The sequence below is a fragment of the Niallia circulans genome, assembly GCF_007273535.1.
Classification (GTDB): domain Bacteria; phylum Bacillota; class Bacilli; order Bacillales; family Cytobacillaceae; genus Niallia; species Niallia circulans_B.
Genome location: NZ_RIBP01000004.1, coordinates 1 through 57,671 on the forward strand (window position 1 = coordinate 1; position 57,671 = coordinate 57,671).

Here is a 57,671-nt window from a genome sequence, read left to right on the forward strand (position 1 = left end):
TAGTCTGCAAGGAAAGCAGCGAGCCGTTTTGTAGTCGATAGTATTTGCGTTTCTCATCTAATGCAGACAGCAATTCCTTAATTTCTCTTTCTGGAAAGCCTTCCATTTCGAACTTGAATTCCAGCCAGTTAATGCGATCCTTTTTCACCTTTACCCTGAATTTCGGGAAGCTATTTCCCTTGAAAATGCGATTACGGACTGCTGTTGTAGCATATATTTGTACACTTAATTTTAATTCTGGCAAGGTGTTATACAGAAATTCATACTCCAGCTCCTCATTGTAGAGGATATAGCCGCTTTCTGTTTCAGCAAACGAGCTGTTTTCCATTATTTTTAGTATTTCATTTTCCTTGTCTTCCTCCCTGACAAAAGCACCTTTTGCAGGAACATCCCTGCTTTCCACAGGGTTTATCACAATATGTCCATAATGAAATTCTAAACTTGCCAAGAGCCGATTATTGACACGGTCCAAATACAGTTTTGCCTGCAGTGGTGTACGAACAAACTGACTGCTTATATGCACATTGCCCAGTTTCCTTAAGTTAGGCGCTACCTTTTCCAGAAAAAACTCCGCTTGGTTTTGGCGGATCGGAATATGATTTGTGCCAGTCTGTTCAAGCATCCCCTTTAACTCTGTTAGCCTTTGAATATCTTCACTGTCTATCTCATAGATTATTCCGCTTGAAACAACAGAATCATACATAGGAAGCAGCTGGATTTGTTCCATTCCAGCAATAGAGAGCTGATGATTACCTGTGTTGCCATGCTCAAATTGGAAGGTTAATGGCAGCTTCCCGTTAGAAAGGGTTAAGCCTTGATGTGTTTCTGCCCAGCATTGAAATTCAACATGAGGCGCCTTTGTGAGGAGTTTTCGAACAGCTGGCCAGGAAGATGGCGTAAGCAATACCATGTGCTTTTCCTCTATCATTCCGTTCTTGCTTAACTGCGGCAAGTAGGCATTTTCGTCCTCAGCCACTGCCACCAGCCCTCCCAATACAGCATCTGCTTCCTTTATAAAGCATTGTGTTTCTGGATTATAGATTATAGCTTCTGTTGTATAGACATTTGCTTGTTTCCAAGCAAGCAAAAAGGCATGCATATTTGGTACAACAACATCATCAATATGCATTTCAACTGCAAGCATCATCCTTTTACTTACTTCCTCCACCCGACACACAAATGCTGCTTTTCTGACTTCTCGATTTTCAAAATGACGTTGATGTGCACTTTTCCGTTTAGGCTGCAAATCAAAAATAGACAATAATTCGTCTGCAAGCAGATCCTCTCTCTGCTCGATATGTGGTGCGGTTTTCTTTAACTGATGTTCATAAACCGCCAGTAAAACTGCGGCCACATGCTGACAATCCTTTTGAAAGGAAGCAAGCTTCGGGCAGGAGCATTCTGCTTGAATGGTATCTGATGACGCCTTTATGCTAACCTTAAAATCATCTGCACCGTGGACAGTTGCCTTACATGTATCTTCATTAAATAATTGAAACGTAACTTTATTGCTTCTCACAAAAGAATCTCCTCGCTTGAAGGAGACATTGCCACACATTTCTTTTATGATGTTTTTTGTTAGCCTAACATTCATCTGGCTTTCTCCTTCTTCGACAAGTCCATTTGCTTGCTTTTCTCTTGTTTCATTCTAACATCGTGCCTTATATGCAACAAACAATGTGCACCACTGACAAACTCCATTATTTACAAACTAGTACATGTCTTTTAAAGCTGCCTTTATTTGCTGTACAGCGGTCGACAATCGCGAATCCAGCTTGTTTAATAGCTTCATCAACTTCTTCTATAGAAACAATGACTGCTTTTTTAGCAAATCTTCTCGCACTTTTAAGCATTTCAAGCTTTTCCTCATACGGAAGTACAGAACAAAGGTTGTATGGCATATCAATAATGGCTACATCAAATACACCATTCACAAGCTTGATATCCTGTAAAAGCACCTCTCCACTTAAATGAAAATAAGCAATATTTTCTCGCGCTTTGCCTGTTACTAGCGGATTAATATCACTGCCGACAATGTCTATTCCCATCGACAACGCTTCAATCAAAACAGTGCCGATGCCACAGCAAGGATCAATCGCCTTCACACCTGCGGGATGTGGCACGGCAATATTAGCAACAGCTCTTGCTAGCCTCGTGCTTAATGCAGTGGAATATTGATTAGGCTTGTTTTGGTGCTCGAGCCAAACAGATTTACTTTTATGGTAAAAACCAAATATCCAGCGGTCATTTGCAAACATGACAGCAAATGTCTGTTCCGGGTTTTGTAAATCAGCAGTTCCCTCTATATATGCACCAGCTTCTCTTTCCATCCGTTTTCTATCAGAAAATGGAATATTTCCATCTCCTTTTATAAAAACGACTTTATAGGAAGCTGCTTTTAAACCAATTTCACTTATTACGGACAAAAGTTCATGATAGCTTTCACTTTCTGCAACTATGTCCACCCTTCCTTTCATAAATGGACTTCTGCTTTGCTCAAGCTCCAGCTTGCTTTCGACAAAACCTTTGGGAGAGATACTGTCATCCGGAAAAAGAGAGCGCATCTCCAGCTTGCATAAGTCTGTTTCATCCTCATGAAAAGATATAGTATAAAGATAACCTTTGATTTTCAATTAATAGCCCTCATTCTAATACATATTTATTATGTTATTATAATGGACTTACAGAAGTATTACTATTATACGGATTGCTAGAATTTACTTCCAGATAGGGTATATATAAACAAAAAAGATGCTCCTTTTAAAGGAACATCTTCTAAAAGCATAATATCTTATTTAAACTGACAGCATTTCTGTAACTGTCGACTGGATTGCTTCTGCCAGCTTCTCTGGTGCTGTTAAATATAACAGTCCGTTTCCTTCTAGTTTTGGAGAGAAGCCAAGAGGAACAGTCCGTTTAATTAGCTGTGCATACAGCTCCGGTTCTGTTAGCTGTCTATCAAACTCCTGAACGGCAATCGCCTTGATTAAGGCTAGTCCGCCAGAGACATGCGGTGCAGCCATGGATGTGCCGCTAAGTCTAGCATATTGGCCATTCAAATAGGTGGACAGAATATTTTCTCCTGGAGCTGCAAGGTCTACTTCTCTGTTAGAATTGGAAAATTCAGAAGAGCTTCGTGTAAAATCCACGGAACCGACACTGATTACTTCGTTATAGGCTGCAGGATAGCCAAGCTCTTCTGTTGTGTCACGTCCATCGCCTTCATTTCCCGCTGCGCAGACAACAAGGATTTGGTTGTCGACTGCTCTTTTGACGGCATCATGAAGGGCTTGGACATCATCTGGTCCTCCTAAGCTCATCGAGATAATATCAACATTTTGTTCGATAGCATAGTGAATTCCGTTGGCAATCCAATCATACTGCCCTGAACCTTGTCCGTTAAGGACCTTCACGATAAGAAGGGAGCTTTCTGGTGCTGCACCAACAACTCCATTAGCATTTTCAACAGCCGCAATTGTTCCTGCCACATGTGTGCCATGTCCATTATAATCTGTATAAATATCTGGGTTCGAGTTATCATCATCTGTAAAGTTATAGCCGCCAATTATGCGCTCCTGCAAATCAGGATGTGTCGTATCACAGCCTGTATCAAGGATTGCAATCTTTATTCCTTTTCCTTTCGATTTTGCCCATAATGCAGGTGCTTGAATTTGCTGTATTCCTGTTGGCACCTCATTTGTCAGTTGCACCACTTGCTCTACTTTGTAAGGTATTACCTTCACTTCTGGTCTCAAAATATGATCCCTCCTGTAGGATTAGTAGTTTACATTAAATAGTTTAACAATTTAGCATATTCAAAAAAAGAGCCTTTCGACTCATACAAGAACACATGTTTTGCGGAAATTTGCCGATTTAATTGGTTTTCCCCTGATATAAATGACTCAACTAATAGACAGTAATTTCAAATCTTTTCTAAGAAACGATGAAAATAGCAGTCACGAATTCTAAGAATTTCCTCATTTCCCTCTATACAATTCCAATTAATTAGATTATCATCTAATTAGATAATAATCTAAAAAGGTGATTAAGAATGTTCATTCTGACAACAGAAAAGAAGTATCAAAAGCTTTTTCTAGCTGGTCTAATTAATGGCATTGGTGACCGGGTTAGCCAAGTGGCTACCTTGTCCCTTATTTTACAGCTTGCTGATTCTGGCATGTCTGTCGGTATAACCCTTGCTCTTCGCATGCTGCCCTTCTTGCTGTTTGGTCCTTTTAGCAACAAAATTGCAGCTATCTGGTCCCGAAAAAATCTGCTAATCTTTATAGACGCAGCTCGGGCTGTCATAGCCATTTCGTTTTTCTTTGTCGAAAATAAAGCAGATATTTGGATTATTTATGCTGCCTCCTTTCTTTTAGCAAGTGGAGAAGCCTTATATGCTCCTGTAAGAAAAGCCAGCATTCCAGCAATTATTGCTCCCAAAAACTTGAAGGGTGTGAACGGTTTAGAGCAGGTACAATTAGGCTTCGTCCTTGTAATTGGCGCATTGGCCGGAGGCATAGTTTCCTATCTGTTTGGAATTCACGCTGCTTTTCTTGTGAATATTGTTTCCTTTATCGTTGCTGGTGCCTTCATTAACAGGATTGAAAGCTTGGAAACTCCGCAGAGCAAGGCTGTTTCTCCTTTTGAATCCAAAGAAACCGGGCTGTTTTCAGTACTCTTCTCTTCCTCCTTATTCATCATGCTGTTAAGTGCTGATATTCTTGTTCCGCTTGCGAATGGAATTGAAAATGTTCTGATCAGTGTGTATGCAGACAGCACCTTTTTTGCCGGAGAGTTAGGAGTAGGAATTCTTTATAGTGTGCTTGGAACGGGATTTATCATCAGCCCGCTCCTTACTAAGTATATTAAGAACCATTTCTTGTTTTTTGCCTATCTTTCCATGTTGATGGAAGGGTTCATTTTGCTGGCTGTCAGTCAAACTGGTTCATTCATGATAATCGCGGTTTTGTTTGGTCTTCTTACGATATTTGGAGGTGTAGGCAATACCCTGCTAGACACTGTCATAATGAACGAACTGCCATCAAAGCATCAAGGAGCTTATTTTTCTTTTTCTGCAACGATTGGGAATACAAGTTTAGGTTTGTCCATGTTTGCCACCGGCCTGCTGTTGGATGTACTCCAACCGCGCATATTAGGAGCCATAAACGGCCTCTTATATATTGCTTTTGGAGGTGTTTATCTATTGTGGAGTTTTCAGCTAATTCGATTGAAAAGATTGCAAAAGGGCAAGTTACTTTAGTGAAGTTTTTAACCTTTGGAGAATCACGCTAAAAACCTGTACCCTAATTAAGGTACAGGTTCATTTTGTCAGTATACGGCAGATTTCCCAAAGCTGCGCACGCAGTTTCTACCACCATTCTTCGCTTCATAGAGTGCTATATCAGCTTCATCCATAAGTGAAGCGATAAGCTGTTCATTTTCGTCGTTATCAATAACGGCACTTGTCACTCCTAAGCTGGCAGTAACATTAATTGCTGCTTCGTCTACCTTTACACTGCTTTTCTCAACCTCATGACGAATTGCTTCTGCAACTTGAACAGCATCTGCTTGAGAGGTATTAGGCAGGCAAATGATAAACTCCTCACCACCGTATCTGCCAATAAAATCAGAATTTCTAATATGCTGTTTGGCACATTGTACTACTTGTTTCAGAACAATATCACCTGCTTTATGACCAAAAGTATCATTCACTCTCTTAAAGTGATCAATATCAAACATAATAATAGCCACTTTATCCATATCAAACAGCTCGTCTGTTTTCTGCAGAAAAAAACTGCGGGTATACACATTTGTTAAACCATCCAGACTGGCGATAGCTTTTAATTGTTCCTGCATTAATATTCTTTCGGTGACATCCACAAATGTTATGATTTGGCCGAGATGCTTTTTCCGATGCAAAACGGGAGTAAATTTGATTTGATAATGCAGTGTATCCTGCTTATAATCTTGTTTTTCTCCTTTTACGACAATACCCAAAAGTGACTCGTTTTCCTTAAGCATTTCCTTAACAGGTTTGCCAATTGAACGGCTCTTGATCGCTGGAACCATTTTTTGCATGACTGGATTAAAATCCACAATAACATTGTTTTGATTTAATACCAAAACCCCTTCTTCCATGCTGTCAAATACCTTTTCTCTAGCAATTGGAGCAACACTGAACATTTGTAACGATATAATCGCCGCCCCATGAAAAACAAAGGAAATACTCATTGAAATTGGCCCTAAATCAATGCCGTTAGGACTTAAGCCTGTCAAATAAAAAACACTGCCAAGTACAGGGACAAAAAGACCTGCTGTCATTGTCGCAATCTGCCATTTAAAGCGCCTTGCTTTCCCCTTTCGAAGCTGTGCCAACAGCAAAATAATGCTGCCTAAAACACATGCATAAAGGAAAAAAGAATGGACATAAAACCATGGACCGCCTTCAAGACTTAAGGTAGGAAAAGTCCCAGATGTGTCTACACCCATTGATTTGTAATAGAAATGATGAAAATCATTCGTATAGTGAATCAATATCGTCAATGACGGAAGGCCGAAAAAAAAGTAGTACAAACGGCGACTCCACTTAACACCTACATATTCCATGCACATGAATAATGTAAATACCGGTATAAATGGCAATACGAGATATTCAAGGCGCAGCCATATTTTCATATGCTCAAGTGTCGTGCTTGTTAGCTCAAACACATAAAAAAACGTAAATAGCATACTGCAGAAGGTTCCTAAAATATAGAAAATTCCTCCTGGAGCATTGCGTATGCGGTAATAAGCATAAATACATAATAGTGCACTTAACAGCCCGCCACATATATCAATAAAAGCAAAAAGGAATAATTGTTGTGACATCTTTCATTCTCCAAATTAGATTTTTACCTCATTATTTATTGCTTTTATTATATTCTATTTCTTAACAGCAAGGATATAATAAAATAGGCCCCTATTTCACTTTAAAATAGGGGCCATTTACTAATGAACTCTGATGAACTCAGGCTTTATCCGTTTTATTACTTTCACTATATACTAATTAGAATATCTTACCAATCAGATAGTGAATTTACGGATTAGTTCCTGCAGCTCTTCTGACATGCTTGATAGTGATTTTGCTGATGCAGTAACTTCCTCAAGGACTGCAATTTGCTCTTCTGTACTTGCTGCCACACTTTCAGAGGCAGCGGTGTTTTCTTTTGCAATATTTGCCAAATCAAAGGAAGTAGACGTAACTGACTGCATTTCTCCCGTTACACCCTTAACAATTTGCGAAACTTCTTCCATTTTTGGTCCCATTGTTTTAATTCCTTCAATGATTGCTTGGAATTTAACAATTGCTTCCTGTGATACGTCTATTCCTGTCTGAACACTATCTGCTGCCTGTTTCATTTTGTCGACAGTCTGTTCTGTACTTGTCTGGATATCCTTAATCAAGCCAGTGATTTGTTTAGCGGATGTTTGCGACTGTTCAGCAAGCTTTCTTACTTCTTCTGCCACAACAGCAAATCCTTTGCCTTGCTCTCCTGCTCTTGCTGCCTCAATTGCGGCATTAAGTGCTAAAAGGTTTGTTTGCTCTGCGATGCCGCTGATAACATTGCTTATTTCATTAATTTCTTTAGAGCGGTCGTTTAATGACTTGATCATTTTATCTGATTCACTAACATGTTCAAAGATCGTGTTCATTTGATCAACTGTTTTCTTAACTGACTCTCCGCCTTCTATTGCATGAGTAGCTGTTAATCTCGCTTCTTCATTAACAATTTCAACATTTTCATGGATTGTATTGATACCTTGTCCTACTTTTTCAATGGCTTTAGCCGTCTTCTCAATCCCTACTGTTTGCACCTCTGCACCACTTGCGATTTGCTGGGTGGATGATGCAACATGAATAGTTGCTGTTTTTGTTTCTTCAGCTGCCGCTGACAACTCTTCTGCAGCTGCTGCAACTTGTTCTGTATTTGTGTCTACCTGTGATATCAAATCACGCAACGATTCCTTCATTTCAGTGAAAGCATTCCCAAGCTCGCCAACCTCATCCTTAGAGGTTACTTCTATCGGTTCTGATAAATTCCCTTTACTGATAATAATGGCACTGTCCTTCAGTTTTTGAATCGGTCTGATAATAGAGCGCGTTACAAGGACAGCAACTATAATTCCGATTAATATTGCCAGAATCTCAATAAATAAAGCTGATTTCACGATAGGTGCTGATGCAGCATCTACTTCGCTTTTATACATTGTTCCTGCAATTTTCCAGCCAGTCAATTTATTTGTCGTGAAGGTCATGCTTTTCAGTTCACCATCTAATTCATAGTTCAGGTGTCCTTGATTACTTTCATAAAGGTCTGCCATAAAGCTGTCTGTTGCTTCTGAACCAGATTCCTTCGTTGGATGGTATACATATTGTTTTTCCCTGCCAAGAATAAAGGAATAACCTTCTTGTCCAATTGTCACTTTTTTTGCTACGTCTTTAATCGAATCAACCTTTAAGTTAATTCCAATAATTCCAGTTCCATCTGTAAGCTTCTTAGAAATAGTAACAACCATTTCTCCTGATGCTGATAAATAGGCATCAGATATAAAAGTATCTGTCGTAGCCTCTGCGTTTTTGTACCAGTCTCTTTCCCGTGGATCATAACCGTCAGGAAGCTTTTTAACCGGATATTGAATCATGTCTCCATTAGGTGTACCAACATAAATGCTGGCTGCTTCTGGATGAAGCGATGCATACTCGTCAAGGCGCTTTCTTAAGTCGGAGTTTTTCTTTACACTGTTTTCATCTATCGACATATTTTCAGCAAAAAACTCAGCATCCTTTACTTTTGGCTCTACCGTACTATCTATATATTCATTCAGCAAGTCTACACTTGCTTCTGCGGCATATGTTATTTGGCTTGAAATCGCCTTATTTGCACTTAAATAAGAAACTGCCCCTATCGTTATTGCTGGTATAATCACCAACAGTAAAAAGGTTAACAGCAGTTTCCTTTTGATCGTCATTTTTATTCTCTTTAATCCTTTTTGTTTCCCCATGTTGTCTCCTGCCTTTATCTTTTTATCTTAATCTAATTCCTATATCGACAGGAAATTTGCCTTATATATAAGAAAATATACCCATTATTTTTACTAATAACGGATAAAATACCCAAATAGAATGAAGGCGGTTTATAATCCGATTAATTGCATACCCTTTAGAAAGACTATATAATCAGCAAATGGATTCGTACATCCAAAAAAGAGAGCAAAAATTACTAAAGGAGCGCTTTATTTGAATCAAGCAATTATTAATGATGCAAGTCAAAAACGGAATTATCCCTTTATAACATTTATTCTTTTCTGGTGTGGACTCACCCTCTTGACGAGCATGTATATCACCATTCCCCTAACCTCTGTCTTCTCCGAAGAATTTCAGATTACTTTGGACCAAACATCGTGGATAGGCAGTTCATTTTCGTTATGCTATGCACTTGGCTGCTTGCTTTACGGACCTATTTCTGATAAATACGGCCGCAAAGTATTAATGGTTTCTAGTATCAGCGTCTTAACTGTCGTGACATTTATGATTGGGTTTGTTCATTCCTATCATGCTCTCGTATTTTTGAGAGCGGTACAGGGGCTTGTAGCTGCGGCTTTTGCACCTATTTCCCTCGTTTATGCTGGTGAAATGTTCCCGCCAAATAAACGGGTAACTGTCGTTGGTTTTATTAGCACAGGACTTCTTATGGCAGGCATTATCGGCCAGATTTTCAGTGGGATAATAAACCAGCTTCTTGGCTGGAATGCAATTTTCTTTATTTTAGGAGTTGTCTATCTATTCTCAGCAGTCCTTGTTATTATCGCTTTGCCAAAAGAGGATTTGCCAAAATCAAATGAGCATATTTGGAGTAAATTCAAGCAAATTAAACTATTGTTTCACCAACCGCAGCTGCTTCTTTGCTTTGCTGTTACATTTATGCTGTTGTTCACATTAGTCGGAATGTATACGATTTTGGGGAGTTATTTATCTTCACCGAAGTTTGGGTTAACAAGTGATCAAATTCTGTATGTTCGTGCAGTTGGTATTATCGGGATGGTTGTTGCTTTTTTTGTTGGTTCTATCTCGAAACGATTTGGTGCCTTGACAGTGATGCGGGCTGGCCTGTTTCTTTCTGTTGTCGGCTTGTTCTTGTTAGGCTTCAGTACTTCGCTAACAGCAGTGGTTATCTTAAGTGTCATTTTTGTAGCAGGGATTGCGGTTGTTTCGCCTGTAATCATTTCTCTCATCAGTCAAAAGGGCGGGAATGCAAGAGGCACGGCGATTTCCTTCAATGCTTTCGTCCTGTTTCTTGGAGCAAGTGCAGGTCCAATCGTAGCGGTACAGCTGCTAAAAACAGGAATGCTCACATTGTCGTTCATTATTTTAAGTATTTGTCTGCTGATTGGTCTTGGAGTATCATTCTTCCTTCGTGCAGCCGTTCCAGCACAGGGTAGATAATAAAAAAAGACGCTAAGACATAAGTATTAAAGTCTATTTCAAAACCAAACTATTTAATTGTTTATTGATTAATGGTTTGGTTTTTTGTCGTTTTCAGTTTAAAAAACCATAATTAAAAAATCTTAGTAGAATGGAGCGGAGGCTATTCGACTACTAAGGAAAATAGAGACGATTTAGACCCCACAAGCGAAGACGAGGAGGCTCCATAACCTCCCCAAAGAAAAGCGAGTGGGTGACATGTAATGGAACGAATTAATTTTAAAACTGCTCTCTATTTTATTATTCCATTCTCCATTGTCTCAAAGTTAGATAAAATTATTCGTGTTTAGATTGGTATTTTTGTTTTGTCCACCCCGCTTTACTTATGTTCATCTAACCGTTTCGCAAGCAAAAAATTGGCTTTAACTGCTCCAATCTTTTCCTTCCTTGCGTTATATACAGGTGCTTCTGCATATTTAGATAGCTGGTGATAAATTTGGTCGTTGCCAACGCCTAGCTGTTTTAACACCTCGATTGTGGCGACACTAACTGCTCTTGTGCCCCCATCCTCTACCTTAATGGCAATTCCTATACCAGCATCTGTTAAACCGAGGCATTGGACTGCTTCTGCTCCCGCTTTCGAGACAATTTGTGCGCCAAATGCTCTCATTAAATCTGTATCAAATCGATTTGTCCCACCAACCATTTCTGGATGTGCCACCATTGCATCACGTATTCTTGTAAGTATTTCAGACCGTTGCTCATTTACTTCCTTATCCGGCTTAGCAAGCCGTGCATATCCAAGTGCAGCATTTATTAATGGAATTTGATGAACAGGCACACCACAGCCATCAACACTTAATTGAATATTCTCCTTTGAAAAGGAGCAAATTTCCGCAATGGCTGTTAATATGCGTTGCTGAACAGGATGATTTATGTCCCGGTAGGAGCTAATGTCCTCCTGCAGATGAACAGCCGTTGTCAGCATGCCCGAATGCTTTCCAGAACAATTGCTGTAAACAGGTGTTACATCCTTGCCTGCTCTTAACAGTTTTTTATAGCTTTCCATATTCCATGGTGTATGTGTGCCGCATTGGAGTGCCTCTTCCTGTAATTCGAGTTTGTCCAATATATTTAAAACCGTATTTCGATGGTAGTTCTCTCCACTATGTGAGGAACAGCTCAGTGCAAGTGCAGGTGCGTCAAACGCAAAGTGGTCTGCTGCACCTGTTTCCACAAGAGGAACAGCCTGAAATGGTTTCATTGACGAACGCGGGAATGTCATCCTGTTAGGATCTCCAACAGAATACAGCAAATCCCCTTCTCTATTCACAACAGCAATATGAACACAATGTGTGCTTTCCACTTGGCTTCCTCTATAAACTAAAATCGATTTTTCCATTCCGAACACCCCTATGTGAATTTCTGATTTATACTAAATATTAATATAAATCAATTAGGTTGTCGAAACATTTTGAAAAATGACATAATTTATTCAACGGATAATTTCTCGTAATGATGAAAAAATAAGAAGGCCACTTTACTGGCATCACCATTATTTTAGGAGGGGTTTATTTTGATGATACTTGTAACCATTATTTATACGTTTATCAGACTGCGTACAAGATTGGATTACCTCTTAAACCATTCTGTTTATAAGCTAAATGGCTTTCTTAAGCTGTTTGCGGTTCCAAGTGTCTAACTAACTCTCTACCTGAAAAAATAAAAGCACTGTCACACTGGTCGATTGTTTTCGGCTAGTATGACAGGCTTTTTCATGTAAATTATTAGCTTAAGCTTCGATTCCTTACTTTTTGGCAAATGGCATCGAGAAACTCTTGTAACGATTGCTCTTCCTTCTGTTCCGAACCGAATCTGCGCACATTCACAGTACCTGCTTGTGCTTCCTGATCCCCTAAAACAATAATGTAAGGAATTTTCTGCAGCTGTGCCTCTCTGATTTTATAGCCTAGCTTTTCCTGACGTTTATCCACTTCCACACGAATTCCCGCTTCCTTCATTGCTGCTTGGACTTGGAGGCAATACTCCATATGAACAGGTGAGACTGGGATAATCTCTACTTGAACAGGTGCAAGCCAAACTGGAAAAGCACCGCCAAAATGTTCAATCAAAATGGCGAAAAACCGGTCAAGGCTTCCCATAACAGCTCTGTGAATAACTACAGGCCGAACCTTTTCATTCTGTTCATTTATATAAGACAAATCAAATTTTTCTGGCATTTGAAAGTCAAGCTGAATTGTTGCACATTGATGACTCCTATTTAAGGCATCCTTAATATGAAAATCAATCTTCGGCCCATAAAATGCACCGTCTCCTGCATTTACAGAATAGTTAATGTTCATATTATCCAATACTTGCTGCAGCGCTAACTCAGAAGCTTCCCAAAGGCTATCATCCCCTAATGAATCCTCCGGTCTTGTTGACAGCTCCACCTTATAATCAAAACCGAATATGCTGTATGCTTTATCAATTTGTGCAAACACATTAACTATCTCATCCTGAATTTGATCCTCCCGAACAAATAAATGGGCATCATCCTGACAGAATGTTCGGACCCTAAGCATCCCATTTAAGGCGCCGCTGTATTCATGTCGATGGACTTGACCAAACTCAGCAAGGCGGATTGGCAAATCTCTGTAAGAATAAAGTTTATTTTTAAATATCAACATGTGACCGGGGCAGTTCATTGGCTTCAACGCAAATGATTGCTCATCTACATGGGAGAAATACATATTATCCTTATAATGATCCCAGTGACCGGATTGCTCCCAAAGTTTTTGATTCATCATGAAAGGAGTACGTACCTCTTCATATCCTGATTGCCCTTGTAACTCGCGTGAAAACTGCTCCAGTTCATTGCGAATCAACTGCCCTTTTGGCAAATAAAACGGCATGCCTGGAGCTTCCTCTGAAAACATAAATAAGCCTAACTGCTTTCCGAGCTTACGATGATCTCTTTTAGCTGCTTCCTCTAAAAAATGCAAATAATCTCCTAAAGCTTGTTTTGTTGGGAAAGCTGTTCCATATATACGCTGCAGTGATTCATTTTCGCTGTCTCCCTTCCAATAAGCCCCTGAAACATTAGTTAAAGCAAATGCCTTTAACATGCCTGTTCTCTGAAGATGGGGGCCGCGGCAAAGATCAATAAATTCACCTTGCTCATAAATAGATATCTCCTCATCCTTAATTGCCTGCAGCAGCTCAAGCTTAAAGGGCTCCTCTTTTTCCTTCCAAATCCTTTCAGCTTCTGCATAAGACACCTCTATACGGTTAATGGCCAAATCTTCCTTCATGATATTTGTCATTTCTTTTTCAATCAGTGGTAAATCAGAAATGGATATTGATTTTTCACTTTTCACATCATAATAGAAACCATTTTCAATCACTGGACCTATGGCTAATTGGATGTTTGGATACAGCCTTTTTAGTGCCTGTGCCATGATATGTGCTGCAGTATGGCGTAGAACAGTCAGCCCAGCCTGCGAATCGATTGTGACGATGGAAAGCTGTGCATCCTCCTCTAAGCTAGTGTCTAAATCAGACAGTTTGCCATTGATAATGGCAGCTACTGCCTTTTTACGCAGGCTTGCACTTATGTCACCAGCAATAAACGCTGCAGTAGAGCCCTTTTGATATTCCTTACTCTTCCCATCCGGTAATGCTACATTGATAAAATTTTCCTGATTCATTAACAATCATCTCCTAAAAAAATATATAAAAAAACACACTCATCCCTAATAAGGGACGAGTGTGCTTGATACCCGTGGTTCCACCCAACTTCCCGCAAAAACTCTTTGCGGCTTTGGAGCTGTAACGCAGCTAACGATGCCTTTTCTAAGGCATTGCTCCAAGGTGGTAAATCATTTTCCTTAGCCGGGAAGATTTCAGCTCCACTTCCCTCTCTGCAGACCGTAAAAATAATTCATGTCCTTGTCATTGCATGTTTATATAAATAAAAAAACACACTCATCCCTAATAAGGGACGAGTGTGCTTGATACCCGTGGTTCCACCCAACTTCCCGCAAAAACTCTTTGCGGCTCTGGAGCTTTAACGCAGCTAACGATGCCTTTTCTAAGGCATTGCTCCAAGGTGGTAAATCATTTTCCTTAGCCGGGAAGATTTCAGCTCCACTTCCCTCTCTGCAGACCGTAAAAATAATTCATGTCCTTGTCATTGCATGTTTATATAAATAAAAAAGCACACTCATCCCTAATAAGGGACGAGTGTGCTTATACCCGTGGTTCCACCCAACTTCCCGCAAAAACTCTTTGCGGCTCTGGAGCTTTAACGCAGCTAACGATGCCTTTTCTAAGGCATTGCTCCAAGGTGGTAAATCATTTTCCTTAGCCGGGAAGATTTCAGCTCCACTTCCCTCTCTGCAGACCGTAAAAATAATTCATGTCCTTGTCATCGCTTTTTATTATCCATTATATTACAACGGTTCATTAAACTTTGCAATAGTCTTTTTATTTTTACCGAAAAAATCGCTTTATTGATTAACGGATATTTCCATACTCTTCACATAAACAGCAGTACCTGCAATTTCAATATCAGGACCGTTTTCGCTGTCTGATACTTTAACGAGAACCTTACCAGCACGGTCGATTTCCAAGCCTTGCTCTATCACAAGTTCAAAGGGTCTGACTGCTTCTTTTTTTATAAATTCAGCATAATATGCCCCCATAACACCAGATGCAGTTCCTGTTACAGGATCTTCCACTGTTCCAGAAAACGGAGACGAAAAATGGCGAGCGTGCATATCTGCATGTTCTAGCTCTGTTTCTAAACAAAACGGATGCAAGGAGGCTTTGGGAATTTCCTTAAGAACCTCTGGAAACAGCTGATTTTGCGGCTTCATCTTTTTAAATGCTGCAAGGCTGTTAATTGGTATTAGCAATGTCCATATTCCTGTACTGCCATACATGACTGGCAGTGCATCTGAAATATCGTCACTTGCCAAACCTAACGCAGAGGCCAAGTCCGCTTTAGAACCTCCGAATTCAATAAACTTCGGTGCAGCCTGTTTCATAGTTATGTACAAACGGCCGTTGTCGTTGACCTGCAGCTTGATTGGTAAAACTCCAGCGTTTGTTTCAATTGTGAAAGAATCCTTGTGCAGAAGCAGATTATGCTCATGTAACCCATATAAACAGGCAATTGTTCCGTGTCCGCATAAGTCCATTTCATGACCTGGTGTAAAATAACGAATTCTCAAATCTGCTTTATCAGATGCAGTGATAAAGCCTGTTTCGTTAAAGCCGACCTTAGAAGCGATTTCCTGCATTTCTGCTTCGCTTAAAAGCGCGCCATCCACCACTACACCAGCAGGATTCCCTTTATCAGGTTTTGTGCTAAAAGCATCATAATGATAAACGTTAACTGTTTTCATCACTGTTAGTCTCCTTGTTTAGTTATTCGCCAAACACCTTAATTGCTTCATACTTGTATCCGACATATTGATAATTTTGCTTTTGGTACATTTCCTTCGGTGTATCTTCACCGTCTGCGACAAGGATAACTGTTTTATCAGGGAAGGATTCCATGACAAACTGCTGCATATGAGCAGCTATTTTTTTTCGTTGAAATTCCGGCAGCACAAATAAACCATCAATCTCAACTGTTTGATCCTGTATGATTATCTCCAGCCCGCCGGCCGGTATGCCAACATAGTAAGCCAACACTTGCCAAAATTTCGAATCCTTAAAATGAAGCTTATTAACTTCTCGCTTACTTGCCGCAAACTCACTGCCATAGATACTATCTTGCTGATAACTCAATGTTAAAAAATCCTCAAGCCCGCTATCGCTGACATGTACTACCTCTATGTCTTGCTGTTTTTTGACTTTTGGAAAGTTTTGCGGGACTATCTTATACAATTCGGTAAATCCAATATCATAGCCTTCACTGATCAGTTTTGCTAACACTTCTTTCTCTATCTTTTCATTTGGAGGAAAAGTAAATTTCAAATGTTTTTGATTTCTTTCCAGATGGTAGTCATGCAAATATTTTTCTGTTTTGCTAAACTCCTGCACATTTGGCATGCGCTTAAAAGCGATTAAATTACTGTCATAGCGAATAGGTATTTTTAAATCATGTAGATGGACAAACATATCGCTTTCAAAGGCTGTAACTCCTTCATTATGAATGTCCATATAAGAAATTCCCTTCAAATCACATACCTCCCTGTGTAATTCTCAATATAAATTATACAATTTTTGTAAAAAGATAATAATTATGGTGTTCTTTTGAAATACTATAAACATCAAGACACTATCTTACCATTTTCACATGATGCAGCATCCATGACTTTTATAGATGGACATCTGCTTTTTGATATGTGGCTTTAACAATTTACCTAATTACCAATTATCAGAAGGAAGCAGGCTGATTATAAGTTGAATAAGGTGACACTGGAAAGATTGTTATGGTCAATTGCTTTTCCTGGCTTTGGCCAGCTGCTCAATCACAAGTATTTAAAATCACTGCTTTTCATCATGATGGAAATGGTGATTAACCGGCACTCTAATTTTAATCTTGCGATCATTTCGAGCTTCCATGGCAATATTGACAAATCAATCGAGAATATTCACTTTCAATGGCTGATGTTTTATCCATGCCTTTATTTTTTTGCGATGTGGGATGCTGTAAGAGATACATATGACGATGAAGATTCATCCCCTCCTTACGCGTTCCTGCCCTATGTCTCATGCGCCATCTGTGTTACAGTCGGGCTAATTTATTGTCAAAAATGGACCATTTTCGGCATATTGCTTGGCCCAATATTTATGCCAATCCTCTGTGTGCTACCGGGTATTATCATAGGATTGTCTGTTAAGAAATGGCTTTTAAAAACATAAAGCTAAACAAAAAAGAATGCATCTACCAATTCTAGCCGCATTCTTTTTTACTTTCTTAATACGACTTTTACGCTTAGCTATTCCGCTTAAGTTTATCATATATTCAGAAAAGTTTTTACAATAAAAAGCCCTGTTAAGATTTTTAACAGAGCTTCTTGCTACTTATCGATGTGTTTATCTTCACCCATTTTCCACTCCAGCCTTTGCCCAGGTTGAATGTAAGATAGAAGTTGTAAATCCTCACTATTAACTGCTCCTATCACATTTACGCGCTCATCTGCTGGTAGATTTCGCAGTACAATCTGCACTTCTCCACAGTAACGTCCGTATAAATGATTATCCATAGTAATCATCCCTCGCTGTCTTGCCAAGTTATTGACAGGTTCGACAGATTCGTTTGTACGAGAATCCATTATTCGCAGCACATCAGGAGATAAATCAGGACGTAATCGATTAATGCCTTCTTTTAACAGTCCAGACTGAATACGAATTGGCAGAATTTTGTCTTCATCATATTTAATCAGTTGTTCTAATAATCCCTTTCCATGATCTGGATCACCAATATACACATCTGTTATCCCAAGCTTATATAGCTCAACTGCCGCTATAAACGGATGTATTTCCCGATGACTCTCCAATGTTGGAAGACCCTCAAAAACCGGTCCCCGTTTTTCTGCAATTCCCGGGATAAAGGCACAAACCGGAATATTATAGCTTTTAAAAAGTGCGGTTTGTGTCCGAAAAAAGTCTTTATCTAAACCTGTTTCACGACGGGGATAAAAATTATGCCAAGCGATAAGCCTTTTCGCATTAAGTCCGTTTGCTAGTAAGCTCTCAAGCTCTTCTTCTAAGATGATACTGGCATTAACAGCAATGTGAAAGCACTTTGATAGTTCTATCATTCTATTACTTTCGAAGAAGTCATCTAATCGGATGCCAACTACTCCTAAAGTACTCAGTTGTTCCAAGCTGTCAATATTTAAATGGCGGGGCGTTTTCAACGATACATCGGCATAAACTTCCATACCACAGGCTTTAGCTGTCTTAAGTAATTCAGAGGCTCTGCTTGCGAGACCCCCTCTTTCCTCTGGTATATGCAGCGAAGTAAAGGCCTTTGTTATCCCTTTTTGACTTGCTTCTATTATTCGTTCCTCTGCAAGTGGATCATTTAGATAAAATGAAATGCCAATCATTCGAACTCACTCGCCATTTCATCCTTATAGCCAATCAAAAATGTGAAAACAAAGCCTGCTGCGTAAGCGATAATTAAACCTGCCAAGTAATACAGAATTTGCTGGGCATGAACAAGAAAGGAAAGCGGCAAGCCGGAAACTCCAACTGCGACTGTCGCAACTTTAAAATAAGCCTGAAATGCACCACCAATCCCAGCACCAAGACAAGCTGTTAAAAACGGTCTTCCAAGCGGGAGGGTAACCCCAAAAATCAACGGCTCACCGATGCCAAGCAAGCCGGAAGGAAGCGCACCGCCGATCGCCCGTTTCAATCGTGCCTTTTTCGTTTTCATGTAGATCGCAAATGCGGCACCCACCTGACCTGCACCGCCCATTGCTAAAATCGGCAACAGCGGATCATCACCAATCGAATTAATAAGCTCAAGGTGAACAGGTGTTAATCCTTGATGCAAGCCTGTTACAACTAATGGCAGAAAAGCGGCACCTAAAACAAATCCTGCAACAACCCCTCCCATATCTAAAATAGCGAGCAAGCCTTTTGTTATTCCATCAGAGATTAAACCGCCAATTGGCATGAACACGAGATATGTGACAATTCCTGTAACTAATAAAGCGATTGTTGGTGTGATAATGATATCAAGGGACTGTGGCACAATCCGACGCACCCGTTTTTCAACGATTGCGATAAAGATAGCAGCAAATAATACCCCGATTAAACCGCCCCTGCCAGGCAATAACTCTTCACCGAAGAGCGTTATTCCTGCAACAGAGGGATTAATAATTAATATACCTGCCACCCCACCTAATGCAGGGGAACCTCCAAATTCCTTTGCAGCATTTATTCCGACCAATATCCCAAGATAAGTAAACAAACCGCTCCCAATAACTGTTAGTATCGTCGCAAGCTGAGACTCTGCTGACAGCCAGCCGCCCTGTACAACCGCCTTTGTAATCCCTGTAATTAATCCAGATGCAACTAATGCTGGGATAAGCGGGATAAAAATACTGGCGATTTTACGCAAAAACATTTTAACCGGAGTAGAATTTTTGGTTTTTAATGCAGTTTTCTTCTGTGCTGCCAGCTCTTCTAGCTTAACGTCTCCGGCAGGTTCTAACAGCTTGCCGAACTCCTCTGCGACTTTATTCACTTTCCCTGGCCCTAATATAACCTGCAATGTCTCATCCTCAACCAGCCCTAATACACCGTTGATTTTTTTTATGGCTGGTTTATTGACAGCATTATTATCAATTGGTGTTACACGAAGGCGTGTCATACAATGTGTATATGCGGCAATATTAGCCGGACCGCCAAGCTGTTCTAATATTTTCAGTGCCAAAACATGATTTTCCCCAGACATGTTAGTTCCTCCTTTAATATCAATTCCAAAACAATTAAAATGAAACCGCTTAAATTTTTTTGTTTGAGAAATTGAGCTTCATAAGAACTTATCTCTTTTTTCTGCCTCACGTTTTTGTTCAATAGATGATTCTCTTGTTTCCGATTACACTGCAGCTGCGTGATTAGCATCTAGCTCCGCCTGCTGCCATTCTTAGTTCTCCACTATAGAAGTTGCTTTTCTTACATTACCTTCTGCTTTTGTTAAGAGTACTTTAGCCTGCGTGTAGTCCTGATTGGTTTTAAGCATAACAATGGCTGTTTTCACTTCATTTTGTGCTATTGCCAACGTCTCTTTGGCTGTTTCATAGGTTGCTCCTGTAGTTTTGCAGATGATGTGGATCGCTCTTTCTTTCAACTTATAATTGCTAACATGCACGTCTACCATAAGGTTTTCATACGCTTTTCCATTTTGAATCATTGTAGCTGTTGAAATCATATTCAATATCATCTTTTGTGCGGTAGCAGCCTTAAGTCTTGTTGAACCTGTGAGCACTTCAGGTCCCACCTCTACTTCAATACATATGTCAGCATATTTACTAATTATTGAATCTTTATTGCAGGATAACGCAATTGTTTTTGCGCCGACACTGCGTGCATGACAAAGCGCTCCTTTTACATACGGCGTCCTGCCACTTGCTGCGATTCCAATAACAGTATCATTTGCTGTTAAGCAGATGTTTTGTAAATCCTTGGCACCAAGCTCCTGATTATCTTCTGCTCCTTCAACAGCCTTAATAAATGCCTTTTCCCCACCAGCCATAATCCCTTGAACTAAATCAGGATCTGTACTAAATGTCGGTGGGCATTCAACTGCATCCAAAACCCCCAGCCTTCCGCTTGTACCTGCACCAATATAGATGATGCGTCCCCCTTTTTTTAAAGACTCATAAGCATATTTGACAGCTGTTTCGACCTCTGGAAGAACTTGCTGAACGGCGATTGCTACCTTTTGATCCTCTTCATTCATCAGCCTCAAAATTTCCATTGTTTCAGCCGTATCTATATGCATTGTTCGTACATTGCGAGATTCTGTTGTTAATAATTTGAGCTTCTGATCCATCGCTTAGTCCTCCATTTCTTTTTACATGTTTATTATAAGTCCCCTGAAACATAATTTCAATAAATATTAATTTATTTTAAAATTTTAGTTCATTTGGTTACAAAAAAAAAGAAACCAGAATATGGGGCTGGTTTCTTGAAGAAGGAACTAGTTTACTAAAATATAAGAAGTCAATTATACAAAAAAAGGGAGACATTCCAGCCTCCCTTTTTACCATAATATTAAACTGGTTCCGGCTGCTCCATTTCCAATACTACATGGTCATGCACATAGCGGAAATAGCTGCTGCTGTCCCTGCTATTTCCCCCTAAGTAGCCGAAAAAGAACCCAGTCATCCATGCGGCATAATTGAAGCTGAGCTGATCGCTTCTGCTGTAGTTTTTCACAAGCTTCCACCATTGCTCCATTAATTGCATGACATCAGGACAATGTGTTTTGCGAAGAATAACATTGCTGTCAATTAGGCCATTTTGTTTAGGATAATATTCACTCTTTAACAACGCCAGATGCTTCCTGATAATTCTTTCATTATCCTTCCCATTCTTGATACATTCCTTCGCTTCCTCATAAACACAATCTCTTTCTGGATGTTTAAATGTATAAAGCGTTTTATCGCCATTGATAAAATACTGTTCAATCAGTTGATCGATATCACCAGTTATCTGTACATTTCCATCTATCCAAATGCTGTATTCGTATTCGGGCAAAAAGAAATGCGGCATAATTTTCACCTGCCTGCACTGCCTAACAATATCCAAATCGCTCGGAGGAAGAGGTCTTATTTGCCATGTAGGTGAAATAAGTGTTGGATCATCTGTAAAGCATATGTAGTCACACTGATTAGATTTGATTGCCGGCTCCTTCAATTCATCATAGCCTTTTGTTATTGCTGTATAGATTACCACTCTTTTTTTCATCAACCTTCTCCTCCCTATTTTATGTCACTGCAAAAACAACGACAAAATTCTTAATATTCAATTAATCATTTATTATAACATAATTGATTTCTTAGTACTATTATGTAAGCCTTTTAGTTAATAGAACAAGATGTATGCTAATTCTAGTAATTATCCGTTTATCAGCACAATGAAACTTATTAACATCAAAAAATCAGATCCATTCTGCAAACTTTCAAGAGATTGGTACAAAGTGTTTGCTAATAGTCGAGTATATGAATTTTTTTGCCAATGCGTGAAATCTAGGAAGTTCTGCGAAGGCTTAAGCCAATGTTTGTACTATTCTCTTCCTCCACCAAGTCTTTCAACACACCTAAGGAAAAAAGAGGCAGAACATCGCTGCTTTAGAATGCATTAAGCAGGCCGATATATGTATTAGTTTCAGGAAAAAAACATAAAAGGAGAGCTACATCATTGAAACTGTTAAAAAACTTAAACATTACCAGAAAGCTTTTGATTATCACACTAGTAAGTGCTGCAGCACTTAGCTCAGTTGGTTTTTTAGGCTTAAATTATATTCGTATTATGGCGAAGGATTCAGAAGTTATGTACAAGGAGAATCTGCTGCCGATAACTGACATGCTGCAAATTAGAATTAATACCAGATCAAGCAGCTCGTACACATTAGAACTAATGCTGACAAAGGATGCAGCCAAAAATAAAGAACTACAGGAGGAAATTAAGTCTGCCTGGGAAGAAATTGATACACTTGTTGCCAAGATTGAGAGTGGCAATATGACTCCCGAAGAAAAAGAACTGCTTGACCAGTTTAAGGTGGAAGTAACTCCATTAACTGCAGGAACAGATAAAGTGGTTGATCTTGCTCTTGCTAATAAAAACGAAGAGGGCTATGACCTTTACTTAAAAGAAGTCGAAGCAAACAGAACAAAAGTAAACGAGACGTTAAAAGAACTTGCTGCCGCGAAAACAAAGCATGCAGAAGAAATTTACACGAAAAGCAAGGAACGCTTACACACCGTTACCATTTTTGTTGCGGCTGTCATCATTTTGGCTGTTTTGCTGCTGTTATTCTTGAGCTATATTATTGGCCGAATGATTGTAAAACCAGTCAAGGAAGTAAAAGAGCTTCTTTCTTTGGCAGAGGATGGAGATTTTACTGTTAAAGGAAGCTACCAGTCAAAAGATGAAATTGGCGAACTTGCAAAGTCCTTCAATAATATGACAGCAAAGCTTCAATCTGTTTTCAGCACTGTATATGACTCTTCACAACAGGTTGCTGCTGCTTCAGAAGAGCTGAGTGCAAGTGCAGAGGAAAACAGCAAAGCAAGTGAGCATATAACACTTACCATGCAGGAACTTACTGTAGGAACAGATACACAAGTTATTAAAATCGAAGACAGTGCCGAAGTTATCAGCAAAATTACGACATATACAAAAACAATTGCTGATAATACAGAAAAAATATCAAAAGACGTCCTTCATGCATCACAAGTATCTGCAGACGGAAATGAAGCAATTACAAAAGTTAATAAGCAAATGAATTCTATTTATGCTAATGTTACCAGCTTATCAGAAGCTGTCAAAAGCTTAAATGAACGTTCAACTGAGATCGGAGAAATTACGAATGTCATCACTGGCATCTCAGCCCAAACAAACCTGTTGGCATTGAATGCAGCAATTGAAGCGGCACGTGCTGGAGAGCATGGCAAAGGCTTTGCAGTCGTTGCTGATGAAGTTAGAACACTTGCAGAGGAATCAACTAAATCAACAGAACAAATTTCGAATTTGATTCAATTAATACAAAAGGACACAGAGCATACACTTGAAACAATGGAAAGAGCCTCACAAGAAGTGAACTCAGGTTTAACTGTTGTTCATACAGCAGGTGCTTCCTTCCAAAAAATCGAAACAGCCGTTAACGGTATCGTCTCGCAAATTGAAGATATTTCAGAAGCACTGCAAAAACTAGCAAAAGGAACAGAAACTGTTCATGTATCAATCGATGATGTTAGTGGTGTGGCCAAGGATTCTGCAGCCATCACACAAAATATCTCTGCTGCAACACAGGAGCAGCTTGCCTCAATGGAAGAAATCACTACCTCCTCTCAAGCACTGGCTGTTTTAGCAGATGATTTACAAGCAATCATTAAGCAATTTAAAATTTCTTAACAAACATGCCCTGAAATAATTATTTCGGGGCATATTTGTTTTCATGCTCAAGGAGCCATTCCTTTCTCCATAAGCCGCCTGCATAACCTGTCAAGCTGCCATTGCTGCCAATAATCCGGTGACATGGCAAAACAATACAGAGCTTATTTTTGCCATTTGTACTACCAACTGCCCGAACTGCCTTTTCATTGCCGATTGCTGTTGCAATATCTTTATAGGAGCCTGTCTTACCGTAAGAAATTGACGGTAACGTATTCCACACATTTTTTTGAAAATCTGTACCTTCGACTATATATGGAAAAGTAAATGTCTCAAGCTCTCCTTTAAAATATAAATCAAGCTGTTGATAGCAAGCTCTTAATGGTTTTGGCGTGTTTTCCATCAATGGATATTGCAAGGTTTCTCTATCTGTAAACAATACAGAGTATACTCCTGCTTCGGTACCTGTGATTTCGACAAGCCCAATTGGTGATTTATAATCAATTATATATTTAGCGCTCATTTAACATTCCTCCAGCTATTTATTATCCATGTCTTGATTGAGTTTTCTTATCAGCATTGGAATTTCTGTCAAATCCTTCACGATATATTCCATTCCTGCACTGCTCCAATCAGAATTTTCTTTCCATACTCCAAGCATTCCAACATTACGGGCGGCCTCTACATCATTTTGTGGGTGATCGCCGATAAAAAGACTTTCGTCAGGAGTTGCATCCAGCCTTTGCAATGCCCGCTGAAAAATCGCTGGTTCAGGCTTGCGCAAATTCTCCCATTCTGATATCAATATCGTATCAAAAAAGTGTTTGATTCCTAATGCTTCGATATTGCTCTGCTGAAACTGCCCGTATCCATTTGTAATGATTCCTAAGCGCAGCCCTGCTTCTGAAAGCTCTGCTAACATTTCGTTTAAATGAGCAAAAGGCACACAGCTATACGGAAATTCCTCTACATAATCTTGCAGCAGCTCCTGCCAAGTGATGCCGGTCAAGTGAAATTCTTCAACAAGCTGCTGATAGACTCTATCCTTCCAAACATAGCCGTTCGCATCCAAGGTGATGAACCTGCTTATATATGTTTCTTTCGATATATCGCTTGTCGCTTTTATTATGCTGTTATATTGTCGTTCTGCAAAATGCAGGACTGCTTCATTTCTGTTTAATAATGTTCCATCTAAATCAAACAAAACTGCTTTTATCATATAAACAGCCCCTGCCTTTTCTTCCATTATAAACTATTGCTTACATGGCTCAAGCCACAAAAAAACTGACTGAAAATTTTTCAGTCAGTCAGCTTCATAAAGCATTATTTCCAAACAGCATTTGAAATTTCAACAACATGGCGAAGCTTATCCCATTGCTGCTCTTCTGTCAGCAGGTTGCCTTCCTCAGTTGATGCAAAGCCGCACTGCGGGCTTAAGCACAATTGATTTAGGTCAACATAACGTGATGCTTCTTCAATACGACGTTTAATAACATCTTTATCCTCTAGTTCACCGAATTTAGATGTAATTAATCCAAGTACGATGTTTAAATCTGGTCTGTTAACGAAACGAAGCGGTTCAAAACCACCTGAACGATCATTATCATATTCGAGGAAGAAGCCATCAATATTTAAATGACCAAACAGCTTTTCAGCAACCGGCTCATAACCACCTGAAGAAATCCATGTAGAGCGGAAATTTCCTCGGCATATATGCATCGTTACTTTAAAATCATCTGGACGATCTGAAACTGCTTCATTTAACGTTTCTAAATATTTTCTGCTTAAGTAGTCAGGATCCATTCCTTTTGCACGCAGCTGTTCCTTTTGTTCTTCTGAACATAGGTATGCCCATGATGTGTCATCAAGTTGCACATAACGGCAGCCTGCATCATAAAACGCTTGAAGGCCCTTTTTGTATGTTTGTGCAAGATCTGCGAAAAACTCATCTTGGTCTGGATACACAGCCTTGTCAACTTCACCGCGGAAATGAAGCATACTTGGACTTGGAATCGTTAATTTTGCTGTATGGTCACCAGCTGCAGCTTGAAGAAATTTAAAATCCTCAAGGAATGGGTGCTTGTCAAACCCAAGCTTGTCCGTAACCTTAATAGCACGTGATTTTGTTTGCTTTTGCTGGAATTGAATACCTGATCCAGTTTGATAGCCTGTTACACCTTGCAGGTCTTCAAGAAAATCAAAATGCCACCATGCTCTGCGGAATTCGCCATCTGTGACAGCTTGAAGGCCAACTTCCTTTTGCTTTTCTACAATTCTAGCAATCTCTTCATTTTCTATAGTTTTTAATTGCTCTGCAGTAATTTCGTCAGCTGCTCTTTGCAAACGCGCCTTCTTAATTGCCTCAGATCTCAATAAGCTTCCTACTTGGTCTGCGCGAAATGGTGCTGTTTTCTGTGATGATTTATCAATCGTTTGCATCTATATTCCCTCTTTCCCTTTGTCGTTCCTATATTGTCTGTATATTAGCATAATTAAAAGGGTATAGAGTAACTGATAAAAGTAATTGTCCGTTATAACTAAAAGCTATATCACTTAGTAGCATAATAATCGACAAATCTTTTAAGCTCTTCTAAATAAAGGTTGGCAATCCTGCTTAATCTGGTTTTTTTGTGCACAATCCACCCAACTGAAATCGTTTCCTCTTCGGCTAACGGAACAGAGACAATGTCAGATCCATTTAAATCCGAGCTTAAAATCCCTGTTGAAATGGTGTACCCATTCAACCCGATCAGCAGATTGAATAGAGTAGCACGGTCACTCACTTGGATTGATTTTTTGCGTGGAATGGTACTGAATATTTCCTCCGCATAATAAAAGGAATTAAACTCCCCCTGCTCAAATGACAGTCGTGGATATGCTTCCAAATCCCCAAGTGTTACTGACGATCTTTTCGCCAGAGGATTTTGGGCACTTACAAAAATATGCGGACCCGCTTCAAACAAAGAATGGAAATCAAGTCCTTCCTGTTCGAGCATTTGCAGCATAACCTTTTCATTAAACGAACTGACATAAAGGATACCAATTTCACTGCGGAAGTTTTTAACATCCTCAATGATTTCATATGTTCGTGTTTCCCGCAAAGTAAATTGATATTCGTCTGCTCCATGCTGTTTGATCATTTCGACAAATGCGTTAACAGCAAATGCATAATGCTGTGTCGATACAGAGAAAAGCTGTTGGGAAGGCGCACTGTCAAAATACCTGCGTTCAAGCAGCTCCGCCTGCTCCACAACTTGGCGGGCATATCCGAGAAATTCAGCACCGTTCTTTGATAACGTGATTCCCTTTGACGTCCGTAAAAAAATCTCAAAGCCCATCTCCTTTTCCAGTTCCTTAACTGCCTTAGACAAGCTCGGCTGTGACATATATAAACGCCTTGCCGCCTCATTAATAGAGCCGCATAAAACTATTTCCACCACATACTTCAATTGCTGGAGTGTCATAAAAGTACCTCCTGTTTTCTATTAGTTATGTATAATTGCTGCCTAACTCTTATTTATACCATTTATAAAGTTAATTAATAGGTAGCTGTCCATCCCCTGTTATTCAATTTTTTACATAATATCATATTTTTATTGCTTGTATAAGGGGATTAAGATACTATAAATTGGGATTGGAAAAATATTTGTAAAATATTCCGATTTCTGCTAAAAAAAGCTCTTATTCTAGCGATATTAAAAAAGTAGAAAATCATCAAGAATGAAAGGAGAATCATATGAAAACAATTATTAAAGCCACTTTGGCAACAGGCCTGCTATTTAGCTTCACACTTGGCACAGTTCATAATACAGAGGCTGCTACAAAAGTAGTTAAATACAAAAACTGCACAGAGCTAAATAAAAAATACAAAGGCGGAGTAGCCCGCGCTGCAAATGTGAAAAACAAAGGCGGAAAAACAAAATACAAGCCGTACGTATCTAAAGCTCTTTATGACGCCAACAAAAAAAGCGATCGCGATAAAGATTTAATTGCTTGCGAAAAATAAATAGACCAGAAACCAGAACTTATCTTCCGTAGTTCTGGTTTTTTTACATCTATAACCACTTAAAAGTATTAGATTCAAGTTGTTGGCATGATAAAACCATACAAGGAAACAGATGAACATTAAACACATTCCACCTTCCTTATTTTAGCAAATCTATTATTTCTGTTTAAAGCTCCACAAAACGGGAAAAAACTAGCTAAGAATATCATTTTGAATTAGTCAAGGAGGTTGAATGAACATGGCAAAAAGTATAGTAGCTGTTTACGAGACTCCCCAAGAGACAATGGAAGCCATTGAAAGATTGACTGCAAAAGGCTATGAAACAGAGGATTTTTCTGTTGTGACGAACAGAACAGACACGGATTATCTCGCATCGCGGACAGATGCAAATATTGCTTCTGTGGAAGATAATGAATCTGCTGGTTTTTTTGAAAAATTAAAGAGCTACTTCACAATGGAGGACCTTGGATTTGGCGCAAATGAAAACAAAACCGCCGACATAGACATACCAGCAGCAGAGCTGGATCAATATTCAGAGGAGCTGGAAGAAGGGAAGTTTTTGCTCGCTGTTGACGGAGATGTTAATGAAAAAACTGCTAACATAGCAAATGACTATCCAAATATGCGGCCATTAAATGACGTTAATCCGACAAACAGTGCAGAAGGAATGAATATTTCCTTAGGTCCTAATGAGGATTATGAGCGCAGGAATCCTGTATTTGAAGATACTCCTGATACGCCAATATTGGAAAGAAGAGCTGGAGGTAATAACAATAGAGAGGCAACAGATGAAGTCGTGCTTGATAGGTCTCTCCCGCGAAATGAACATTTATCTAAATAGTAATCATCTATAAAAGAAAGCCGGGTTTGCTTAGAGCAAATCCGGCTTTCTCCTTAGATATTTTCCTGCTTTAATCCATCAATAATATTTTCCTTTTTGATTTTGACTGTTGCATACATCATCGCTAATCCAACGATTATAAAGATAGCAATAATTGAAAATAGTATGCTCATCCATGGTAATGCAAATCCATACTCAAATGTCTGTCTTATAGAAAAGTACAGCAGCACCATAACTGCGATGCTTAAAGGCAGGCCATAAAGCAGGGCCTTTAAGCCATAAAACATACTTTCGTATTGCAGCATTTTATTAAAGCCCTTTGGTGTCATCCCGACGGAACGAAGCATCGCAAATTCCCGCTTTCTTAAGGCTATACTTGTGCTAATTGTATTGAATATATTTGCAACGGAAATCAGTGAAATAAGAGTGATGAATCCGTATGTGAACACAGACATAAACAGAAGCATTTGCTCATTTTCCTGCTTATTTTGATAAACATTGTATATATACATATTAGAGGTTTTAACGTCCTCTAGTTCCTTTTGGGTTGCAAGAGGGTCAGAGCTGTTCAAATACAGTGACGTATCGAATAAATCCTTTGTTTTTGCATTATTGGACAGCTGTGAAAATATCTTGTCTGATACGATAATATCCATGCTGCCAACTCCCGCTGTATTCATACCGATTGGAAGCTTAGTTGTAATACCAGCAATTCCTACCTTACTTATTGAGGTATCACCCTCTCCTTCATTGCTGTAATGCAGCTCGAAATTATCACCGTTTTTAGCATGGACTGAAGTAGTTTCAATAAATTTTTTCGTATCGAAATCCTGATAGGAGATTTTGTTTACGAGAATTCCCATCGGGTTATTTTCATCAGTGAATTTGTCTAACGAAACACCTGCTTCTTTTGCATATGCTTGAAAACTTGCTTCATCAAGACCGACAAGATGTACCGTATACTGGAATTTCCCGTCCTTAAGTAAACTGTTGTCATCCGCAACCATTTCTTTCAGCTCATCTGCAATAGCACTTTCCTTCACCCATGTACTTAACATATACGATTCTTGTAATATCGTACTGTTTTCAACATTCGAAAGCTTTGTTAACGGAATATAATCGCTCGGCTGCATAAAACCAGAGCCGTATACTTGAATATCAAAGCTGACATTTTCCTGTGACAACTCCAAAGACTTTTTAATATTTGATGTAAAAAAGGATACAGCTAAAAATAAGACAATGCTGATAATCAATGAAAAAACAGTAGCATGATATCTGCGTTTATGGCGTTTTAAATTTTTCAGCCCTATTTCTGCTTCTATTCCAAACAGCTTCCGAACGAACTTTGACGTTTTGACTGCTTTGCCTGTAAGCTTCACATCCTGTGTTTGGCGGATCGCATCGATTGCCGATATTTTTGATGCCTTGCGTGCTGGCAAAAAGGCAGATATAAAAATCGTGAACACGGAAACTACTATTGCAATCAGAACAGAGTATGGTGTTACAACTAGCTCCAGCTTTTCGGAGACGCCTAAAGCTCCTTCAATAAATGAGTTTAGGAAGATAAAGGTTGCACCAATTCCGCCAATTCCTGCTAGAATACCAATCGGAATACTGATAGCACCGATGACCATTCCTTCAAAAAATACCGCATTCCGCTTTTGCTTTTTCGTTGCACCAACACTTGAAAGCATGCCTAAATGTCTTGCCCGCTCTGACACGCTTATGGCAAATGCATTATAAATAAGTGCGACAGAACCAATGATAATAACAGCTACTATCACAGCACCGCTACCATAAAGAGTTGTCCGCAGACTGTCATTATCTGTTACTCCATAATAACGAAGCAGCTCATCATTATAGGTGATTTTTTTAGTATTTACCTTTTTCGCTAGGCCATCTGCATGCTCATAAATAGAGCCATTTACTTTATTAAGCACAACAACCGCATCTGCTGTATCTTTTTGTGCAATCGTTGTGAAATCAACATAGCCTAATGCTGTATAGCCAGGCTCCCAAGTATACGCCCAAGTCGGATTCTCCATAATCCCAACGATAGTAAAGGTTTTCTCCGTAGTATTAGCAAGCTCTTCCTTCAGATTTCCTTCTTCATCTGTAACCACGCTAAGCTGCTGTGTCAGCTCCTTGCCTTCCGTGTCTTCACTATCAACCCGCTTGCCTATATCTACCGTTATTTTGTCACCAATTTTATAAGACGTATATTCTTCCACAATACTTTCTGAAAGAATTAACTCATCAGGATTTTCAGGAAGACGCCCTTCGTCGATTTTGATATGAAATGCGTTAAATCCAGCTTCATTAAATGCCTTATAAAAGATATATGGCTTATATATATTCGTGGCATCCTCTATCTCGGAGTATCCTAAATCCTTTGACAAGAACAGCTCTTTTGTCGCATCATCCTTTTCTATTTCCGCAATCTGATCCTGGTTGACATCCTCATATTTCAAATGCCATTCACCATCAGTAGAAATAGACTGTCTTATCGACAAATCAAGAAAGGAGACACCAAGTGTTGCCACTGCCATAATCATTGCCGTGGAAATAATAACGCCTATGATAGTTACAATCGTACGTCTTTTATTTTCCTTTAAATGTCTGATTGTAAGCTTTTGGATGATATTCACGGACGAATCACCTCATCCTTTGCAACCTTGCCATCCTCAATAGCTATGACTCTGTCTGCTTGCAAGGCAATCCTTTCATCATGCGTTATTACAATCAATGTTTGATTAAATGTTTTATTGAACATCTTTAATAATTCCATTATTTCCTTACTGTTTTTGCTGTCGAGATTACCTGTCGGCTCGTCTGCAAGCACGATAGCTGGATTACTGATAAGAGCACGTCCTATTGATACACGCTGCTGTTGTCCGCCAGAAAGCTGATTTGGCAAATGTCCGAGACGGTTCTTCAAGCCAAGCACACGAACGATATCCTCAAATTTGCTGTTGTCGACCTCATGCTGGTCAAGCAATAGTGGCAATGTAATGTTTTCTTCTACAGTCAAAATAGGAATCAAATTATAAAACTGATAAATAAGGCCAATTTGCCTTCTTCTAAAGATTGCCAAGGCTGTCTCATCGAGTGCGTAAATATCTGTATCATCCACTAAGACCTTTCCACTTGTTGGCCTGTCAACACCGCCAAGCAAATGCAGCAATGTTGATTTACCTGAGCCAGATGGACCAATAATAACGACGAATTCGCCTTTTTTGACTGTAAAGGATACATTATCCAACGCCTTAACCTCTGTATCTCCCTTTCCGTACACTTTAGACAGATTTTCAATTCTTAAAATATCCATTTGAGTTCCCCTTTTGTATTTGATTTATCTCTAGTTTATCTGCCTAAAATGACATATCAGTGACTCAAAAGTGACAATTTAGTCACTTAATGCTGTTTACTGCCTGCTTATAAAATTTTATATGGAAGGTAGTTCCCTCCCCTTCCTTACTTACTACCTCGATATCACCGTTTTGAGCGGAAATGATGCTGTATGCCATCGCAAGGCCAATACCAACACTATCCTCACCAGCATTTTCGCCTTTATAAAACCGCTTAAAAATATGCGGCAAATCCTTTTTCGAAATTCCTTTCCCATTGTCGCGAATACTTATTTCCGTAAATAAGGCATTTTCAAAAAAGGAAAAGAAAATCTCCCCGCCTTCTGCTGTATGCTCTATCCCATTTTTTAAGATATTAAGGATTGCTTCTGCTGTCCATTTTAAATCCCCATAAAAGACAGCGTCTTTATCCCCGTCTGTTTTAAGTGACTGCTGTTTTATATCCATTGGTATAAGCATTGTTTCTGCTGCTTTTTCAATCACTTGAATGACAGGAACCTTTTCCTTTTTGAACGGAACGGAACCAGCATCAATTTTAGAGAGCTTTAACAAAGAGGATACAAGCCATTCAATGCGCTCAAGTTGAATACGGATATTCCTCGTAAATTCTTGTCTTTTTTCTTCGGTTAAATTTTTTCCGCTTAACAAATCTGCCATAACCATCATCGAGGTCAACGGTGTCTTTAACTGATGAGAAATGTCGGAAATGGCATCCGTCAATTTTAATTTATCCTTTTTCAAGGAAGACCCATGCTGTGACAGCATCAACGTCACTTTATAAATCTCGCTTTTTAAAATGCTTAATTCGCCTTCATAATTATCTCTTATATCAAACTGATAATCACCGTTCGCTATGCGGCGCAAGTGACCAGACAGCTTAGCGATTTCCCTGTAGCGCCACCATGTAAAGAAAACCTGTACACTAGTAAGCACCATACATGTAATAAAAACATAAATAGCAGTAGCAGCAGTTATAAATAAGTATGCAAACAAAGTGGACAGCAATGTGATTACGGAAAGGATCAATAAGTTAAAACGCAATTCCCGATTGCGAAGCATCTAATCACCTACCTTATAGCCTAAGCCTCGAATTGTTTTAATAATGGTTGGCTTTTGGGGATCATCTTCCAGCTTTTCTCTTAGTCTTTTAATATAAACTGTCAATGTATTGTCATTAACAAAGTCCCCCGCAACATCCCAGATTCTCTCAAGCAGCTGAGCTCTTGTCAGCACCTGGCCGATATGATTGGCGAAAATAAGAAATAATCTGTACTCTAATGCCGTAACTAAAACCTCTTCACCGTTTTTATATACTTTCCCTTCAGCTGTATTAATCGTTATATTGTCAATTTCAATCACAGGTTTTGCTTGCAATTGTTTATAGTATCTTCGCAAAACAGATTTAATCCTTGAAAGCAATTCTCTTACTCGAAAGGGCTTCGTTATGTAATCATCTGCTCCCATATCCAAGCCCATCACAACATTCACTTCATCATCCAATGCCGTCAAAAAAATGACTGGCTTGTCAGAGTGCTGTTTAACATATTCACATAATTCATAACCGTTTCCGTCTGGCAAGGACAAGTCAAAGATACATAAATCGATTTGCGCCAGGTTTTCTGATATTGCTCTTTTGGCTGTCTGGACAGTATGACACAGAATCGTTTCATACTCCTCTTGGTTTAGGCTATACTCAATGCCTGATGCTATCGTTTTATCGTCTTCCACTAATAATATTTTCATTTTCCTTTCACTTCCTTTACACAAATAGACCTATCTATATCCTATCTTATTTGATGGCTTGATTTTAAGTCAAAGGGGAATAATGTTATTAAATAGGTTGCATTGGCACATTCAGTACCCTACAATACTTTATAGAGACAAAAATTTATGCAAACGCTACACATACTAGAAATAACAATTGTTACAGGAGGAAACCGTCATGCCAAATACATATAAAGGATCTAAATTAAAAGTCTTCTCCTTAAACGCAAACCCAGAGCTTGCGCAAGAAATTGTCGAAAACTTAGGAACAGAGCTTGGGAAGTGTTCGGTTAAAAAATTCAGTGATGGAGAAATTCAAATCAATATAGAAGAAAGCGTCCGCGGCTGTGAAGTATTTGTCATTCAACCGACAAGTGAGCCTGTCAATCAAAGCATTATGGAGCTGTTGATTATGATTGATGCTTTAAAACGAGCTTCTGTGAAGTGTATCAATGTTGTAATACCATATTATGCATATGCACGACAAGATCGAAAAGCTCAGCCGAGGGAACCAATTACAGCTAAACTAATTGCGAACCTTATCCAAAAAGCAGGTGCAGATCGTGTTATTACAATGGATCTTCATGCCCCGCAGACCCAAGGCTTCTTTAATATTCCAGTAGACCAGCTTCTTGCTATGCCAATATTAGCGCAATACTTATTGACAAAGGATTTTGCCAACGATGTTGTTGTCGTAGCACCAGACCACGGCAGTACAACGAGAGCACGAGAATTAGCAGATCGTCTGAAAGCGCCGATTGCTATCATTGACAAACGCGGCTCAAGAGAGATCGGTGAAAAACGAGAAGTTAATATTGTCGGAAACATTGAAGGAAAAACGGCTATTATTATCGATGATATTATTGATACAGCATACAGAGTCACAACTGCAACAAAAGCTCTTCTTGATAATGGTGCAAAAGAAGTTTATGCATGCTGTACACACCCTGTTCTGTCAGAAATGGCAATTGAAAACATTTCAGAATCCCATATTAAGGAACTGATTGTAACAAACAGCATCCCTCTCACAGAAGAGAAAAAAATCAGCAAAATAACACAACTGACAATTGCTCCACTGTTAAGTGACGCAATTTCCCGCGTTTATGAACAAAAACCTGTCAGTGTCCTGTTTAAATAATAATAAAAAAAGAGATGCAGTGGGCTCCCCATCGCATCTCTTTTTTATCAGGATATACTATTTTGCAATATTAGCATTTCATTTGCCAAATTATTAATTCTAGCTCCTACTTCCTTACTGCTAATATCATTATCTTCATTAAAATCATCGTTATGAACAAAAACAGCCGATGAAGGAATAAGTCCCTTTAAGTAACTGAGAATAGGCTTAAGCTGATGCTCTGCTACAAGGAAGTGCTTATCAGTACCCGCTGTCATAATAATACCTGTCACTTTCCCTTGAAATGCGTCAACAGGCAAGTGGTCAAACAAATTCTTTAATGCCCCTGGAATGGAGGCTTGATATACAGGACTGCCAATAATCAGCAAATCAGCCGCAAGTATTGTCTCAACAACCTTAATCGTATCTTCATTATAATTGCTTAATTCCGTTCCCTTAACGAATTCCACATCATATTCCTTCAGATCAACTAGCTCTGTTTCAATCGCTGCATCAGCTAGTTTAGCAGCAGAAAGCACCTTATTTACTGCTTTTGCTGTTTTTGAACCGACAAGCGAACCAGATACACCGACAAGCTTCATCCTTAAGCAACCCCTCTCTTATTTGAAAAAGATGCCCTTAATATAAGGACATCTTAAAAATATTACTTTTTAAAGCTTGCATATTTTGCTGCAACAGCATCCCAGTTAATGATTTCAAAGAAGCTAGAAATATAATCTGGTCTTCTGTTTTGGTAGTTCAAGTAATAAGCATGCTCCCATACGTCTAATCCAAGGATTGCATGGTTGCCTTCCATAATTGGATTGTCTTGGTTTGGTGTGCTAGTAACTTCAAGATTACCTTCACCGTTAACAATTAACCAAGCCCAGCCAGAACCAAAGCGAGTAGTTGCGCTTTGTGCGAAAGCTGTTTTAAATGCATCAAAGCTTCCGAATGCTGCTGTAATTGCTTCTGCCAATTCGCCTGCAGGAGCATTGTCTTCTTTAGCTGGCGCGATTACTTCCCAGAATAATGTATGGTTAAGATGTCCGCCTCCGTTGTTTCTTACAGCCGTTCTGATTGCTTCTGGAAGTGCGTCAAGATTGCTAAGCAATTCCTCTAGAGATTTTTCTTGTAATTCCGCTTTTCCTTCAAGAGCAGCGTTCAAATTGTTAACATATGTTTGGTGATGCTTTCCATGGTGAATCTCCATTGTGTTTTGGTCGATTTGAGGCTCAAGTGCAGCAAATCCGTAGTTTAAAGCTGGCAATTCAAATTTTGACATTTTGTAATCCTCCAGTATTATGTATTATTTATACTTATTAGTATAAAAAGTATATTTAAAGGATATCGTACTAAAGAGAATAATGCAATTATTTTTTTCCACAATTTTCACTTTTCCTGCCTATGATATGCTGAGAGCCTTATAAATGTTAACATTTTATACTTTATGGTATAATTAACTATTCATAACCAAGCTCCTGTTAGAATGAAGGTTATATACTCCAACGATAATGGAGGTTTAATACATGGAAAAAAAGCAAAATACAAAAGAAAAAATCCTCCATCTGCTCAAAAAAGAACAAGCATTGACTGTCAGCAATCTAACCGAGCATTTGGAAATAACTCATATGGCTGTGCGCAAGCATCTTACTATTCTTGAAAAAGACGGGCTGATTCAAACAAAGGAAGTCAAGCAATCAATGGGTAGACCCATTCAAGTCTTTTCTTTAACAGAAAAGGCAGAAGCCTATTTCCCCAAAAACTATGAGGGCATCAGCATTGGTTTTTTACAGGATATTGAGGATTTGTATGGAGAGGGTTCAGTAGAACGGTTATTCGCAAAAAGAGAAGCAAGACTTATCCATGAATATGGGGTAAGAATGGACAGCAAGGATTCTTCTCAACGCATGAAAGAAATTGTCACAATCCAAAATGAAAAAGGGTATATGGCAGAGCTAAACCAGCTTGAAGACAACACATATGAATTAATTGAATATAATTGCCCCATACTTGAAGTTGCAAAGGAATTCAAAATTGCCTGTAAATGCGAAACAGATATGCTAAAAGACGTACTTGAACCAGAAAGCATTGACAGAACATGCTGCCGAACAGAAGGTAGCAGCCATTGTAGATTTCTTGTTAAGTTTTAAGAATGAGAAAAGGAGCATAATCGTATGCTCCTTTTTGTTATTTAGCAGGCGGTCCAAACTCGCCGTGGTGAAAATCGCGGAAGGCCTGTTTTATTTCTTCCATTGTGTTCATTACAAATGGCCCGTAAGGCACTATTTCTTCTTTTATCGGAACTCCAGAATAAATGAGTACTTTTGAATTACGTTTATTTGCTTTTATCGTAAGCGTACTTTGATTTTCACCTGTGCCATTTTCATTAAAGGTTAATGTCGCTACACCATGCTTTTGCAGGTTTACTTTATTAATTCCGAAATCCATATCACCTGATAAAACATATAAAAAAGCATTATGATTTTCTGGTAATTGATGTTTATACGTGGTACCTTCACTTAAAATTATTTCTGATAAGGTGATTGGCACAAGTGAATTTAGCGGACCGTGAACGCCAGCAATATCACCTGAGAACACCTTTACCTTTCCTCCTTCAAACTCGAAGATAGGCGCATTCTCGCTGTATATGTTTTGATAGATGGTGTCGCTGTGTTTTTGATCCTTTGGTAGGTTCAGCCATAGCTGCAGAGTATGAGCAATATCATCGCCTACCCCTTCCTCTGCGTGTCTAGCAGCCCAGCCTGCATTCATGTATTGCACATCCCCTGGCTCGAGAATATCTCTGCCGCCTGCATTGTCTATATGCTCTAATCTGCCATCGACAACATACGTGATCGTTTGAAAGCCGCGATGTGGATGATCTGAAAATGCTCCCCTTTTGAACCAATCCTCTGCCATTAATATAAATGGATCAAAATCCTTCCATCCTTCCACAGGAAGAACCCAGCCTTTTTGAATGGAAGGGAACTCCGCTTCTTCATATTGAACATACCAATGGTTTTTGACATCTCTTCGAAAGATATTTTCTTGTTTCTCTACTATCTCTTTTTCCATTTCTCCCCCCCCTTTTACAAACTATATGCAATTAAATCAGTATTACGCATACAATGCCAATTCTGCTTCAATCTGATTTTTAATTAATGTGACACATTCGTCTGCAGTTTTTGCAAAGATTCTTTTTCCATTAACAATGGCAAAAGGTCTTTTAGCACACATGCCACAAAAGGAAAGACAGCTGTTTTCAATTACGGCTACTTCCGGGTATTCTGATTCAAGAATTTCCGCTAATGCTATGGAAGTAATGAGACTGCCATCACATATTTCGACAACTACAATCCCCATTTGCTGATATTCCCCCTCTAATTTGTTACATCTATAAAAAATGATATGAGTACTTTTTATACCAAATAGTATAATTAACGAAAATAACATTACTCCAATCTGTTTTGAAAAGCAATTATTATGCTTGTATAATTTCATAATAAAAAGGAAGCTGCCCATTAAGTCAGCTTCCTTCTACCTTCTATAATTTAACTTTTTCTAAATATAAACCGCCTGCTTCTGCCATTGGTCCTGTTTGGACTCTTTCTTTTGATTGAATAATGGCAGGAATATGTTGTGGCTGGATTTTTTTCAAGCCTACTTCTATTAATGTTCCGATAATTTTTCTGACCATATTGTATAAGAAGCCGTCGCCTTTTACTCTTATATGGATAAAGCCGTCTTCTTTTTCTATTGTTATGGAGTAGATTTCACGAACCATTGATTTCTTTTTGCTTTTCGCATTTGAATAGGCTGTAAAGTCATGGCTTCCAAGAAAATGCTTAGCCGCTTCCTTCATTTTGGCAACATCAAGCTTTTCATCAACATGCATGCTGTACTTGCGCATAAATGGATTCGTATGCTTCTCGTTCCATATTTTATACAAATATGTTTTTTCTTTCGCATTATAGCGGGCATGGAAGCGTTCAGGCACTTCTTCCACCTTTATAACACTAATATCATTCGGCAAATACTTGTTTAAATAATCTTTTATTTCTAACTCATTGAGTTTTACGTTTAATTTCACATTAGCTACTTGCTCAATGGCATGCACGCCGGCATCTGTTCTGCTGCAGCCGATAATTTGAATTTCTTCACCAGCCATCTCTGTCAAAACATTTTCTAGCTTTCCTTGGATAGAGCTGTCCCCATTACCGAGACGCTGCCACCCTTTATATCTTCCACCATCATATTCAATCGTCATTTTATAATTTGTCATGTTGTACTCCTTTTCAGTCACTTTCTAAAGTGTAGCTTGTCTTGGCAGGAAGTACAACTTTTTATTTTAAAAAGAGCAATCCCAATATTTAGGATTGCTTATTATTCCTTAGATTTGCGAGTCTAAATTCCTTCACTTCCTGATTGACTGACTTCAACAAACTGACAGCCATAATAGCAATTACAATGGAAAACGGCAATGCAGCAATTATCATCGTATTTTGCAGTGCCTGCAGTCCGCCTGAATACAGAAGCACAAGCGCCATTGCAGCGAGCAGGACTCCCCAAATCACCTTGAGGCGATTGCTTGGATTGAGCGATCCGTTCGTTGTCATCATGGCAAGGACAAAGGTTCCTGAATCAGCAGATGTAATAAAAAACACGCCGATAAGGATGATTGCCAGTATGGATAACGTAGTGCTGAGTGGAAAATTCTCCAATACTCCGAATAATGATTCTTCTGTCGCTAATCCTGAAATCATGCCCATATGATTACTCTCCAACTGCATTGCAGTTCCGCCAAATACCGAAAACCATAAAAATCCAATCACTGCTGGGATGAATAATACAAATGCAACAAACTCTTTTATCGTTCTGCCTCTTGATATCCTTGCGATAAATACACCAACAAATGGTGACCATGCAATCCACCAAGCCCAATAAAAAATCGTCCAATTGTTAATCCATGTCCGTTTTTCTTCGTTGAGCGGCGCAATACGGAAGCTCATATTTACGATATTTTGCAAATAAGATCCAAGTGTATCTGTAAATAGATTTAAGTTGAATAATGTTGGACCAATGATAAATAACAGTAATAACAAGATTCCTGCTAAAATCATATTGGCATTACTCAAGATTTGGATTCCTTTACCAAGCCCGCTCAAGGCTGAATAAATAAATAATGCCGTAACAATACAAATAATAATAAACTGTGTTGTGATATTTGTTGGTACACCATAAACAAAAGACAGTCCTCCGTTAATTTGCACTGCTCCAAATCCAAGCGTTGTGGCAACACCAAGTACAGTTGCAATAACAGCAATCGTATCGACCGCTTTACCTGTAATTCCTTCTGCTCTTTTGCCGATAACAGGTTTTAAAGTGGCACTAATTAACGAAACATTGCCTTTACGAAAAGTAAAGTATGCTAAACAAAGGGCAACAAGCCCATAAATAGCCCATGCATGTATGCCCCAATGGAAAAAAGTATATCTCATCGCATCCTTCATGCCTTGCTCTGTTCCAACTTCTCCCGTTGGCGAGCTTATCGCATAATGACTTATCGGCTCTGCTGTACCATAAAACACCAATCCAATGCCCATACCTGCACTAAAAAGCATCGCAAGCCAGGATATTCGTGAAAATTCAGGTTTATCATCCTGTTTGCCAAGCTTGATACGCCCGGCTGGACTGAACAATAAGTAGATACATACAACAAGGAAAAATGACACAATGATTAAATAATACCAGCCAAAACTGTTCGTAATAAAGCTCTGAACCATCCTTGTTACATTCTCCAGAAAAGCTGGTGCTAGAATCCCAACTAGAACTAGAAGCAGCAATATTGCTGTCGAAATATAAAATACTATTGAAACTTTTTTCATAAAAATGAATTACTCCTAACTTATCCCTTTATGCCTTTTTCAAAAGAAATCAGCCTTCCTCTTTACCCTTTCCCTGCTTTAAGTAAACTAATCAAGCAAGACTGTCTTTTAAAGGTAGTGTTAGTATGTTCTTATTATTGGCATTTCATATCCCTTATGCAAAAAAAAGAAACCATCCTCATGAATGGTTTCTTCGTTATTTTATTTAAATCCTAAAACAGGATGAGGAATATACGGTTCTTCCAGATGCAAAATTTCTTCCTGTGATAATGTTACTGCGAGTGCTGCAACTGCATCCTCTAAATGAGACATTTTAGTTGATCCAATAATTGGAGATGCGACTGTCTCTTTTTGCAATACCCAAGCGAGTGCGATTTGTGCTCGTGATACACCGTGCATTTCAGCAATCTGCGCTACTCGTTCTACAATCATTTTGTCAGCAGCCGCTGTTTGGGTATAAAGTGTCTTCCCAAACTCATCTGTTTCAGAACGGGCCGTTGTCTCTTCCCAGTTGCGCGTTAATTTGCCTCTCGCTAATGGACTCCATGGTATAACGCCGATTTTTTCTTCTTTGCATAGTGGAATCATCTCGCGCTCTTCTTCTCTATATAATAAATTAAGATGGTTTTGCATAGTAATAAATTTTGTCCAGCCGTTTTTCTCGGCGATATGCTGTGCCTTCAGAAATTGCCACGCATACATGGATGAAGCCCCGATATATCTGGCCTTCCCTGCTTTGACAATATCATGCAGCGCCTCCATTGTTTCTTCAATTGGTGTGTCATAATCCCAGCGGTGTATTTGGTAAAGGTCGACATAATCAGTACCTAGTCTTTTAAGACTGTTGTCGATTTCGCTCATGATCGCTTTGCGAGATAAACCAGCGCCATTCGGACCTTGATGCATTCGCCCATGCACTTTTGTCGCTAGAACTATTTCATCGCGGGCAGCAAAATCCTTTAATGCTCTCCCAACAATTTCTTCACTCGTTCCATCAGAATATACATTAGCTGTATCCAAAAAGTTGATACCAAGCTCTAGAGCTCTCTTAATAATCGGGCGGCTCTCTTCCTCATTTAACACCCAGCTGTGATTGCCTCTTTCTGGAACTCCAAAGCTCATACAGCCGAGACAAAGTCTTGAAACATCCATGCCTGTATTTCCTAATTTAACGTATTCCAAAATATGTCCACCTTCTTTCCAGGATTCAAGAATAAGTATAGTCCTATTCCTTCATTTGGACAAAGCATTTGGCTTTTTCATCCATTGAATTATTTTCCATTGACTTATAACTACTCATTTGACTTTGTAACCGTTTTCAATTATACTGTTTTTAGGTTGGATGACATCCGTGGTCATCATCGGTACCTAGCGCAGGTGGAGCTGGTGCTATTTTTATGCAATTTCTTGTAATCGATTCACAAGATACTAGGCAAAAGACAACTAGAAGTCTCTAGTTGTCTTTTCGCAAACCTTTAAGCATTATTAGCAATCGGTTTTCCAAATACAGGAAAACCACTCTCATCCCATGTAAATACTTGTGCACGGGCATGACGATCCGGATTATCAAGCGGATCTCCATCCATTTCTGTATATGGACGAGCATGATAGATAAGTACATCTTCTTGACCGTCTTCACTTACCGTAAAGCTGTTGTGTCCTGGACCAAATTGGCCGTTTTCCGGAGCACTTTTGAAAACAGGCTCTTTCGATTTAGTCCACGAGTAACCATCCAAAAGGTCAGCCTCTGTATCTGCCCAAAGCAGACCCATACAATAATTTCCGTCAGTTGCACTTGCAGAATAAGTAATGAAAATTTTATTATTGCGAATGATAACAGCTGGACCTTCATTTACGAGAAAACCGATTTTCTCCCACCCATATTCAGGGATTGTCAGCAACAGCTGCTTGCCTTTTAATGTCCAAGGGTTTTCCATTTCAGAAAGATACAGGTTTGAGTTACCAGGAATCGCAGGCTCCTTTTGTGCCCATACATAGTAAAGCTTATCGTTATGCTCAAACACGGTAGCATCAAGACAGAAGCTTTCCTGTTGAGTCCTCACTTGCCCTTTTTCCTCCCATTTACCTGTGAGCGGATTTTCAGCTCCACATTCAATTGCAAACATACGATGCTGGAAAATATGATTTTTCGGATGACTGCTTGGTGCAGCAGCAAAGTAAATATACCATTTGCCTTGCACGAAGTGAATTTCTGGTGCCCAGATTAGCTGACTTTGTGAACCTTCCGCATGCGCTCTCCAAACGGTCGCCTTTTCACTGTTTTCAAGGTCATTTAAACTTTTGGCTCTTCTTACTTCGATTTCCTGATAACCAGGTACGGAGCCTGTGAAATAATAATAGCCGTCAGTATGCTTATAAACCCATGGATCTGCACGTTGTAAAACTATTGGATTATTATATTTAGATGTTGTTTCAATCATCGTCATTATCTCCCTTTACATGTTTTCTTTGATTATTTCCTCTTTAATAGCTCCTTTTTTCATTAGTTCACCTGAGATAAATCTTTCAATGCAGATGATATAGATGCTAATGAAGCATAGCGGAAGAATAATGCTGAATTTATAAGCTGCTGCAAGCAGTACTAAGAAAAACAGCAGACTGAAAATACTCTGAACTGGCATAAGCAGCGGCAATGCCAACACTAATTTCGCTTTTTGCTTAAACGTACCTTCCGTATGTATGGCAACAGGGAATGTATAAACGATTGCAGCCAAAACATAAATCATGATAAAAAGGAGCGGATAATAGAGCACTGCCAGACCTATCGCCATTTGTTTGACAAGCTGCATATCAATCCACAGCACATACAGAATCGCTCCATAAATGAGGGCTAAGCCATTCATTTTCATAAAGCCTTTCTTATATGCAGTGAAAAAGCTTTTGGCGATTTGCAGATAGGACGGATAATCCGCTTTATATGCTTCCTCTTTTTGCAAATGGAATAATGCATAAGTCGCAGGAAACACTCCAAAAAAGCCAAGGCCGAGCACAACACCAGCAACCCAAAGCAGATTCAAGTAAATGATATTTACCGCTTTATCCAGATAAATCATGATTTTATTTGACCACGCCATATACTAAACCCTCTTTCCAAAAATTGTGTTTCCGTTTGGAGTTAATCCGGAGAACCCAATTCCTTGTTTATCTTCTTTCCAGTTTTTGCATGCGAAAATTATAAATGTCGTACCGCTTTTTTTATGAAGATATTGATGGTCTCCCACCGACTCGAACTCTTTCAAGTTACTTTCGTTTAGGTTAAAAAACTCACTTTCCTTAATCGAGGTTGTATCATCAAATGCGATGATTTCCCATTGCCCCAGCAAATCTTTGTCTGACAAGGAATTTGCATCCAGCTTTTCATAATGCTCAGGAGAAACAACAGGCCAGCCGTTATTCAACCAAAACATCTCGCGAATAAACGCAAAATGATAAGGAGAACGCTCTTCAATCCGCACATGGTGCACCATGTAATTTTTCTTGCCCTCCGTAAATATAGAGTTATGACCAGGGCCGATCCAGCTAATATCCTCGTTGAATTGATAGCTGCCAACAAGCTTAACACCAATAGAGTCCGGCTTTGTGTCTGTTTCTAGCATGCTGTTTCCATTCATGTCGACATAAGGTCCTGTTATTTCCTTTGACCTTGCGACCCTCACATTATAGCTGTCATTCAAACTATCATAAGAGGTGAACAAATAGTAATAATCCAATTCTTCATGATAATAGATAAAAGCACCTTCAATGGCTGTATCAACAGACTTTGGACGCTTTGCGAGAAGTGTGCCATAATCTTGGTCATTTTTTAACCGCCCTGTCTCCATATTCAACTCGACAATATAAATGCCGCCAAAGAAGGAGCCATAGCACATCCAGTACCTCCCATCCTTATCTGCAATAATATTGGCATCAATCGCATTATGTTTGGCTAGGTCTGGATTTGTTTTAATAACGATGCCTTGATCACTCCATGGCCCTGTTAGATGCTCAGCAGTTGCAAGACCTATGCATGACACTGTGCTTCCAAAGGTTGAAGCAGAATAATACATATAATATTTGTCGTTATAATAAATAACCTCCGGCGCCCATAAACCGCCTGCATTCGCCCATGTACCCGCTTCTGTTGGAATCCCTGCCAACGCAGTCCCGGCAAACTCCCAGTGGACAAGATCAGCCGATTTCCTGATCGGCACACCTTGCGTAGGTTTGCCCTCAAAAAAGGTATCTGTCGCGAACATATAATAGACGCCGTCTTCCTTTACAATAGTTGGATCATGGGCTCCATGTGTGCCCCATTGATAGGCTTGAACCTTGTCAAACCATCTTTTTGTATTCTCCTTCACCTAATAAGCCTCCTTAACCTTTATCCTTTTACACCAGATAAAGCAACTGACTCGATAATTTGCTTTTGGAATATGAGGAATACAATCAGTACAGGCAGCAAGGATACAACTGATCCAGCCATGATTAACGGATAATCTGTCTGGATTGCATAGGTTGCTTTAAGATTGGCGATAACAACCTGTAATGTTTGCTTCTCTGGGCTGTTCAAATAAATTAATGGCGCCAAATAATCATTCCAAACACCCATAAACCACAGGATAAATTGTGCTGCAACAGCAGGACGAATGACCGGGAAAATCAACTTGAAGAAAATTTGCAAGTATCCCGCTCCATCCACCTTCGCTGCTTCAATAAGTGAGTAAGGTACATTCGCCAAATATTGGCGCAGGAAGAAGATCATTGTAATATTACCGAATAACCCTGGCACGATAAGCGGAAGAAGCGTATCGACCCAGCCAATTTTTGAAAACATTACGAACTGCGGAATCATGATAATCGGGTATGGAATCATGATAGACGCCAACAGGATTAAGAAAATCCCATCCTTAAATGGCATTCTCAGCTTTGCAAATGCAAATGCAGCCATACTTGATGTTATTGTTCCAATAATTGTTACTGACAACGAAACAATAATCGTATTTTTTATCCCATATCCTAAAGTGTCCAGCTGAAACAGCTTTGTATAGGCATCAAACTGGAACGGATCTGGTATCCACTGCGGCGGTAAAGCAAACACGCCTGTTTTATCCTTTAATGAAGTAGAAATCATCCAAAGCAGCGGACCAATCATCAAGATTGAACCAAGCGAGAGGATTACATACACGATGATATCCGTAATTCTTTTTTGCTTTTTCATTACTGCACACCTCCTAATCCAAGCTATAATCTGATTTTCTGTTTAAGTAGAATTGAATGACTGTCACGATGAAAATAAAGACGAACAAGATCAATGACATGGCAGAACCGTAACCCATTTGGTAATATTTAAAGGCCTTTTGCCATACATACCATACGATGGATGCTGCACTGTATTCAGGGCCGCCAGTTGGAGTCATGATATTGATTTCGGTGAAAATTTGGAAGCCACCGATAATGTTTGTGATAACTAAGAAAAATGTAACTGGCTTCACCATCGGCCAGGTAATGTTCAAGAATTTCTGGAATGAGTTAGCTCCATCTAAATCTGCTGCTTCGTAAAAAGACTTCGAAACACTTTGAATCGCGGCCAAATACAACAGCATGGAATATCCTAGGCCTTTCCATACAGCCATCAAAATAATCGCCGGCTTGACCGTTGCCTTATTCTCAAGCCAGTTTGGCCCTTGAATACCGAAGACCTCTAACACTTGGTTCACTAACCCGAAATCGCCATTGTATGCCCAAGCCCACATGATGGATATGGCGGCAAGGGAAGAAATAACAGGTATGTAATAAACCGTTCTGAAGAAAGTAGTGCCGCGCAATCCCCTGTTTAAAGCAATCGCTAACAGCAGTGCCAAACCAAGACCAATTGGTATCCCAATCATATAGAAGACCGTATTAAAGAGCGTTTGGTAGAAGTACGGATCTTGGAACAGTTTGACAAAGTTATCTAACCCGATGAAATTCATACGGTTTAGCCCATTCCAATCTGTGAAAGAAGCGTAAATGGAGTAGGCAAACGGATAAACAGAAAACAGTAGGAAACCTATAACAGGAGCGAGTACGAATAAAAAAGCGACTCGATGTTCCTGTTTATATAACGAGCTGGATTTTTGCTTTTTTGGTTTTGTCGGCTTAACATCTTTAGCGCCGACAACCGGATTAATGCCAGACATGCTTTTCACCCCTTTTAGCAATAGGCATCTGTGACTTGCCACAGATGCCTATTAATCTATTATTTTGACATTTTAGCTTGTTCGTTCGCTTCATCTAACAGCTTTTGCATTTTCGGCTGGATCTCTTTCAAGTATTCCTCTGCTGTCTTTTTGCCTTGAACAACTGGAGTAATATTTGTCCAGAACTCATCTAGCCATTGAGAGTTATAAGTTGCAAATGTTGGATAAGGAGCACCATAATCTTGGACGATATCAAGGAACTCTTGTTTGTTGCTTGGCACTGATTCAGTATCAGAAGCCCATTCCTCAGCCATATCTACAAGGTTAGGAATTTGAACCTGTGCATCAAGCAATGTTTGCTGTGCTTCTTCATCAGCTGATAAGTAGATAGCAAGCTCTGTTGCCAATTCAGGATATTGAGTCATTTCAGATACAACAAGTCCTAATGAACCAACATAAGCAACTGATTTACCAGCATCGCCTGATGGCCATGGCATTAAGTCATATTCGAAATCAAGCTTTGCGTATGTGCTCATATCCCAAGGACCTACTGGGAAGAAAGCAAGCTCGCCATTCATCCATCTTTGGTAAGTATCCAATGTTTCTGCTTGTGATGCATTCGGCGTTGTATTATATTTGTTTGACAAATCAGAGAAGAATTGTAGAGACTTGGCAAATTCAGGTGTATCTACAGTAACTTTATCGCCTGCTTCATTCAGGAAGGAAGCACCATTGCTGTATGCGAATGACTGCAATGACCATGTTGCGTTAAATCCACTTGCCCATTGATCAACTTCTCCGTCACCGTCTGTATCTTGAGTTAAGTCTTGACTCACTTTCAGGAATTCATCCCATGTATACGCTTTATCTTTATCCGGAACTGGAATGCCTGCTTCTTTAAACATATCTTTGTTATATCCTAAAGCAAAAGGACCAACATCCTTCGGTAATCCGTAAAGCGCCCCTTTACCTGATGTTTCACCATCATAGCGGTAGATGTCGACACCAAACTGCCATAAGCTGTTCAAATCAAAATCTGCTTTCTGTACATCCTCGGTAATGTCTCTGATAATTCCATTATCTACATAGTTTGCAATGCTTCCTGAATCAAGATAGAACACATCAGGCACATTGCCGCCAGATACAGCTGCAGATAGTTTAGTAGAGTATTGGTCAGCATCTGTATTGATGATTTTTACTTTCACACCTTCATGCTGCTCTTCGAATTTTTTGATAGCTGCAGTATAAGCCGTTTTTTCATCTTCGCCGCCTCTAAACATAAAAGTAATTTCTTTCTCATCGCTATTCCCGCTGCTTTTGCTTGAACATGCACCTAATAAAACCATACTTGCAACTAACAAAATAGACAGCAATAAATTTAGTTTCTTCATAATCAGTACTCTCCCCTAATTATTTTTTTGTACTGCCATGTAAAAGTGAATTCCCCTGCAAATCCCTAAGCTTTAAAAATAATTGCTTTTATACCTTTTAAAAGGTTTTTATAAATGAAAAGAAAGTAGCGGAAGACTTTGTTGGATATCTCCCTTAACACAAACACATTTTCATGCCGTTTATTATCGATTTGTTGTTCATATAGCAGTAAGCGTGCATCCGACAAACAGTACCGACAAGGCACAACAAATGCTTTGCGTTAAAAAGAAAGGCTGAACATTTAATTAATCACTATATTGCCCTTCTCATTCTGCTTATGTATCTGATATCAACTATATAAAAACGTTATCGATAAAATAATTGCTCTATTAAACTTTTATCAGAGCCCCCTTTTATAAGAAAATACCTTACATATTATTTATACAATAACCTGAAAACGCTGTCAATAACTATAATATAAATTTAACATTAATTTTTTATAACTTAATTAACAAAAACATTAATTATTAATCAAGAGTTCATTTAATAGATAATAATTATTTGTATTTTAGTTAACTTAACCATAATCAAATCGACTTAATTAATTAAATTATTAAAACAAATGGCTATTTTAGCTATTTACACTATTTTTTAATAACGAAAAGGAAAAGGAAAAAGGATTTGGTTTCTACTGCGGTTTTTTGTCTAAATACGTTGAATTTTCGGGGGGGGGGGGGAGAAAAAGGATAGTTCAGACGGTAAAAAGGCTTCATAAAAACAGAGTTCTTAGTGATTTATGTGTCAGGACAATATAAAGTACTCCTACCAAAAACAAAAAGAAAAAAAGCCGACAAACTTAATAAGTTTATCGGCTTCACTTAAGCGAGAGGCTATTAATGCTGCACTCTGCTTATTTATTAGTTATCTTTAGCCTCTTTACGGTTTTTCTTGAACATTTTAGACAGAATCTCGTAAACGATTGGAACGATAAGCAGTGTTAACAATGTTGAGCTTGTTAAACCGCCGATTACGGTAATTCCAAGTCCTTTCGAGATAATTCCGCTTCCGCCATTACCAACTGCAAGTGGAATCAATGCGCCGATTGTAGCAATTGCCGTCATCAGGATTGGACGAAGACGTGTTGCTCCGGCTTCCAGAATGGCATCACGCAAGTTCATACCGTTTCTTTCCATATGAATAATACGGTCTACTAATACAATCGCATTCGTTACGACAATACCAATTAACATCAGCATACCCATCATTACAGAAACAGAGATTGTTTCACCAGCGATTAACAGTCCAACAAACGATCCAATTACTGCAAATGGCAACGAAAATAGAATCGCAAATGGTGCTGCACCTTCACTGAATGTTACAACCAGAATGAAGTATACAATCGCAATTGCAGCAATCATAGCAACTCCAAGCTGTGTGAACGTTTCAGTCATATCAGCTGATACACCTGCTACGTCTTGTGTTACGCCGCTCGGCAAATCGATATCGTTAATTTTGTCATCTACTTTAGAAGTTACTTTTGAAATATCATCTGTTGTGATAGTTCCTGAAACCGTCGCGTAGAATTCACCTTTGCTTCGATCAAGTGTATTAAGAGTAGTACCTTCCTCAACATCTACAAGATCTTTAAGCTTCATATTTGACCCAGTTGCTGTTGCTACTTCGGTATCAAGCAATTCATTCATTGTTTTCGGAACAGATTTTTCTTCCTGTTTAACAATAACATCCAGCTCTTTACCGTCTTTTTCAACCGTAGTCAGAACTTCATCAGAGCCTTGGTTGCTTAATGCCATAACGATTTGACCTGTAGTCAATCCGTACTGTAATAAGTTCTCCTGGTCAACCTTCAAAATGTGCTCTACATATGCTTCTTCTGCACTTGAAGACACATCTTTAAGTCCATCCGTATCTTTCATTACATCTTCAGCTTTTTTAACTGTTTCATTTAATTTGTCTAAATCTTCGCTATAGAATGTATAGCTGATTTCATTTGTAGATCCTGACATGGAGGTGAAGTTTTGGCTCTTCCATTCTCCTGATTGACCAATATCTGCAATATATGTTTCGATATCTTCTTTCACTTCAGAGAAATTCTTCATGTCTGGATCAAAGATCAAGTACATGAGTCCGCCGCCAGCGCCGCCGCCCATCATCGCAGCCGTCATGTCTGCATTGCTGCTGTCTGTAATAGATGTTTGGACAGTATCAATGTCATCACGCTTCAGCATTTCATCCTCAACAACCTGGATGTTATCTGACGTTTGCTTTTCTGTTTCACCAGCTTCTGGTGTATAAGTTAAATACATAACTTTATCTTCTTCGCTTCCCATAAAGCTGAAGCCGATTAATGGTGTCAACGCTAAGCTTCCTGCTAAAAGCACAATTGCAATAGCGGAAGTAATAATTTTATGGTTTAATGCTTTTTCAAGTACTCCACGATACCATAACGCCAGCTTTCCAACTTCTTTATGGCCGCTTTCTGACTTCTCACTGTATAATTTTTTCTTAAATAAGAAGTGCGAAAGTGCTGGTACGATTGTAATAGCGACAATCAAAGATGCCCCAAGAGCAAATGTCATCGTCAATGCGAATGGCATAAACAATTCTCCAACCATACCGCCGACGAAAATTAACGGAGCAAATACAGCAACAGTTACTAATGTAGACGATAGAATCGGCTTAAACATCTCAATTGTTGCTTCGCGAACTAACGCACGTCCTGTTAGCTTCTCTTCTTTAGAGTGCAGTCGTCTATAGATATTTTCTACTACAACGATGGAGTCATCGATTACACGGCCGATGGCTACAGTTATTGCTCCAAGCGTCATAATATTCAATGTAATATCCATCCACTTCAGAAGCAGGAATGCCATGAAAATGGAAACAGGAATGGACACGATGGAAATGATTGTAGATTTAATATCTCGCAGGAACAGCAGGATAATAAGTACTGCAATCGCACCGCCGAAGACTGCTTTTTCAATCATTGTGTGGACAGAATCTTCAATTGGCTGTCCTTGGTCAAGTGTTACGTCAATAACTAAACCGTCAATTTTATCTTTTTCATCGTCAGCAAGATCCTTAACAGCGTTAACTACATCAACTGTATTTGCTTGCTGGCCTTTAACGATCTGAATCGCAATGGCATTTTTTCCATTAGTACGAGAAATCGATTCTTCCTTACCGACAGCCTTAATGGAGGCAATGTCGCTAAGTTTTACAAATGGTGAAGGATTGTCAGCTGTCGGCGTAACCGGAATCAGCATATCCTTCAATTGATTTACTGTAGTAAGCTTTCCGTCAACAGAAACAGCCTCTTCGCCCTCATTAAATTCATAAAGACCTAAAGATGTTGCCATATCACTTGCTTGAATAACTTGCTTAACAGAATCCTCTGTAAGATTCAGCTCAGCCATTTTCTCTTTATTATAGGAGAAGTCCACTTCTTCTACATGCTGACCTGAAATAGTTGCAGAAGCTACCCCATCAAGCTTTTCAATATCAGGAACGATAACGTCCTCTACTCTTGAAGTCAAATCAACAATATCTTCTTCCGTGCTGCTTATGGACAACGCCACAACTGGCATCATGTTCATGCTGATTGCAGAAACAGTAGGAGCATCCACATCTTCTGGAAGTGTTACATTATCTAATGCAGATTCGAGTTGTCTTTTCTTTTCATCCATGTCAATGCCATACTCGTATTCCACTTGTATGCTTGAAACACTGGAGCTCGAATTAGAAAAGACATTTTTTACATCCTCAAGCCCTTCCACTGCCTGCTCAATCGGCATGGACACATCATTCATTACTTGCTCAGGAGTTGCTCCTGGATATACGCCAGTTACCATTAAGTATGGAATGGAAATATCCGGAATCGTCTCCGTTTTCATTTGTGTACCGGAATAAATACCCGAAGCTGTGATAATAATGGTCAATAACCATACCGCTAGCTTATTCTTCAGTACGAAATTAACAATCCCTTTCACTTTTGCACCTACCCTTTATTGACTTTGTCGAACTAATTACTTATAATACTGACTAGCCAGTCATTTGTCAAATCATTTATAGCTAGGAGCTAAAAAAGACAATGTTAAAAAAACAACTAATTATGGACACCGCTTTAGAATTGTTTGCCAAGCAAGGTATTGCCTCAACCTCTGTTCAGCAAATTACGGAAAGCTGCGGAATATCAAAAGGGGCATTTTATCTTTCATTTAAATCAAAGGAGGAGTTGGTTCTCGAGCTCATCGACAATGCGATGAAACAGCTTGTATCTGATCTTGACTACCAAGTCAAACACACGCAAGTTAATGAAAATTCCTTGTATATGTTCTATGAATCTGTCTTTTCTTCTTTTAAAAAGCACTCTGACCAAGGAAAGATTTTCATGAATGACCATCATCTGTCTGTCAGCCCTGAGCTTATTAATAAGATACAGTATTACGATAAGCTGATTAACAGCACCATTCTGCTTTTGATTGAAAAAGTGTACGGCAATTCTATTGACCATTTAAAATATGATTTGCTGTATTGCATAAAGGGTTTCCTTAAAACTTACTCTGAGTTATTTGTCTTTACAAAAATCCCATTGGATGTCAGCCTTCTTTCAAAATCACTTGCAGAAAAAACAAACCTGCTTGCCATGCATGAAACAATCCCTTTTATAACAGAGGAGCTTTCCTATCTGATTGATGCTCCTGCAGAGAGCCCTGTAGACATAGACACCATTATAACCCTCTTAAGCTCACATGCTGAGGCAGCTGATGGAGATTATATCAAGGAATCTCTAAATTTGTTAAAGGAACAAGCAAGTAATCAAACGATGAGTGCTGCCATCATAAACGGGCTCATTGAAAACATTCGCCACATCCCAAATGGCAAATGGCTCGCATATCTTTTGCGCCAATACTTTCAGCTTGAATCCTAAAAAAACAAGTGGCAGGTTAGACTTAAAGTCTAACCTGCCACTTGTTTTTTTCAGCTCAATCCGTATTCTTTTATTTTATTATATAGCGTCCCGCGTGAAATTCCTAAAAGATTTGCTGCAGCACTTTTGTTCCCGTATGTTTTTCGCAAAGCTTCTTCTATTTCTTGTGCTTCATCCAGCTTGGAAAGGGGGCCTGTGGACGACATAACGGTTTCATCTGTATTGTTGCGGATAAGATTTTCTGGCAAATGCTCTAAGCCTATGCGATCTGTATCATGTAAGACAATAACTCTCTCCACTATGCTGCGCAGCTCCCTTACATTCCCCGGCCAGTCATAATTGCTGAAAAAAGTCATTACTTCTTCTCCCATGGAAGGAGGAGCTTTTTTATACTTCGCGCTAAATTCATCAATAGACCTTTCTACAAGTGCAGAAATATCTTCTTTTCTTGTCCTTAACGGCGGAATATAAATATGAATAACAGACAGTTTATAGAAAAGCTTTTCATTTAGCTCTCCATCCTTCAGCAGACTTTCAACCGAACTGGAGGCAGATGCAATAATTCTTGTTGAAGACGTAATTGACTCCGTTCCTCCCACCCGGTAAAAGGAGTTTTCTACTAAGTAGGTGAGCAGCTTCTCTTGTATGAACAAAGGCATTTTGTCTATATTTTCAATAAAGATTGTACCATTGATAGCCTGTTCAATTTTACCTGTAATGATGTTTTGCTTTTCTTCTGTAAACGATGCCTTTTCAATGCCAAAAAGCTCTATCTCCAGCAATGCCGGCGGAATAATCGAACAATTAATATTAACAAAAGGCCCTGTTGCCTTTGAACCGCCATAATGGATAGCCTGCGCAAGCATTTCCTTGCCTGAACCTGGTTCACCTGAGATGAGGACAGGTATATCTGCATGCGCCATTTTTTGAGCTATAGTAAGTGATTCTTGAAACTTGGGACTGCTGCTGTCAAAGGATAAAAATGGATTTATCTTTTGCACGAGCAGTGTCGATGCAGAATCAAGTTCTTCGTTAAGCCGGATCATTTTGGTAATATCATGCTCTGAAGCGATACCACCAATTATTTTATTATCAAAAATGACTGGCGTTGCGTTGATTAACACATGCGTGTCAGCATTCGGTCTGTGATATTGGCCTCTGACCGGGTACCCCTCATTAAGGATATGTTGCAGGACTATTGATTCATCACTAAAATGAGTGCTGATTTTCTTACCGATAATATCTGCTTTTTTTATTTTATATGTTTCCTCTGCTGTTGTGTTCCAGCAGACGACAATTCCTTCCTCATTAACAGCTGTCACAGAATCGTTTATCGTTTCAGCCAGTGTTTGAAAATAAGCAGTAGTTTGTTTATTTTCTGCTTTGAGCATATTTATCCATGCGGCTTCTGTTATAATCCCAACTGGAGCATTGTCCTCAAGCCAAAGCACAGGACGGCGCCAATCAGCGGCATACGGCATATCGCCTGCTGCTGCAGGCGTACTTGGCAGCCAGGAAAGCTTATTCAGCCAATCGTAAATGCTGGTAGATTCTGCTCCTAATGCAATTATTTCATATTCATAATTGCCGATTATAAAGTATGTTCCGCCTGTCACAACGACAAAATTATACTCCCGAAGTTTTGATTTTATCTCAGCTATTGGCGTCTGTTTGTCTGCAACCGCAAAGGAGCGGTCAAGCTGTATTTGTGCACGTTCGAACATACTATTACCCTTTCACGCTTTTTTACTAACTTTACCATACTCTCAAGTCACATTGCTACAGGTAGATTTAAAGAAAGCTTTGAGTGTATAGAAAAAAGCTGACCCAAAATCAAGTCAGCTTTCTCGTTATTAATTACTATACAGATTGCTTGTATTCGTCAAAGCTCTCTATTTGCTTTGCGTTCGGAGCCTCAGTTAACAAGCTTACAATACAGATGGCAGCAAGACCTACAATAAATCCAGGGATAATTTCATAAAGATTATTCTTCAGTACATCAATACTAGCCCAAATGATTACCGTAACTGCTCCGCCAACTATGCCCGCAATTGCTCCCCATCTGTTCATTCTTTTCCAGCACAAACTCAAGAGAATAACAGGACCAAAGGAAGCTCCAAAGCCTGCCCATGCATAACCTACAAGAGAAAGAATCGAGCCATTTTTGTTAAAGGCAAGGAGCACAGCAATTACAGAGACAACAAGCACTGCTAATCTACTAATTGCTAAAAGCTCCTTTTCACTTGCCGTTCGTCTGAAAAATGTCTTGTAAACATCCTCTGTTAAAGAGCTAGCTGTTACTAATAACTGAGATGAAATGGTACTCATAACAGCAGCAAGAATGGCAGCAAGCAGAAAGCCGGTAATCAGCGGATGAAACAATATCTCACTTAACTTTATAAAAATTGTTTCGGCATCCTTTATCTCCAAGCCTTTCTGTGTAAAGTAGGCAAGCCCGATAAATCCAGTAAACATCGCACCACCAACAGAAAAGATCATCCAGCCCATACCAATTCTTCTCGCCTTTTTAATCTCTTTCACTGATGAAATCGCCATAAAACGGACGATAATATGCGGCTGACCAAAATAGCCAAGCCCCCAAGCAAGCAAAGAAATAATGCCAACAACAGTTGTCCCTTTGAAAATATCAAACAGCTTCGGGTTAATTTCTTTAATTGTGTCAAAGCCCGTACCTAAACCGCCAACCTCCATAATCGTGACAATCGGAACAAGAATAAGGGCCACAACCATAATCAAGCCTTGCACAAAATCTGTCCAGCTTACAGCCAAAAATCCGCCAAATAGAGTATAGGCAATAACGACTGCGGCAACAATCCAAAGCCCTGCCTGATAATGCATACCAAAGGTTGTTTCAAATAATACCCCACCTGACACCATTCCAGATGAAACATAAAACGTGAAAAAGATGATAATAACGAGTCCTGATGTCAGTCGCAATATGCTTGATTTATCTTGAAACCTGTTTTCCAAAAAAGCTGGAATTGTCATCGAATTATTGGCTACTTCTGTATAAGCCCTTAAGCGCGGTGCTACATAAAGCCAATTTAAATATGCTCCTATCGTTAATCCTATCGCAATCCAAGAGGCACTTATCCCTTGTGTGTACATTGCTCCAGGCAGCCCCATAAGCAGCCAGCCGCTCATATCAGCGGCGCCTGCACTCAATGCAGTAACAGCAGGTCCAAGCGACCTTCCGCCAATCATATAGTCTGATAGATTTGATGTGCGTTTATAAGCAAAATAGCCAATTATAAGCATTCCAGCCATGTAAATAGCAATCGAAATCAAAATTTGTGTATTCAATCCCATCCCCCGTTCTCTTTTCTAAGAAGTCCTTTTATCTCCGTCTGATTCTTTTCGATTTCCGAATATTCATTCTTTTGTAGGTAGAAAATCAGAAAAAACCTTTAGCGATTATGTATTTTTCTATTTTTTCGCTTAATAGGAGATGCACATTCAAAAAGCACATCTCCTAGTCTATTATTTTTATATTATTTTTTTCGAGATGTCAACTTCGCTTGAGTAAATAATAGCAAATAATCGAAGCCGCCAGCTTTCGAATCAGTCCCTGACATGTTGAAACCACCGAACGGATTAGCACCTACAAGTGCCCCAGTACATTTTTTATTAATATATAAATTTCCACAGTGCATATTTTCATGAGCATAATCAATTCTGCTTGCTTCCTTGGAATGATACGCCCCTGTTAAACCGTATTCCGTATTGTTGTATATGTCGATCGCTTCCTGCCAATCAGCTGCTTTAGCAATAGCCAGAACAGGACCGAATATTTCTTCCTGCATAATGCGTGCCTGCGGGCTCACATCAGCAAATATAGTTGGCTCTATATAAAAACCGTTGCCGTCTGCACGCTTCCCTCCCGTAAGTAATGCCCCTTCTGTTTTGCCAATGTCGATATAGCCCATGATCTTATCAAATGACTTTTTATCGATGACAGGACCGATTGCATAATTCTTCTCTGGCAGACCAATCGGAAGTTTTTTTGTTAATTCCACTACCTTTTTGACCACTTCATCGTAAGCGGACTGTACAATAATTGCTCGTGAGCCTGCAGAGCATTTCTGCCCTTGGTATCCGTAAGCAGAA

The 57,671-nt window shown here is 39.2% G+C and carries 48 protein-coding genes (1 of these 48 running past the window's edge); 10 read left to right on the forward strand and 38 right to left on the reverse strand.

What is annotated here, in order from left to right; translation table 11 throughout:
• From CEQ21_RS08030 to CEQ21_RS08040, 3 genes are all read right to left on the reverse strand, one after another.
• The coding region (locus CEQ21_RS08030) for an SNF2 helicase associated domain-containing protein (protein WP_185764154.1) at positions 1–1,519 on the reverse strand (1,519 nt) is incomplete at its 3' end.
• A gap of 181 nt (positions 1,520–1,700) precedes the next feature.
• Complete coding sequence (locus CEQ21_RS08035; RefSeq protein WP_235907223.1) at positions 1,701–2,633, reverse strand: TRM11 family SAM-dependent methyltransferase; 933 nt, start codon at positions 2,631–2,633, stop codon at positions 1,701–1,703.
• Positions 2,634–2,795: 162 nt separating this feature from the next.
• Positions 2,796–3,755: a S8 family peptidase gene (locus tag CEQ21_RS08040; RefSeq protein WP_185764155.1), complete on the reverse strand. Its 960-nt coding sequence runs from the start codon at positions 3,753–3,755 to the stop codon at positions 2,796–2,798.
• 296 nt (positions 3,756–4,051) lie between these two features.
• Here CEQ21_RS08040 and CEQ21_RS08045 point away from each other — a divergent pair, with 296 nt between their 5' ends.
• A complete protein-coding gene (locus CEQ21_RS08045) occupies positions 4,052–5,263 on the forward strand; it encodes an MFS transporter (protein ID WP_185764156.1) in 1,212 nt (403 codons plus the stop codon).
• A 68-nt stretch (positions 5,264–5,331) separates the two neighbouring features.
• Here the strand turns inward: CEQ21_RS08045 and CEQ21_RS08050 are convergent, their stop codons facing one another.
• The gene (locus tag CEQ21_RS08050) at positions 5,332–6,870 is read right to left on the reverse strand and encodes a histidine kinase N-terminal 7TM domain-containing diguanylate cyclase (protein WP_185764157.1); all 1,539 of its coding nucleotides are present in this window, start codon (positions 6,868–6,870) and stop codon (positions 5,332–5,334) included.
• Between the two features lie 195 nt (positions 6,871–7,065).
• Positions 7,066–9,045: a methyl-accepting chemotaxis protein gene (locus CEQ21_RS08055; RefSeq protein WP_185764158.1), complete on the reverse strand. Its 1,980-nt coding sequence runs from the start codon at positions 9,043–9,045 to the stop codon at positions 7,066–7,068.
• A gap of 235 nt (positions 9,046–9,280) precedes the next feature.
• Here CEQ21_RS08055 and CEQ21_RS08060 point away from each other — a divergent pair, with 235 nt between their 5' ends.
• Complete coding sequence (locus tag CEQ21_RS08060) at positions 9,281–10,486, forward strand: MFS transporter (protein ID WP_185764159.1); 1,206 nt, start codon at positions 9,281–9,283, stop codon at positions 10,484–10,486.
• Between the two features lie 358 nt (positions 10,487–10,844).
• On the opposite strand, the gene CEQ21_RS08065 is transcribed toward CEQ21_RS08060, so the two are convergent.
• Positions 10,845–11,867, reverse strand: a complete 1,023-nt coding sequence (locus tag CEQ21_RS08065) for an asparaginase (protein ID WP_185764160.1) — start codon at positions 11,865–11,867, stop codon at positions 10,845–10,847.
• Positions 11,868–12,041: 174 nt separating this feature from the next.
• On the opposite strand from CEQ21_RS08065, the gene CEQ21_RS27250 reads away from it, so the two are divergent.
• Entirely contained in the window at positions 12,042–12,167 is a 126-nt protein-coding gene (locus CEQ21_RS27250; protein WP_268878984.1) for a hypothetical protein, read from the forward strand.
• 85 nt (positions 12,168–12,252) lie between these two features.
• Here the strand turns inward: CEQ21_RS27250 and thrS are convergent, their stop codons facing one another.
• From thrS to CEQ21_RS08080, 3 genes are all read right to left on the reverse strand, one after another.
• Complete coding sequence (gene thrS / locus CEQ21_RS08070) at positions 12,253–14,175, reverse strand: threonine--tRNA ligase (RefSeq protein WP_185764161.1); 1,923 nt, start codon at positions 14,173–14,175, stop codon at positions 12,253–12,255.
• A gap of 801 nt (positions 14,176–14,976) precedes the next feature.
• The gene (locus tag CEQ21_RS08075; RefSeq protein WP_185764162.1) at positions 14,977–15,876 is read right to left on the reverse strand and encodes a PhzF family phenazine biosynthesis protein; all 900 of its coding nucleotides are present in this window, start codon (positions 15,874–15,876) and stop codon (positions 14,977–14,979) included.
• Positions 15,877–15,898: 22 nt separating this feature from the next.
• The gene (locus CEQ21_RS08080; RefSeq protein ID WP_185764163.1) at positions 15,899–16,657 is read right to left on the reverse strand and encodes a GNAT family N-acetyltransferase; all 759 of its coding nucleotides are present in this window, start codon (positions 16,655–16,657) and stop codon (positions 15,899–15,901) included.
• Positions 16,658–16,882: 225 nt separating this feature from the next.
• Here CEQ21_RS08080 and CEQ21_RS08085 point away from each other — a divergent pair, with 225 nt between their 5' ends.
• Entirely contained in the window at positions 16,883–17,344 is a 462-nt protein-coding gene (locus CEQ21_RS08085; protein ID WP_185764164.1) for a hypothetical protein, read from the forward strand.
• Positions 17,345–17,502: 158 nt separating this feature from the next.
• Here CEQ21_RS08085 and CEQ21_RS08090 read toward each other — a convergent pair whose 3' ends face one another.
• From CEQ21_RS08090 to CEQ21_RS08105, 4 genes are all read right to left on the reverse strand, one after another.
• Positions 17,503–18,537: a MupG family TIM beta-alpha barrel fold protein gene (locus tag CEQ21_RS08090; RefSeq protein ID WP_185764165.1), complete on the reverse strand. Its 1,035-nt coding sequence runs from the start codon at positions 18,535–18,537 to the stop codon at positions 17,503–17,505.
• Positions 18,534–19,895 (reverse strand): PTS transporter subunit EIIC, encoded by a 1,362-nt coding sequence (locus CEQ21_RS08095; protein WP_185764166.1) that lies wholly within the window; start codon positions 19,893–19,895, stop codon positions 18,534–18,536. The genes CEQ21_RS08090 and CEQ21_RS08095 overlap by 4 nt, the downstream gene beginning before the upstream one ends.
• A gap of 192 nt (positions 19,896–20,087) precedes the next feature.
• Positions 20,088–20,996: an N-acetylmuramic acid 6-phosphate etherase gene (gene murQ / locus CEQ21_RS08100; RefSeq protein WP_185764167.1), complete on the reverse strand. Its 909-nt coding sequence runs from the start codon at positions 20,994–20,996 to the stop codon at positions 20,088–20,090.
• A gap of 221 nt (positions 20,997–21,217) precedes the next feature.
• Positions 21,218–21,913, reverse strand: coding sequence for a glycosyltransferase domain-containing protein (locus CEQ21_RS08105; RefSeq protein ID WP_185764168.1), 696 nt, complete (start codon positions 21,911–21,913; stop codon positions 21,218–21,220).
• 453 nt (positions 21,914–22,366) lie between these two features.
• On the opposite strand from CEQ21_RS08105, the gene CEQ21_RS08110 reads away from it, so the two are divergent.
• Complete coding sequence (locus tag CEQ21_RS08110; protein ID WP_185764169.1) at positions 22,367–24,082, forward strand: methyl-accepting chemotaxis protein; 1,716 nt, start codon at positions 22,367–22,369, stop codon at positions 24,080–24,082.
• 19 nt (positions 24,083–24,101) lie between these two features.
• Here CEQ21_RS08110 and CEQ21_RS08115 read toward each other — a convergent pair whose 3' ends face one another.
• The 4 genes from CEQ21_RS08115 to CEQ21_RS08130 all read right to left on the reverse strand — a co-directional run bounded on the left by CEQ21_RS08115 (position 24,102) and on the right by CEQ21_RS08130 (position 27,525).
• Positions 24,102–24,584 (reverse strand): methylated-DNA--[protein]-cysteine S-methyltransferase, encoded by a 483-nt coding sequence (locus CEQ21_RS08115; protein WP_185764170.1) that lies wholly within the window; start codon positions 24,582–24,584, stop codon positions 24,102–24,104.
• A gap of 15 nt (positions 24,585–24,599) precedes the next feature.
• On the reverse strand, positions 24,600–25,280 hold the full coding sequence (locus tag CEQ21_RS08120) for an HAD family hydrolase (protein ID WP_185764171.1): 681 nt from the start codon (positions 25,278–25,280) through the stop codon (positions 24,600–24,602).
• 104 nt (positions 25,281–25,384) lie between these two features.
• Positions 25,385–26,500 carry a 5-methyltetrahydropteroyltriglutamate--homocysteine S-methyltransferase gene (locus tag CEQ21_RS08125; RefSeq protein ID WP_185764172.1) on the reverse strand — a complete coding sequence of 372 codons (1,116 nt, stop codon included), beginning with the start codon at positions 26,498–26,500 and terminating at the stop codon, positions 25,385–25,387.
• Positions 26,501–26,610: 110 nt separating this feature from the next.
• Positions 26,611–27,525 (reverse strand): LysR family transcriptional regulator, encoded by a 915-nt coding sequence (locus tag CEQ21_RS08130; protein WP_185764173.1) that lies wholly within the window; start codon positions 27,523–27,525, stop codon positions 26,611–26,613.
• Between the two features lie 272 nt (positions 27,526–27,797).
• On the opposite strand from CEQ21_RS08130, the gene CEQ21_RS08135 reads away from it, so the two are divergent.
• Both CEQ21_RS08135 and CEQ21_RS08140 read left to right on the forward strand, forming a co-directional pair.
• Positions 27,798–28,067, forward strand: a complete 270-nt coding sequence (locus CEQ21_RS08135; protein ID WP_185764174.1) for an excalibur calcium-binding domain-containing protein — start codon at positions 27,798–27,800, stop codon at positions 28,065–28,067.
• Positions 28,068–28,305: 238 nt separating this feature from the next.
• A complete protein-coding gene (locus CEQ21_RS08140) occupies positions 28,306–28,908 on the forward strand; it encodes a YflT domain-containing protein (protein ID WP_185764175.1) in 603 nt (200 codons plus the stop codon).
• Positions 28,909–28,961: 53 nt separating this feature from the next.
• Here the strand turns inward: CEQ21_RS08140 and CEQ21_RS08145 are convergent, their stop codons facing one another.
• The 4 genes from CEQ21_RS08145 to CEQ21_RS08160 all read right to left on the reverse strand — a co-directional run bounded on the left by CEQ21_RS08145 (position 28,962) and on the right by CEQ21_RS08160 (position 34,019).
• Positions 28,962–31,556: an ABC transporter permease gene (locus CEQ21_RS08145; RefSeq protein WP_185764176.1), complete on the reverse strand. Its 2,595-nt coding sequence runs from the start codon at positions 31,554–31,556 to the stop codon at positions 28,962–28,964.
• Positions 31,553–32,236 (reverse strand): ABC transporter ATP-binding protein, encoded by a 684-nt coding sequence (locus CEQ21_RS08150; protein ID WP_185764177.1) that lies wholly within the window; start codon positions 32,234–32,236, stop codon positions 31,553–31,555. The genes CEQ21_RS08145 and CEQ21_RS08150 overlap by 4 nt, the downstream gene beginning before the upstream one ends.
• An 82-nt stretch (positions 32,237–32,318) precedes the next feature.
• Positions 32,319–33,335, reverse strand: a complete 1,017-nt coding sequence (locus CEQ21_RS08155; RefSeq protein ID WP_185764178.1) for a sensor histidine kinase — start codon at positions 33,333–33,335, stop codon at positions 32,319–32,321.
• Positions 33,336–34,019 carry a response regulator transcription factor gene (locus CEQ21_RS08160; protein WP_185764179.1) on the reverse strand — a complete coding sequence of 228 codons (684 nt, stop codon included), beginning with the start codon at positions 34,017–34,019 and terminating at the stop codon, positions 33,336–33,338.
• A 199-nt stretch (positions 34,020–34,218) separates the two neighbouring features.
• Here CEQ21_RS08160 and CEQ21_RS08165 point away from each other — a divergent pair, with 199 nt between their 5' ends.
• On the forward strand, positions 34,219–35,178 hold the full coding sequence (locus CEQ21_RS08165) for a ribose-phosphate diphosphokinase (RefSeq protein ID WP_185764180.1): 960 nt from the start codon (positions 34,219–34,221) through the stop codon (positions 35,176–35,178).
• A gap of 47 nt (positions 35,179–35,225) precedes the next feature.
• On the opposite strand, the gene CEQ21_RS08170 is transcribed toward CEQ21_RS08165, so the two are convergent.
• The gene (locus tag CEQ21_RS08170; RefSeq protein WP_185764181.1) at positions 35,226–35,759 is read right to left on the reverse strand and encodes an NADPH-dependent FMN reductase; all 534 of its coding nucleotides are present in this window, start codon (positions 35,757–35,759) and stop codon (positions 35,226–35,228) included.
• 62 nt (positions 35,760–35,821) lie between these two features.
• On the reverse strand, positions 35,822–36,442 hold the full coding sequence (locus CEQ21_RS08175) for a superoxide dismutase (RefSeq protein WP_185764182.1): 621 nt from the start codon (positions 36,440–36,442) through the stop codon (positions 35,822–35,824).
• Positions 36,443–36,686: 244 nt separating this feature from the next.
• Between CEQ21_RS08175 and CEQ21_RS08180 the strand changes: the two genes are divergently transcribed.
• Positions 36,687–37,310 (forward strand): helix-turn-helix transcriptional regulator, encoded by a 624-nt coding sequence (locus CEQ21_RS08180; protein WP_185764183.1) that lies wholly within the window; start codon positions 36,687–36,689, stop codon positions 37,308–37,310.
• 37 nt (positions 37,311–37,347) lie between these two features.
• On the opposite strand, the gene CEQ21_RS08185 is transcribed toward CEQ21_RS08180, so the two are convergent.
• The 12 genes from CEQ21_RS08185 to CEQ21_RS08240 all read right to left on the reverse strand — a co-directional run bounded on the left by CEQ21_RS08185 (position 37,348) and on the right by CEQ21_RS08240 (position 52,602).
• Positions 37,348–38,235: a pirin family protein gene (locus CEQ21_RS08185; RefSeq protein ID WP_185764184.1), complete on the reverse strand. Its 888-nt coding sequence runs from the start codon at positions 38,233–38,235 to the stop codon at positions 37,348–37,350.
• A gap of 42 nt (positions 38,236–38,277) precedes the next feature.
• Positions 38,278–38,523, reverse strand: coding sequence for a YuzB family protein (locus CEQ21_RS08190; protein ID WP_185764185.1), 246 nt, complete (start codon positions 38,521–38,523; stop codon positions 38,278–38,280).
• 181 nt (positions 38,524–38,704) lie between these two features.
• Positions 38,705–39,442, reverse strand: a complete 738-nt coding sequence (gene truA / locus CEQ21_RS08195) for a tRNA pseudouridine(38-40) synthase TruA (RefSeq protein ID WP_185764186.1) — start codon at positions 39,440–39,442, stop codon at positions 38,705–38,707.
• Between the two features lie 88 nt (positions 39,443–39,530).
• The gene (locus tag CEQ21_RS08200) at positions 39,531–41,045 is read right to left on the reverse strand and encodes a glycine betaine uptake BCCT transporter (protein WP_185764187.1); all 1,515 of its coding nucleotides are present in this window, start codon (positions 41,043–41,045) and stop codon (positions 39,531–39,533) included.
• Between the two features lie 201 nt (positions 41,046–41,246).
• Positions 41,247–42,227 carry an aldo/keto reductase gene (locus CEQ21_RS08205; RefSeq protein WP_185764188.1) on the reverse strand — a complete coding sequence of 327 codons (981 nt, stop codon included), beginning with the start codon at positions 42,225–42,227 and terminating at the stop codon, positions 41,247–41,249.
• A 293-nt stretch (positions 42,228–42,520) separates the two neighbouring features.
• Positions 42,521–43,492, reverse strand: coding sequence for a glycoside hydrolase family 43 protein (locus CEQ21_RS08210; RefSeq protein WP_213087338.1), 972 nt, complete (start codon positions 43,490–43,492; stop codon positions 42,521–42,523).
• Between the two features lie 9 nt (positions 43,493–43,501).
• Positions 43,502–44,140: a YesL family protein gene (locus tag CEQ21_RS08215; protein WP_185764190.1), complete on the reverse strand. Its 639-nt coding sequence runs from the start codon at positions 44,138–44,140 to the stop codon at positions 43,502–43,504.
• A 3-nt stretch (positions 44,141–44,143) separates the two neighbouring features.
• Positions 44,144–45,406: an arabinan endo-1,5-alpha-L-arabinosidase gene (locus tag CEQ21_RS08220; protein WP_213087339.1), complete on the reverse strand. Its 1,263-nt coding sequence runs from the start codon at positions 45,404–45,406 to the stop codon at positions 44,144–44,146.
• A 20-nt stretch (positions 45,407–45,426) separates the two neighbouring features.
• Entirely contained in the window at positions 45,427–46,263 is an 837-nt protein-coding gene (locus CEQ21_RS08225; RefSeq protein WP_185764191.1) for a carbohydrate ABC transporter permease, read from the reverse strand.
• Between the two features lie 13 nt (positions 46,264–46,276).
• Positions 46,277–47,224, reverse strand: coding sequence for a carbohydrate ABC transporter permease (locus CEQ21_RS08230; RefSeq protein WP_185764192.1), 948 nt, complete (start codon positions 47,222–47,224; stop codon positions 46,277–46,279).
• Between the two features lie 59 nt (positions 47,225–47,283).
• On the reverse strand, positions 47,284–48,621 hold the full coding sequence (locus tag CEQ21_RS08235; RefSeq protein ID WP_419181610.1) for an ABC transporter substrate-binding protein: 1,338 nt from the start codon (positions 48,619–48,621) through the stop codon (positions 47,284–47,286).
• 891 nt (positions 48,622–49,512) lie between these two features.
• Entirely contained in the window at positions 49,513–52,602 is a 3,090-nt protein-coding gene (locus tag CEQ21_RS08240) for an efflux RND transporter permease subunit (RefSeq protein WP_185764194.1), read from the reverse strand.
• A gap of 101 nt (positions 52,603–52,703) precedes the next feature.
• Between CEQ21_RS08240 and CEQ21_RS08245 the strand changes: the two genes are divergently transcribed.
• Complete coding sequence (locus tag CEQ21_RS08245; protein WP_185764195.1) at positions 52,704–53,543, forward strand: TetR/AcrR family transcriptional regulator; 840 nt, start codon at positions 52,704–52,706, stop codon at positions 53,541–53,543.
• Positions 53,544–53,593: 50 nt separating this feature from the next.
• Here the strand turns inward: CEQ21_RS08245 and CEQ21_RS08250 are convergent, their stop codons facing one another.
• The 3 genes from CEQ21_RS08250 to pruA form a co-directional block, all read right to left on the reverse strand.
• Positions 53,594–55,267 (reverse strand): sigma-54 interaction domain-containing protein, encoded by a 1,674-nt coding sequence (locus CEQ21_RS08250; RefSeq protein ID WP_185764196.1) that lies wholly within the window; start codon positions 55,265–55,267, stop codon positions 53,594–53,596.
• 136 nt (positions 55,268–55,403) lie between these two features.
• Positions 55,404–56,867: a sodium/proline symporter PutP gene (gene putP, locus CEQ21_RS08255; protein WP_185764197.1), complete on the reverse strand. Its 1,464-nt coding sequence runs from the start codon at positions 56,865–56,867 to the stop codon at positions 55,404–55,406.
• A gap of 188 nt (positions 56,868–57,055) precedes the next feature.
• On the reverse strand, positions 57,056–57,671 hold the 3' portion of the coding sequence (gene pruA / locus CEQ21_RS08260; RefSeq protein ID WP_185764198.1) for an L-glutamate gamma-semialdehyde dehydrogenase. 953 nt of this gene lie beyond the right edge of the window; only the last 616 of its 1,569 coding nucleotides appear in the window; its start codon lies off the right edge, out of view; the stop codon is at positions 57,056–57,058.

Excerpts from the sequence above, each read along its gene's own strand:
- CEQ21_RS08045 (WP_185764156.1), top strand. The coding sequence starts at position 4,052 with ATGTTCATTCTGACAACAGAAAAGAAGTATCAAAAGCTTTTTCTAGCT.
- CEQ21_RS08050 (WP_185764157.1), bottom strand. The coding sequence starts at position 6,870 with ATGTCACAACAATTATTCCTTTTTGCTTTTATTGATATATGTGGCGGG.
- CEQ21_RS08055 (WP_185764158.1), bottom strand. The coding sequence starts at position 9,045 with ATGGGGAAACAAAAAGGATTAAAGAGAATAAAAATGACGATCAAAAGG.
- CEQ21_RS08065 (WP_185764160.1), bottom strand. The coding sequence starts at position 11,867 with ATGGAAAAATCGATTTTAGTTTATAGAGGAAGCCAAGTGGAAAGCACA.
- thrS (WP_185764161.1), bottom strand. The coding sequence starts at position 14,175 with ATGAATCAGGAAAATTTTATCAATGTAGCATTACCGGATGGGAAGAGT.
- CEQ21_RS08075 (WP_185764162.1), bottom strand. The coding sequence starts at position 15,876 with ATGAAAACAGTTAACGTTTATCATTATGATGCTTTTAGCACAAAACCT.
- CEQ21_RS08090 (WP_185764165.1), bottom strand. The coding sequence starts at position 18,537 with ATGATTGGCATTTCATTTTATCTAAATGATCCACTTGCAGAGGAACGA.
- CEQ21_RS08095 (WP_185764166.1), bottom strand. The coding sequence starts at position 19,895 with ATGTCTGGGGAAAATCATGTTTTGGCACTGAAAATATTAGAACAGCTT.
- murQ (WP_185764167.1), bottom strand. The coding sequence starts at position 20,996 with ATGGATCAGAAGCTCAAATTATTAACAACAGAATCTCGCAATGTACGA.
- CEQ21_RS08105 (WP_185764168.1), bottom strand. The coding sequence starts at position 21,913 with ATGAAAAAAAGAGTGGTAATCTATACAGCAATAACAAAAGGCTATGAT.
- CEQ21_RS08115 (WP_185764170.1), bottom strand. The coding sequence starts at position 24,584 with ATGAGCGCTAAATATATAATTGATTATAAATCACCAATTGGGCTTGTC.
- CEQ21_RS08120 (WP_185764171.1), bottom strand. The coding sequence starts at position 25,280 with ATGATAAAAGCAGTTTTGTTTGATTTAGATGGAACATTATTAAACAGA.
- CEQ21_RS08125 (WP_185764172.1), bottom strand. The coding sequence starts at position 26,500 with ATGCAAACGATTGATAAATCATCACAGAAAACAGCACCATTTCGCGCA.
- CEQ21_RS08130 (WP_185764173.1), bottom strand. The coding sequence starts at position 27,525 with ATGACACTCCAGCAATTGAAGTATGTGGTGGAAATAGTTTTATGCGGC.
- CEQ21_RS08135 (WP_185764174.1), top strand. The coding sequence starts at position 27,798 with ATGAAAACAATTATTAAAGCCACTTTGGCAACAGGCCTGCTATTTAGC.
- CEQ21_RS08140 (WP_185764175.1), top strand. The coding sequence starts at position 28,306 with ATGGCAAAAAGTATAGTAGCTGTTTACGAGACTCCCCAAGAGACAATG.
- CEQ21_RS08150 (WP_185764177.1), bottom strand. The coding sequence starts at position 32,236 with ATGGATATTTTAAGAATTGAAAATCTGTCTAAAGTGTACGGAAAGGGA.
- CEQ21_RS08155 (WP_185764178.1), bottom strand. The coding sequence starts at position 33,335 with ATGCTTCGCAATCGGGAATTGCGTTTTAACTTATTGATCCTTTCCGTA.
- CEQ21_RS08160 (WP_185764179.1), bottom strand. The coding sequence starts at position 34,019 with ATGAAAATATTATTAGTGGAAGACGATAAAACGATAGCATCAGGCATT.
- CEQ21_RS08165 (WP_185764180.1), top strand. The coding sequence starts at position 34,219 with ATGCCAAATACATATAAAGGATCTAAATTAAAAGTCTTCTCCTTAAAC.
- CEQ21_RS08170 (WP_185764181.1), bottom strand. The coding sequence starts at position 35,759 with ATGAAGCTTGTCGGTGTATCTGGTTCGCTTGTCGGTTCAAAAACAGCA.
- CEQ21_RS08175 (WP_185764182.1), bottom strand. The coding sequence starts at position 36,442 with ATGTCAAAATTTGAATTGCCAGCTTTAAACTACGGATTTGCTGCACTT.
- CEQ21_RS08180 (WP_185764183.1), top strand. The coding sequence starts at position 36,687 with ATGGAAAAAAAGCAAAATACAAAAGAAAAAATCCTCCATCTGCTCAAA.
- CEQ21_RS08185 (WP_185764184.1), bottom strand. The coding sequence starts at position 38,235 with ATGGAAAAAGAGATAGTAGAGAAACAAGAAAATATCTTTCGAAGAGAT.
- CEQ21_RS08190 (WP_185764185.1), bottom strand. The coding sequence starts at position 38,523 with ATGGGGATTGTAGTTGTCGAAATATGTGATGGCAGTCTCATTACTTCC.
- truA (WP_185764186.1), bottom strand. The coding sequence starts at position 39,442 with ATGACAAATTATAAAATGACGATTGAATATGATGGTGGAAGATATAAA.
- CEQ21_RS08200 (WP_185764187.1), bottom strand. The coding sequence starts at position 41,045 with ATGAAAAAAGTTTCAATAGTATTTTATATTTCGACAGCAATATTGCTG.
- CEQ21_RS08210 (WP_213087338.1), bottom strand. The coding sequence starts at position 43,492 with ATGACGATGATTGAAACAACATCTAAATATAATAATCCAATAGTTTTA.
- CEQ21_RS08215 (WP_185764190.1), bottom strand. The coding sequence starts at position 44,140 with ATGGCGTGGTCAAATAAAATCATGATTTATCTGGATAAAGCGGTAAAT.
- CEQ21_RS08225 (WP_185764191.1), bottom strand. The coding sequence starts at position 46,263 with ATGAAAAAGCAAAAAAGAATTACGGATATCATCGTGTATGTAATCCTC.
- CEQ21_RS08230 (WP_185764192.1), bottom strand. The coding sequence starts at position 47,224 with ATGTCTGGCATTAATCCGGTTGTCGGCGCTAAAGATGTTAAGCCGACA.
- CEQ21_RS08245 (WP_185764195.1), top strand. The coding sequence starts at position 52,704 with ATGTTAAAAAAACAACTAATTATGGACACCGCTTTAGAATTGTTTGCC.
- CEQ21_RS08250 (WP_185764196.1), bottom strand. The coding sequence starts at position 55,267 with ATGTTCGAACGTGCACAAATACAGCTTGACCGCTCCTTTGCGGTTGCA.